Source organism: uncultured Victivallis sp. (assembly GCF_944391105.1).
Taxonomy (GTDB): domain Bacteria; phylum Verrucomicrobiota; class Lentisphaeria; order Victivallales; family Victivallaceae; genus Victivallis.
In genome coordinates this window covers 1-57671 of sequence record NZ_CALXSK010000014.1, presented here as the reverse complement: position 1 = coordinate 57671, position 57671 = coordinate 1, and the positions used below count along the sequence as shown (strand labels likewise).

Annotated in this window: 39 protein-coding genes, 1 tRNA gene and 1 pseudogene (1 of these 41 running past the window's edge); 11 read left to right on the top strand and 30 right to left on the bottom strand. The window is 58.0% G+C overall.

Going from position 1 to position 57671, the window contains the following annotated elements:
• The 3 genes from Q0K10_RS06465 to Q0K10_RS06455 form a co-directional block, all read right to left on the bottom strand.
• A protein-coding gene (locus Q0K10_RS06465) for a protein kinase (protein WP_294504763.1) crosses the window boundary here: on the bottom strand, nt 1–1375 show its 5' portion. It extends 590 nt beyond the left edge of the window; 1375 of the gene's 1965 nt are visible here — the first part of the coding sequence; it begins with the start codon at nt 1373–1375; its stop codon lies beyond the left edge, outside the window.
• The gene (locus Q0K10_RS06460) at nt 1359–1937 is read right to left on the bottom strand and encodes a sigma-70 family RNA polymerase sigma factor (RefSeq protein ID WP_294504761.1); all 579 of its coding nucleotides are present in this window, start codon (nt 1935–1937) and stop codon (nt 1359–1361) included. The genes Q0K10_RS06465 and Q0K10_RS06460 overlap by 17 nt, the downstream gene beginning before the upstream one ends.
• A 404-nt stretch (nt 1938–2341) precedes the next feature.
• Entirely contained in the window at nt 2342–5344 is a 3003-nt protein-coding gene (locus Q0K10_RS06455; protein WP_294504759.1) for a hypothetical protein, read from the bottom strand.
• Between the two features lie 164 nt (nt 5345–5508).
• On the opposite strand from Q0K10_RS06455, the gene Q0K10_RS06450 reads away from it, so the two are divergent.
• Together Q0K10_RS06450 and Q0K10_RS06445 are read left to right on the top strand one after the other, a co-directional pair.
• Complete coding sequence (locus Q0K10_RS06450) at nt 5509–6057, top strand: hypothetical protein (protein ID WP_294504757.1); 549 nt, start codon at nt 5509–5511, stop codon at nt 6055–6057.
• Between the two features lie 6 nt (nt 6058–6063).
• Nucleotides 6064–7248 carry a DUF362 domain-containing protein gene (locus Q0K10_RS06445; RefSeq protein WP_294504755.1) on the top strand — a complete coding sequence of 395 codons (1185 nt, stop codon included), beginning with the start codon at nt 6064–6066 and terminating at the stop codon, nt 7246–7248.
• Here Q0K10_RS06445 and Q0K10_RS06440 read toward each other — a convergent pair.
• From Q0K10_RS06440 to Q0K10_RS06430, 3 genes and pseudogenes are all read right to left on the bottom strand, one after another.
• Nucleotides 7238–9127 carry a cation-translocating P-type ATPase gene (locus Q0K10_RS06440; RefSeq protein WP_294504753.1) on the bottom strand — a complete coding sequence of 630 codons (1890 nt, stop codon included), beginning with the start codon at nt 9125–9127 and terminating at the stop codon, nt 7238–7240. The genes Q0K10_RS06445 and Q0K10_RS06440 overlap by 11 nt on opposite strands.
• Nucleotides 9128–9237: 110 nt before the next feature.
• Entirely contained in the window at nt 9238–9513 is a 276-nt protein-coding gene (locus Q0K10_RS06435; protein WP_294504750.1) for a metal-sensing transcriptional repressor, read from the bottom strand.
• 57 nt (nt 9514–9570) lie between these two features.
• Nucleotides 9571–10871: pseudogene (locus tag Q0K10_RS06430) on the bottom strand (sodium/solute symporter).
• A gap of 442 nt (nt 10872–11313) precedes the next feature.
• Here Q0K10_RS06430 and Q0K10_RS06425 point away from each other — a divergent pair.
• Both Q0K10_RS06425 and feoB read left to right on the top strand, forming a co-directional pair.
• Nucleotides 11314–11619 (top strand): FeoA family protein, encoded by a 306-nt coding sequence (locus Q0K10_RS06425; RefSeq protein ID WP_294504748.1) that lies wholly within the window; start codon nt 11314–11316, stop codon nt 11617–11619.
• Between the two features lie 7 nt (nt 11620–11626).
• The gene (gene feoB / locus Q0K10_RS06420) at nt 11627–13777 is read left to right on the top strand and encodes a ferrous iron transport protein B (RefSeq protein ID WP_294504746.1); all 2151 of its coding nucleotides are present in this window, start codon (nt 11627–11629) and stop codon (nt 13775–13777) included.
• Nucleotides 13778–13797: 20 nt separating this feature from the next.
• Here the strand turns inward: feoB and Q0K10_RS06415 are convergent, their stop codons facing one another.
• Entirely contained in the window at nt 13798–14883 is a 1086-nt protein-coding gene (locus Q0K10_RS06415; RefSeq protein WP_294504745.1) for a GntR family transcriptional regulator, read from the bottom strand.
• 134 nt (nt 14884–15017) lie between these two features.
• Between Q0K10_RS06415 and Q0K10_RS06410 the strand changes: the two genes are divergently transcribed.
• Complete coding sequence (locus tag Q0K10_RS06410) at nt 15018–15989, top strand: hypothetical protein (RefSeq protein WP_294504744.1); 972 nt, start codon at nt 15018–15020, stop codon at nt 15987–15989.
• Here the strand turns inward: Q0K10_RS06410 and Q0K10_RS06405 are convergent.
• Nucleotides 15982–17622: a hypothetical protein gene (locus Q0K10_RS06405; protein ID WP_294504742.1), complete on the bottom strand. Its 1641-nt coding sequence runs from the start codon at nt 17620–17622 to the stop codon at nt 15982–15984. The genes Q0K10_RS06410 and Q0K10_RS06405 overlap by 8 nt on opposite strands.
• 274 nt (nt 17623–17896) lie before the next feature.
• On the opposite strand from Q0K10_RS06405, the gene Q0K10_RS06400 reads away from it, so the two are divergent.
• The gene (locus Q0K10_RS06400; RefSeq protein ID WP_294504740.1) at nt 17897–19591 is read left to right on the top strand and encodes an alpha-L-fucosidase; all 1695 of its coding nucleotides are present in this window, start codon (nt 17897–17899) and stop codon (nt 19589–19591) included.
• A gap of 16 nt (nt 19592–19607) precedes the next feature.
• Here the strand turns inward: Q0K10_RS06400 and Q0K10_RS06395 are convergent, their stop codons facing one another.
• From Q0K10_RS06395 to Q0K10_RS06370, 6 genes are all read right to left on the bottom strand, one after another.
• Nucleotides 19608–21776, bottom strand: a complete 2169-nt coding sequence (locus tag Q0K10_RS06395; RefSeq protein WP_294504737.1) for an alpha-mannosidase — start codon at nt 21774–21776, stop codon at nt 19608–19610.
• A 19-nt stretch (nt 21777–21795) separates the two neighbouring features.
• The gene (locus Q0K10_RS06390; RefSeq protein ID WP_294504735.1) at nt 21796–23679 is read right to left on the bottom strand and encodes a heparinase II/III family protein; all 1884 of its coding nucleotides are present in this window, start codon (nt 23677–23679) and stop codon (nt 21796–21798) included.
• 119 nt (nt 23680–23798) lie between these two features.
• Nucleotides 23799–25343, bottom strand: a complete 1545-nt coding sequence (locus Q0K10_RS06385; protein WP_294504732.1) for a sodium/solute symporter — start codon at nt 25341–25343, stop codon at nt 23799–23801.
• A gap of 3 nt (nt 25344–25346) precedes the next feature.
• Nucleotides 25347–26525 (bottom strand): exo-alpha-sialidase, encoded by a 1179-nt coding sequence (locus Q0K10_RS06380; RefSeq protein WP_294504730.1) that lies wholly within the window; start codon nt 26523–26525, stop codon nt 25347–25349.
• Nucleotide 26526: 1 nt separating this feature from the next.
• Nucleotides 26527–27300 carry a type II secretion system protein gene (locus Q0K10_RS06375; protein WP_294504728.1) on the bottom strand — a complete coding sequence of 258 codons (774 nt, stop codon included), beginning with the start codon at nt 27298–27300 and terminating at the stop codon, nt 26527–26529.
• A gap of 51 nt (nt 27301–27351) precedes the next feature.
• Entirely contained in the window at nt 27352–28284 is a 933-nt protein-coding gene (locus tag Q0K10_RS06370) for a dihydrodipicolinate synthase family protein (protein WP_294504726.1), read from the bottom strand.
• A 183-nt stretch (nt 28285–28467) separates the two neighbouring features.
• Here Q0K10_RS06370 and Q0K10_RS06365 point away from each other — a divergent pair, with 183 nt between their 5' ends.
• Nucleotides 28468–29412, top strand: a complete 945-nt coding sequence (locus tag Q0K10_RS06365) for an AraC family transcriptional regulator (protein ID WP_294504724.1) — start codon at nt 28468–28470, stop codon at nt 29410–29412.
• On the opposite strand, the gene Q0K10_RS06360 is transcribed toward Q0K10_RS06365, so the two are convergent.
• A tRNA-Leu gene (locus tag Q0K10_RS06360) sits at nt 29391–29474 on the bottom strand. The genes Q0K10_RS06365 and Q0K10_RS06360 overlap by 22 nt on opposite strands.
• 159 nt (nt 29475–29633) lie before the next feature.
• On the opposite strand from Q0K10_RS06360, the gene hflX reads away from it, so the two are divergent.
• Together hflX and Q0K10_RS06350 are read left to right on the top strand one after the other, a co-directional pair.
• Nucleotides 29634–30923 carry a GTPase HflX gene (gene hflX / locus Q0K10_RS06355; RefSeq protein ID WP_294504722.1) on the top strand — a complete coding sequence of 430 codons (1290 nt, stop codon included), beginning with the start codon at nt 29634–29636 and terminating at the stop codon, nt 30921–30923.
• A complete protein-coding gene (locus Q0K10_RS06350; protein WP_294504720.1) occupies nt 30920–33754 on the top strand; it encodes a hypothetical protein in 2835 nt (944 codons plus the stop codon). Before hflX ends, Q0K10_RS06350 begins: the two co-directional genes overlap by 4 nt.
• 4 nt (nt 33755–33758) lie before the next feature.
• On the opposite strand, the gene rsmG is transcribed toward Q0K10_RS06350, so the two are convergent.
• The 13 genes from rsmG to Q0K10_RS06285 all read right to left on the bottom strand — a co-directional run bounded on the left by rsmG (nt 33759) and on the right by Q0K10_RS06285 (nt 50058).
• A complete protein-coding gene (rsmG, locus tag Q0K10_RS06345) occupies nt 33759–34463 on the bottom strand; it encodes a 16S rRNA (guanine(527)-N(7))-methyltransferase RsmG (protein WP_294504718.1) in 705 nt (234 codons plus the stop codon).
• A gap of 5 nt (nt 34464–34468) precedes the next feature.
• Nucleotides 34469–35014: a hypothetical protein gene (locus Q0K10_RS06340; protein WP_294504716.1), complete on the bottom strand. Its 546-nt coding sequence runs from the start codon at nt 35012–35014 to the stop codon at nt 34469–34471.
• Nucleotides 35011–35832, bottom strand: a complete 822-nt coding sequence (nudC, locus tag Q0K10_RS06335; protein ID WP_294504714.1) for an NAD(+) diphosphatase — start codon at nt 35830–35832, stop codon at nt 35011–35013. Before nudC ends, Q0K10_RS06340 begins: the two co-directional genes overlap by 4 nt.
• On the bottom strand, nt 35829–36650 hold the full coding sequence (locus Q0K10_RS06330; RefSeq protein WP_294504712.1) for a TatD family hydrolase: 822 nt from the start codon (nt 36648–36650) through the stop codon (nt 35829–35831). Before Q0K10_RS06330 ends, nudC begins: the two co-directional genes overlap by 4 nt.
• A gap of 3 nt (nt 36651–36653) precedes the next feature.
• Nucleotides 36654–40259 carry a hypothetical protein gene (locus Q0K10_RS06325; protein ID WP_294504710.1) on the bottom strand — a complete coding sequence of 1202 codons (3606 nt, stop codon included), beginning with the start codon at nt 40257–40259 and terminating at the stop codon, nt 36654–36656.
• Nucleotides 40260–40290: 31 nt separating this feature from the next.
• Nucleotides 40291–40755: a hypothetical protein gene (locus tag Q0K10_RS06320; protein WP_294504708.1), complete on the bottom strand. Its 465-nt coding sequence runs from the start codon at nt 40753–40755 to the stop codon at nt 40291–40293.
• A gap of 2 nt (nt 40756–40757) precedes the next feature.
• Nucleotides 40758–42311, bottom strand: a complete 1554-nt coding sequence (gene der / locus Q0K10_RS06315; protein WP_294504705.1) for a ribosome biogenesis GTPase Der — start codon at nt 42309–42311, stop codon at nt 40758–40760.
• Nucleotides 42312–42325: 14 nt separating this feature from the next.
• Nucleotides 42326–43138 (bottom strand): orotidine-5'-phosphate decarboxylase, encoded by an 813-nt coding sequence (pyrF, locus tag Q0K10_RS06310; protein WP_294504703.1) that lies wholly within the window; start codon nt 43136–43138, stop codon nt 42326–42328.
• A complete protein-coding gene (locus tag Q0K10_RS06305; RefSeq protein WP_294504701.1) occupies nt 43135–44166 on the bottom strand; it encodes a serine/threonine-protein kinase in 1032 nt (343 codons plus the stop codon). The genes pyrF and Q0K10_RS06305 overlap by 4 nt, the downstream gene beginning before the upstream one ends.
• Nucleotides 44167–44175: 9 nt before the next feature.
• The gene (locus Q0K10_RS06300) at nt 44176–44781 is read right to left on the bottom strand and encodes an HD domain-containing protein (RefSeq protein ID WP_294504698.1); all 606 of its coding nucleotides are present in this window, start codon (nt 44779–44781) and stop codon (nt 44176–44178) included.
• A gap of 73 nt (nt 44782–44854) precedes the next feature.
• Nucleotides 44855–47515 carry a hypothetical protein gene (locus Q0K10_RS06295; RefSeq protein ID WP_294504696.1) on the bottom strand — a complete coding sequence of 887 codons (2661 nt, stop codon included), beginning with the start codon at nt 47513–47515 and terminating at the stop codon, nt 44855–44857.
• Nucleotides 47512–48045, bottom strand: coding sequence for a hypothetical protein (locus tag Q0K10_RS06290; protein ID WP_294504694.1), 534 nt, complete (start codon nt 48043–48045; stop codon nt 47512–47514). Before Q0K10_RS06290 ends, Q0K10_RS06295 begins: the two co-directional genes overlap by 4 nt.
• A 24-nt stretch (nt 48046–48069) precedes the next feature.
• On the bottom strand, nt 48070–50058 hold the full coding sequence (locus Q0K10_RS06285) for a ribonuclease R family protein (RefSeq protein ID WP_294504692.1): 1989 nt from the start codon (nt 50056–50058) through the stop codon (nt 48070–48072).
• A 160-nt stretch (nt 50059–50218) separates the two neighbouring features.
• Between Q0K10_RS06285 and panB the strand changes: the two genes are divergently transcribed.
• Nucleotides 50219–51007, top strand: coding sequence for a 3-methyl-2-oxobutanoate hydroxymethyltransferase (gene panB, locus Q0K10_RS06280; protein ID WP_294504689.1), 789 nt, complete (start codon nt 50219–50221; stop codon nt 51005–51007).
• A 103-nt stretch (nt 51008–51110) separates the two neighbouring features.
• On the opposite strand, the gene Q0K10_RS06275 is transcribed toward panB, so the two are convergent.
• A complete protein-coding gene (locus tag Q0K10_RS06275; protein WP_294504687.1) occupies nt 51111–55097 on the bottom strand; it encodes a beta-galactosidase in 3987 nt (1328 codons plus the stop codon).
• A gap of 26 nt (nt 55098–55123) precedes the next feature.
• Nucleotides 55124–55762, bottom strand: coding sequence for a hypothetical protein (locus Q0K10_RS06270; protein ID WP_294504685.1), 639 nt, complete (start codon nt 55760–55762; stop codon nt 55124–55126).
• 66 nt (nt 55763–55828) lie between these two features.
• On the opposite strand from Q0K10_RS06270, the gene Q0K10_RS06265 reads away from it, so the two are divergent.
• Nucleotides 55829–57511 (top strand): recombinase family protein, encoded by a 1683-nt coding sequence (locus tag Q0K10_RS06265; RefSeq protein WP_294504683.1) that lies wholly within the window; start codon nt 55829–55831, stop codon nt 57509–57511.
• Nucleotides 57512–57671: the final 160 nt, after the last annotated feature.

Sequence of the window (57671 nt, the reverse complement as noted above, 5' to 3'; positions counted from 1 at the left end):
ACTCCGTGCCGGACGGAACACTCCATTCCGGAGAACGAACGCCTCGAAAGCAGAGTTCATGAAGATACTCCCCGTCGAGCGGAGTGTCCTGCGTCACGTCCGGGGTCGGATAGACGATCTTCCGTGACACCACTTTGCCCCCCGCCTCCTCCGGATCGCCGATTTCGATTTCGAGTCCCATATCCAGCGATTGGGATGGAATGCCGAAGTTCTTGGCACGCAGATACTCCTCCCTTGTGACCAGACGCCTCTCTCCGTAATGTTTCAGACTGAAATCATCCTTCTTGTAAAAATCGTACAGATCATGGCCGCTGAACGGCAGATGCCACGTGGAAAACGCCAGTTTCAACGTATCGGCGTGAATTCCGTACTCATAGGGATGATACACCTTCTCCAGCCGGACAAGGGCTTTCAACACCATGCCCAGCCATCCGAGAATCAGCAATCCGAGGAGAATCAAAATCCATTTGCGCGAAATGAGAAAACGAATCGCAAGGCAGACCAGAACCACCGGAAACCGCAGCAGCAGATACAATCCTCGAAACAGCCGGATGAATTCGTACCCCCATCCGGCTCTCCCATGCAGAAACAGCCGGAATTCCCGGATGGTTTTCAACCGCATCAACGGTTCGACGGCACAGGCGCGCTTCGCCAGATCATTCAACTGCTTCTTGCCGGGCTCCTTCAGAATCGAACGGGGAAGCAGTGGATACCGATCCGGCTCCTGTCCGGAAAATGCACAGAACAGCGTCTTTCCCAGAGCGTAGATATCGATCTCCTGATTCGGGAGTTTTTTCTGTCCGGTCAGGTACTCGGGCGGGATGAAATCCCGGGTCCCCGCGAGACTGAGCGTTTGCGATGTCGTGCTGACCAGCCCGATGTCCCCGAGTTTCGGCACGCCGTTGACGAACACGATGTTGTCCGGCTTGACATCCCGGTGAACAAGACCGGCCTCATGAAGATGTTCGAGTCCATCGAGGAGTTGATCGAACATCTCCCGCACCTCCGTGGCGGACAACGGGGGTTCCCGGCGGAGCCGGTTCGCCAGTGTTGCGGGCTGATACAGCTCCGTATCGAACTCCGCGCAAAGATTGTCGGCGCACTCCATCGTGTAGAAGAAGAAGTCGGGGGCGTCCTCAATGTGAAAGATGCGGATCAGATTCGGGTGTGCCGTCACCTGATTCTGGTAGTGTTCGAGACCGTGAAATTCCCGTTTCCAATCACTTCCGAGGGAGAGCTTATATACGACTTTCAGCGCATATCGTTTCCCGACCGCGTCTTTGACCAGCCAGACGGCCCCGAAAGCGCCTGTTCCGCTCCGGCAGATCGGCCGGTAGGAATGGATTTGCGCGGGAAATTCACAATTGCTGCTCATCAAGTTCCCTGACGATTTGGCGCAGCATCTCTTCCACGCGGGCCTTGTGCTGATAGACGGCGTTTGGCCGGATGGAAAGCAGTTTCGCAACCTCCTTTGCCGGAAGCTGCTGCCGGACAAACAGATCGTAGGATTGCAGCGTTGTCGGGCTGCAGCGAAGTTTCAACTCTTCAAAGGCCTGATTCAGAACGAGTTTTCTCCACTCATCCTCCCATCGGTCTTCCGCTTCGGCCGGGATTCCTCCCAGCACCTCATCCGGCAACCCCACGGAGACAGTATTGTCCTGTCGTTTCCGCATGAGGTCGCAGGCCTTGTTCTGAATGACCCGCTTCAGGTAGTCGCGGAAACGCCCTCTGGACCGATCGTACCGGAATGTTTTCGCCGTATGGAAGAACGAGAGCATGACAAGTTGCACCAGCTCCTCCTTCTCGGTCTGGTTCAGCCGCAGATCGCCGCCTCGCAGAAGGATGAGCGGCTTGTACATCCGGTAAAACTCATCCCATGCGACCTCATCGCCGCGCCCGACGGCGGAAAGCAGCGAGCCACGCGTCGTGAATGCCATATTGTACTCTCCTGATTCCCGGGAAAATACTATAGCATGCAACCCGGAAAAAGCAAGAAAGACGGCATGCAACGTTTCCCGTTCGCGGAAACACACAGCGGTGTTCTGTCCTGCACTTCATTTCAATTCGCGGAATTGTTGCACTCCGTCTTTCCGGAACAGATGCTGTTCTGCCGGAAAAATCTTACGCGGCGAGGCGGAAACTCCTTCCGGCACAGGTCGGGTCCTGCATGAGAACGGTTCAGACGCCGCCTCGTTCCGCAGCATTCGCCACACGTCCCCCCCGGCCGGACCTCAGCCGACAACGACAAAATCCGCTCTCGAAGTCCTTGTCCGGATGATGGACGCAGGAGTTCTTCGGTGTTTCCATTCTTCACCATTTCCCTCTGAATCACGAAACAGGATCACGGCTTGCGTTTCACCGGATCGAATTCACGCAGTTCCTTCAGGTATTCGCGGTAGTAGGCCAGGTAAAATGCCAGCGGCCGGGTGAAATGCTTGCCGACCAGCCCGCCGAGAAACATTTTGGAGATGCTCTTTTCCCGCTTCAGAATGTCCTGCGACTTCACGAACTGCAGCCGCTCTTCCGGACTCAGGCGGGACATGATCTGCCGCATCGCCGTGACCGCCTGCGGCTGCCGCATCCAGATGTACATGATGTCCAGAGCGTTCACATAAAAGAGCTTCATCAAATTGTTCCTTTTGAGTTCCGAGATTCCCGGGAATGCGTCGCGCGACTTCATCAGTTCCGGCAGATCCGCTTCCGGCAGAAGAAGTTCAAGCCGGGAAACCAGGGCGAACAATTCCCGCAGTTTCGTCCTCAGATCCGCCAGCCGGGCCGTGATGTTGCGGGAACGGTCGGCCCGTGCCTCGATCACGCCGCCGATCACATCCGATGCGAGTTTCGAGAGAATTGCCGCCCACTGCTGCAGAATCAGTTCAATTCCCCGCACCCCGAAGAGCGAAAGCAGACCTCCAAGCATGAAGTTGAACACCAGTGCCAGCGGAATCGACAGCGGCGCCCGCAGCCAGTTTCCCCAGACAGCCGACTTCGGGAACGCCCGCAGCAGATTGTGCCCCATGATGTAGAACCCGTTCGCCAGCGCGATTCCGGTGAACACCTGCACCGGTTCATGCTCCGCCGTCCAGCCGAGCCACTCATTCAGAATCACCGTCTTGACCAGCCAATCCAGCACCGGAACCGAGAGCCCCGTGTAGAAGAGCGAGTCCGCAACCCGCTGCCACGAGATGAAATCATTCCATTTGAGCAGCGGAGAACTGCGCAGCCCTCCCCCGGCGCACACCGACTGGATGATGTTCCGCACACCCGTGATTCCAAGCCAGATGACTGCGCCGAAGTAAGTCAGAAACCACCAGTCATACGAGCCGTAATAAAAGGTCAGAAACGCGGCCTGAAATCCGACGAGGATCTTCACGGCGATCTTCACATTGCTGTTCAGATAGTGCCAGAATTCGCCGGGCGTCGCAACCGGACAGGAGAGCATCCGTTCGGGTGACGGTGCGGCGAGGCCGCCCAGCGCCGCAAGATTCCCCGGCCCGCGGTCGATCTGCTGTGCCGGATCCGGACAGTTCCAGTGCACTTTAACCTCGTACCCGAAACCGAAAAAGCGTTCCACCCGACTCCAGAAACCGGTCCGCTCCCGCGGCAGAAAACTCAGCTCCCGATAGACCGACGAAGTGACCCGCAGAAGTTTGAGCTCCGGGAGCAACCCGTGCCTTGCGAGGCGTCTGACCCGGTTCGGGAGCGTGTCCACAACCGCAAACCCCATGCCGTGAACGAGACGGGAGGGGCGGCTTGCCGAATCGCTGCCGAGAGACGCCTCCAGGGGAGAGCGCAGATAGTATTCGAGAAAACCGGACATGTCGCGAAGAATTTCCCGGAGCTTTTCCACGCGCCCGACGCGGTCGCTCCGATCCGAATCCGTGACCCGTCGAATCGCCTGGCGGATCAGACTCTTGAGTTTGAATACGCTGCCGGTATTCAGCGCGTGGCGCAGTTGATTGATGAGATCGTCGTCGGGGCGACCGCCCGCGACGTCGTCCTTCAGGTTGAAAATCTCCAGCGCCGTGATTTCCCCGCGGCAGTCGTAGAGAATTTCCATCACATCCTCGAGACGCAATCCGGAGAGATTCAATGTCATCCGGAAGCCGGACGCGACTTTGTGCAGTTCCGTAATAAGTTCAAACGGCGTGTACCGGTTGATCTCCGGCAGATCGTCGAGATCGGCGGGCGGCTGTTCCCACGCGGTGAGATCGAGGTAACGCGCCCGCAGAAGCTCTCCCGAAAGAGCACCGATACGGGCGCGAAGCTCTTCGACCCGGGATGCCGTTTCGTCCCGCGCCCCGTCCGTTTTCCTGTCCTCGAGTTCAGAAAGCCGGTTTTGCAACTCTCTGCGCACCCTGGCCACCAGAAGTTCCCCGATGTGTTCAACCGAAGGCTGTCCATACTGCACGGAAGCGAGAAACTCCTCTTTCGTAATCGGCGGAAGATCGAGCCCGTAAAAAGCGTTGAGCTTTTCCCGTCCGCCGCCGCGGTTGAAGCGATCGAGAATCTCAAGCACGAGTTTGCGGCGGAAGTTCGCTGCTTTCCGGCACTTGCGGGTGAACTCCTCCGTTCTGGGCCGGTCGAGAAACTTCAGAAAGTCGTTCACCCCGGAAAAACCGCGCGGAGCCCAGATCATTTCGATGAAACGGCCCCGAAACAGAGACCGGAATTCCACGCCGATGCGCACGTCGATCTTCATGATCCGCGCGGCCCGCAGCAGCTCCTCGGCCGCTTCCCTCGGAACGTAATTGTAATAGATGACCTGAAGTTTCACAATTCCCTTGATCCAGGCATCCATGATGAGATGGGTCGGCGATTTCCGCCCTTTCGTATTCGCGTCATGCACATGCTGATCGAAGGTGACGGGACTCCAGGTCTCCGGCATCTCGACCAGATGGTAGCGCCGCAGCAGCCGGCGGATGAAAAGCGGATTGCCCAGCATCGCCGTGCGCATGTCATGCGCAAGACGCAGCCGTCTGAGCGGATCGTTCCTTTCGCGCACCAGATCCTTGATCACCTGAAGCAGCGCCCGCGCCGTATTGTACCGCAGCAGCACATCGAGTCCTTCGATCACCTCGTCGCGCAGCGCCTGGAGTGCGGCGAGCCGCTGCTCCATCGCCGGAATGCCCGCTTCAAACGTATCGAGCAGCCGGAGCATCGTGCGGGTCATGCGTACTGCGCGCGGTTCGGCAAGTTCGCGTATCCCGCGCGGATGCAGATCCACGGCAAAATCCGGCGGAGCGCCGCCTTTCGTCGGAGTTCCCGACAGCGCCTCGTCGACGGCTTTGAGCAATTCATGGTCCGCCGCGTCAAACAGCAGTCCCCGTCCAGTTTCCCACATGCCGGCTTCGTCACGCCTCCCGAAAAAATTTCCATAAAGTAAACTTGAATGGAAACAATGTAACACGCTTTGCGGAAAATGCAAATCCGGGGTTGCGAAAATCTTTTTTTGTGTTATTGTGTAAAAGACGCAGAATGCGCCTTGCAAAGAAAGGGAGATTTGTCATGAAAAAGTTTCTTTTCGCCATTGCCGCCGGTTGCTGCCTGACGGCGTTTCAGGTCAACGCCGATGCCCTCTCGATTCTCCGAAACACCCGGATCAAATCCGAACAGACGGTCAGCGTGAACAACCTGACGAACCTCTATCAGGTCGTGGTCAGCCATTTCGAAGGCAGCAGAAAGTATCCGACGCTTGAGGAGTTGAACCTTCCGGCCCGGACGCTGGCGAATCCCTACCACGGACTCGCAACCCAGCAGCGGGTTCCGGATAAAATCACCGCGGGAAATGCCGGATATGCTTATTTCGGCGCAGCGTTGAACGGAGCCGGCGCAGTCGATGCCGCCTCCACGCCGCTCGCATTCGAAAAGCCTTCGATCCGTGATGACGGAAAAATCGTTGTGCTCTTCCTCTCGGGCAAAGTTGACACCGTGAGCGTGAACGCGAAAAACTGTGAAGAGGTGGTCAAGGCGCTCCAGGAAAAATCCGCCAAATCCGACGCTCCGGCCTGGAACAAACTCATTTCCGCCGCGAAGGCGATCGACAGCGCGAAGTAACCGGAAATGGGGGTTCTTGTTTCTGTCCGGCGGATCTCCTCGTACGATGTCGATCTGACATCGGAACTGCGTGAACTGCTCGCGCCGCTCGGCGGCATGAAGGCGTTCGTGCAGCCGGGTGAGAAGGTTCTGCTCAAGCCGAATCTGCTCGGGCCGTTTCGACCGGAAAGCGCGGTGACGACGCATCCTGCGGTGATCGAAGCAGTTGCCCGTCTCGTGATCGATGCGGGCGGACGGTGTTTCGTCGGCGACAGTTCCGGCTGCGGTTCGCACGAATCGGTGCTCAAGGCGACCGGTATCGGAGAGGTCATGCGCAAACTCCGCCTGGAGTGGGCCGATCTCGACACTCCCGCGGAATATGCGTTTCCGAACGCCCGCGTCGCCCGAAAGATCCGGCTCGGCGCACCGCTCGCGCAGATGAATAAAATCATCAATCTGCCGAAAGCCAAGACCCATGTCCAGATGGTCGCGACCGGCGCGGTGAAGAACCTCTACGGTTATCTGCCGGGAACCAGCAAGAGCGAATACCACTACCGGCTCAAAACCAGGGAGTGGCTGGCGGAACTTCAACTGGATCTGGCTGTCGTGCTGCCTCCGGTGCTGAACATCATGGATGCGATTACGGCGATGGAGGGGGAAGGTCCTTCGGGCGGCACGCCGCGGCAGCTCGGATTTCTCGCAGCCTCGCCTGAGAGCGTTGCGCTTGACATGGTGACGTTCCGGGCAATGAATCTTGATCCGGAGGAGATTCCGCTGCTCGCGGCCGCGAAGCGGCGTCCCTTCGGTACGACCGACTGGAACGGGATCGAGCTGGTCGGCGCGACTCCGGAGGAGTTGCTCTGCCGCGATTTCCAGCCGATCCGGCAGCTCGGCAATCCGCTGCGCCTGCTTCCGCTGCCGCAGAAGGTTCTCGACTTCGTTCAGCGTCGCTGGAAGGCGGTTCCGCACATCGACCGGAGCAGGTGCGTCAAGTGCATGCGCTGCCGGGACGGCTGTCCGATGCGTCCCGCCGCGATCGATCCCGACCGGAGTGCGGTCGCGGATCCGGCCCGCTGCATCAAATGCTACTGCTGTCACGAGTTCTGCCCGGTCAAGGCGATCAGCGTGAATCCGACGTTTCTGGAACGGTTTCTGCTCACGCCGCGGCTGCGCACCTTCGCTGCACGTCTCGCTGGACGGATCAAGGCGTAGAGTTCCGCCTCCCCCGCCAGTTCAGCAGCAACGCCGAATTCACGATGACCAGCACGGATCCGGCGTTGTGAACGAGCGCCCCGATGACCGGATTCAGAAGTCCGAGCCAGGCGAGAACCACCGCCGCGAAATTCAGAATCATCGAAAAGGTCAAATTGATCCGGATCGTCGTCATCATGCGGCGCGCGAGCCGGAACAGGAACGGCAGCTGACCGATGTCATCCTTCACAAGCGCGATGTCGGCGGCTTCGATCGCGATATCACTGCCGATGCCGCCCATTGCGATTCCGACCCGGGCGCATTTCAATGCAGGAGCGTCATTGACCCCGTCGCCGACCATGCAGACCGGTTCCCCTTTCCGCATGGTTTCGTCGATCCAGGCAAGTTTGTTTTCCGGAAGACAGCCGGCTCGGAAGTCGCGAATCCCGAGCAGTTCCGCAATGTGGCGCGCGGCGGAGGGGTTATCCCCGGTCAGGAGAACGGTACGAACTCCGATGGCGTTCAATTCCGCAACGGTCGCGGCGGCGTTTTCGCGGACAAGGTCGGCCAGTGCAATGATTCCGCAAAAACGACCGTCCAGCGCCAGAAGGATCAATGTCGCGCCTTCGGCCAACTGCTCCTCCGCTTTCGACGCTCCCTCTTCCGGGAGCTCAACGCCCCGGCTTCGAAGCAGTTCCAAACTTCCGGCGAGGAACGGGCGACCTGCGACCCGGGCGGAAACGCCGCGTCCCGGCACCATTTCGAACGCCTCCACTTCCGGAAATGTTGTCCGCTCCCCGCCCGGAAATCCGCGGACGACGGCTTTCCCGAGCGGATGTTCCGAACGCGCCTCCACGGCGGCAGCGATGAGTGCAAGTTCCCGATCCGGGAGTACCGCATGGAAATTGTGCAGCGCCGTGACTTCCGGCCGACCGTGCGTGAGGGTTCCGGTCTTGTCGAAAACGATGTCCCGGACGGTTGCAAGTCGTTCCAGCGCATCCCCTTCCCGGATCAGAACGCCATGTCGCGTCGCATTGCCGATCGCCGCCATGATCGCAGTCGGCGTCGCCAGCACGAGCGCACAGGGACAGAAGACCACGAGAATGGTAACCGCACGAACCAGTTCCCCGGTGACGATCCACGCCAGAGCCGCGGAGAGCACCGCTGCGACGACGATCCACGTCGCCCAGCGGTCCGCGATTCCGACGATGCGCGCCTTTCCCGCATCCGCCGACTGAACGAGGCGGATCATCCGCTGAATGGAGCTGTCCGAGTCGCGCTTTGAAGATCGCATCTCAAACGCGCCGAAACAGTTGAGTGTTCCACTGAACACTTCATCCCCCTCCCCCTTGTCGACCGGGATCGACTCGCCGGTCATGACCGACTGATCGACCGACGTGTTGCCGTGCACAATGACACCGTCGACCGGGATCGTCTCTCCCGGCAGCACCCGCAGGAGGTCTCCGACCTTCACGGCTTCAGCCGGAATCGTCTCTTCGTTCTGATTTTCCAGAATGCGCCGGGCGGTCCGCGGCGTCAATCGCACAAGTTTTTCGATTCCTGCCCGCGCCTTCGCCACGGTAAACTCCTCCAGAAAGGAGCCGATCTGCATGATGAACGCAACCTCGCCCGCCGCGAAAATCTCATCGGTCAGCACAGAAGCGATAAGTGCCATCGAAACAAGCACATCCGCTTTGATGTCGAACCTTGTGAAAACTCCCACCGCGGCATCCTTCAAAATCGGGATCCCGCACAGAACAATCGCCACCCACGCCGCATCGAACGGCAGATCGACGAGCCCGAAAAAGCTCACTGCCAACGCTGCCCCCGCGACCGCCAGAAACAGAATTTCCCGGCCGGCTCCTTCCGGCAGGCTTTTCCAGAACTCCCGAATTCTCATTATCTTGTACTCCCGGAATTGATTCATTTTCACGCCGCTGAAGATAATATACCCATACCCCCATAGGTATTCAAGCGATAAAAAGAAAAAACAACAGAAAAAGCACGAGGTCAGGAAAGCCGGGAGAAGTGTTCGATCGCCTTGGCGAAGGAGGCGATGGTTTTCTCCGCGTCGCCGTGTTCGATGCCGTCTTTGACGCAATGGCGCAGGTGGCCTTCGAGAACGATCTGGCCGAGCTTGTGCAGAGCGCTTTTGGCGGCATTGATCTGGATCAGGACTTCCTCGCAGGGGACGTCCTGATCGATCATGTTCTCAATGGCGCCCAGCTGACCGATGATTTTCTTCATTCTGCGGTGAAGATTCTCCGCATCCATACATTTGCGCATGTACCCGACTCCTCGCTGTTTCCATTCCGTTTACGATATATCCGAAACCGGGTTCTGTCAAGAGCGGAAGTTGCCCGGACGACCTTTCCAGTCGAAAAAAACGCTCAGAAGCAAACAGCAAAGCATTGTGACGGCGAGATTCACAACCGCATAGTATTGCAACGCGAGCGATTTCACGCCGAATGAGATGGCGAGACTGGCCGCAAGCCCGGCGATTCCGCCGTAAAAAACGCCTTTTGCGTTGAATCGTCCCGGAATCAGCGCGAGCAGGACAAGTGTCAGCAGCGGACTGCCGAGACCGTTGATGAACTTGTTGACGATCATGAAAAGCGTATTCGCCTCAGCCAGAAGCGGAATTGCCAGCAGAGCCAGAAGCGTGACCGCTGCGCCGATGCAGCCGCTCAACACCATTCCCGGCAGAGGGCGCCGGAAAAAACGCGAATGGAAGTCCGTCAGATAGGCCGCACTGCAACTGTTGATTCCGGAATCGATGCTCGACATCGTCGCCGCCAGCAGTGCGGCGGCGATCACACCGGTCACACCAGCGGGAAAATCACGGATCATCCTCGCGATCAGCCCGATTGCGGAAACATGGCTGGAAATCGCTCCGGTTCGAACCGAGTGAACATAGACCGCAAGTCCGAACAGCACGAGCAACGAGAGAGAAAGAACCGAAACGAACGCATTCAGCCACAATCCTTTGCGGGCGGCGGACAGATTTTTTGCCGTGAAATAGCGCTGCACGACCATCTGATCCGCGCCGTACCGTGCGAGAAACGCCGCGGACACTCCGAAAAGCGCGCTCCAGAAAGTCATACGCAGAGTCGGATCCAGCGAAAACCAGGAGGCGTCGAACGGGGCAAACGGCCGCAATTTCCCTCCGTCAAATGCAATTTCGAGCGCATCCCCTTCGCCGCTCAACGCAAATACGACTCCAAGCAGGATTCCACCGAACAGCACGAAAAATTGCAGCACATCCGTCCACATGACCGCGCGCATGCCGCCGGCCGCCGTGTAGAGCGTCGCAATGATCCCCCCGTCAGAATCGCCGCCGGAAGCGGAATCCCGGTCAGGACTCCCATGATCCGGGCCGTGGCATAAAGCGCCGTCGCCATCCAGAAGAAACGCCAGAGCAGAAAGAGGCCGCTTGCAAGCGCCCTCACCCGGTAATCGAAACGCCGTTCAAGAATTTCGTACAGACTGACCGTTTCCCGGTTGAGGAGAAACGGCATCCAGAATTTCGCCACCACCCAGGCCGACAGGAAAAATACCGGAAACGAAGCCAGCACGTAAAGCCCGTATCCGGCCACTTCCCCCGGCAGCGCCAGAAAATTGATCGCGCTGAAGCTCGTCACCATGACCGAAAGCCCGATCGGGAAATACCCCATCCCCCGTCCTGCGAGAAAATACTCCCGCGCGTTCTCCGAACGAGTTCGGTACCGCCAGCCGATCCCGAGCAGAATCACAAGATAGAGCGCCACTACAAGATAATCGATCGCGCTCATCTTCCACCCCTCTCCCGATTCGGTTCGTCCGCCGTTGTTCTCTTAACATACTTCAAGGGTTGCCCCCTGTCAAACCGGATCGTTCCCGTTTCGGTCGTCGGATAAAAAAATCATTCTATTAGCTTTGGCTAATTGACTTTTTGACAATGGGTGTTATATTAATTTCAGATGGATTGAAAACTTCCATTCACAGCAGGTTCGCCGCCCGTTTTTTTTAAGGCTTGATATTAGTTTAATCTAATTAACAGATATCCGTCCCGCATTTCCCGGAGACGGAAAGAGAAAGGCTTGAAAAATGAGTAAAAAACGTCTTCCCTGTTCCCGCGAATGCGGCGTCGTCCCGGTCTCTCACCGGCCGTCCGGTGTCGGAGAAAAATTGACGCTCGCCGAGTTGCCGGTCGGTGCTGCGGCAACCATCATCAAAGTCGTTCCGAACAGTCGCGGCGGCAGAAAGTTCGCGGATGTCGGCCTGGTGGCGGGAACCGAGCTGCTGATGGAAGCACACGCACCGTTCGGCGGATTGCTGCGCGTGAAACTCCTCGGTACGAGCATGGCGCTTCATCGCAACGACGCTGTGAACATCATCCTTGAAAACAAGTGACTTGAAAATGAAAAAAACATTCACCATCGCCCTCGCCGGAAACCCGAATTGCGGAAAAACCTGCATTTTCAACGCCCTGACCGGAGCACGCCAGCACGTCGGCAATTATCCCGGCGTGACGGTCGAGAGCAAATCCGGGCGTTTTGTCCTGAATGATCTGGAGATCAGGCTGATCGACCTGCCGGGCGTCTACTCGCTCTCGTCAAGTTCCCCGGAGGAGGAGATCGTCTTTCAGGAGCTGACCACGCCGGGAATCGACCTCGTGTTGAACGTGATCGATTCGACCATCCCGCAACGGAGTTTCTATCTGACCACACAGCTTGCAGAACTTCACATCCCGATGCTGATCGCACTGAACATGAGCGACGACGCGGAGAAAAAGGGGTTGCGTTTCGATCTTGAAAAACTCGAACGGTATTTCGGCGCCCCGGTCGTCCCGACCGTCGGCAACAGGAGAAACGGCGTCAGGAAACTGCTTGCGAAACTCGCCGAGACGCTCGAAAAACTCGAAACGCACGGTTCCCCCATGCTCTCCTACGGTCCGGACATCGATGACGCAATCAACGTTTTGTCAGAGCGGATCGAATCGCTCAAACTCGAAGCGTGCCGGAACATTCCGCCGCGCTTTTTCGCGATCAAGTTGCTCGAACACGACTCATGCGTCCGCAAACTCGCTGCCTTCGCTCCGCTGCTGGAACCGGCGGAAGAGCAGATCCGTCACCTGCGGCGGAGCCACGCAATCGACACGGATACGTTTCTGGCCGACCGCCGTTATGCGATGCTTGCCGGAGCCTGCAGGGATGCAATCACCATAACCGGCGAACGGCGGAGGGAAATCTCCGACAAAATCGATGTGGTCATGACCAATCGTTATCTCGGACTGCCGATCTTCTTCCTGATCATCTATTGTACATTCTGGTTCACTTTCACGCTGGCCGATCCGTTGATGGGATACATCGAGGACGGCTTTGCGCTTCTGGCAGACCTGGTCAAGGGAATCTGGCCGGAAACGGCGGCACCGTATCTGCGTTCTCTGCTGACCGACGGCGTGATCGGGGGCGTCGGCGGCGTACTGGTTTTTCTGCCGAACATCCTCTTCCTCTTTTTTGCGATCGCGATCCTGGAAGACTCCGGATATATGGCCCGCGCCGCGTTCGTGATGGACGGGGTCATGCGGAAATTCGGATTGCAGGGACGTTCGTTCGTGCCGCTCGTACTCGGATTCGGCTGTACGGTTCCGGCGGTGATGGCGACGCGCTGCATCGAATCCGAGCGTGACCGCAAAACCACGATCCTGATTCTGCCGCTCATGAGCTGCGGGGCGCGGCTGCCGATCTACGCGCTGCTGATTCCGGCTTTCTTTGCGGCAAAATACCAGGCGTTCATGATGTGGCTCATCTACGTGATCGGCGTGGTCACCGCCCTCGTCGCCGCCCGCATTCTGAAGTCGACGCTCTGCCGCGGCGAAGGGGAAATCTGTCTCATGGAACTGCCGCCCTACCGCATGCCGACCCTGAAAAGCCTGCTGCTGCACATGTGGGATCGGGGCAGAATGTACGTTCAGAAGGCCGGAACGATCATTCTTTTCACAAGCATCGTCCTCTACTTCTGCAACACCTGGCCGGAAAAAACGGACTTCTCCACCGATTACGATGCCGCCATCGCCGAACTCTCTGCGAATCAGGAAGAAACCGACTCCCAATCCGAGGCGGTCGCCGCACTCGAAAACGCCCGGCAGGCGGAACGCATGGAGTACACCATCTCGGGCCGGATCGGACACGCGTTCGAACCGCTCTTCCGTCCGATCGGATTCGACTGGAAACTCACGACGGCCGCCATCGGCGCGCTCGCGGCCAAAGAGGTCTTCGTTTCCCAGCTTGGAATCCTTTACGCCGAGGGCGAAGCCGACGAAGAGTCTGCACCGCTGCGGGAACGACTCATCGAGGCCTATACGCCGCTTCAGGGGTTCTGCATCATGCTCTTCTGCCTGCTGTCGATTCCCTGCCTTGCGACGCTGGCGGTCATCCGGCGCGAACTGAACTCCTGGAAGCTCACTTTCGCGGAAGCGGGCGGACTCTTCGTCCTCGCCTACCTCGTGACCTTCCTCGTTTATCAGATCGGTTCCTGGCTGCAAATCGGAACGAAATTGATCGGCTGACCCGGCGGCGCGCAGGCAATTCAAATGTGCGGCGGCATATAAGGCGTCAGGGTGATCCCAAGCGCCGGAGCACGCGGCGGCTTCCCTTCGCAGAGATCCGCTAGCTGATCCGCAAGCGCTCCGGCGATTTCGGCGATGGAATGCTGCACAAGCGTACACTCGAACGGGAACAGAACCGGGTTCTCGCGCGTATGGTGGATCGCGAGCCGGTAATCCTGCGGCACGCGTATCCCGCCGCGGTAGAAAGCCATCGCCGCCCCGTCCACGAGATCGTCCGAGAAAAGCATCAACCCTTCCGGCCGTTCCGGCAGAGCGTTCAGCCGGGCGATTCCGTTCCAGGCGAAAGACGCCCGGTCGACGATGAAACTCTCCGGGGAATGCCTTCCGTCGAAAAGCCATTCCTCGCGGAACTCCATCCCGGCCGCATCCGCGCGCCGATGAAGAGCGCTGACGATCACGGACGAGAAACGTCCCGGAGTCAACACGCCGAAACTCCGGCATCCGGCTTCCCGCAGCGCCTCGGTCATCTTCTCCATCAGTTCCGCCGTATAAAGCGAAACGCGATTCGCGAGACGAAGGGAACTGATCCCCGTAAACGGCACATTCAAAGAATGGCAGAACTTCAACTCATCCGACTCGATCGTCCGGTAGACGATTCCCTGTATCCGCCGTTCGGTGGCAAGCCTCCGCAATGTGTTCCGTCCGGTTCCGCCGGGCGTGTCGTAAAGCACATGACACTCTGCCCCGCACTCTTCAAAACGATCGACCAGAAATCGTACCAGCAGTCGGGTGAACTCCTCGCCGCGCATGAGCGAACGCCACGGAATGAACACCGCCACGCTGCGCAACCCCGGTTCGCGGCGCGCCACAATGCTGCCCGACCGCGGACGCCGGACGATCAGCCCCTCCCCCGCGAGTTTCCCGAGCGCATGATGCACATTCGCCTCGGCAACGCCGAGTTTTCGCGCAAGGGCGCGGGCCGGAGGAAGCCGGTCGCCGGGGCACAGCTCTCCGCGCAGAATCAATCCGCGGTAATATTCCGCCACCTGTGAACGAATACTGCGCTCGGCATTGAGTCTGACGATTGTATGTTCTGCCGATTTCATATTCTTACAATAAACTTCCTCTCCGCGTTTTGCAACCGGAGAACAGAAATAATCATAATAATCGCATTAAATTCTTGATTTTTCCACGGTTCGATGTATGGTATCGATCAGACAGCAAAAGATTTGGAAAAGCAATGATGCAGACGTTGATTCAGAATTTGAGTTCGTTGCCGTTCTTCGGTTCGGCCTGGTTCGGAATTCTGGCGATGGTGATTGTAGGGAGCAGCTGGTGCCTGATCGGTCTGGTGATGGGGGATGCGCCGAAACGGGGAATCGAACCGAGCCTGGTGCAGTTGTTCGGGAACAGCTTTTCGGTCGCGGCGAGCATCGTCATCATGTTTGCGACCGGAAGCGTGCCGGAGTGTTCCTGGTGGATCACGTTCGCAACCTGCGGAGCCTATGTCGTCGCCGGGATGATGAACTTTTTCATGCTGCAGATCATGGCCTATGCGATGCAGCGGGGACCGAATGGGATCATCTGGGCGATCATTCAGTCGGCGCTGATCTTTCCGTTTCTGGGCGGGGTGATCTTTTTCGGCGTGGAACTGACCTTCGCGCGGACGGTCGGAATTCTTCTGCTGCTTGCGGCTCTCATACTTTTCGGGGCGGCGAAGGAAAATTCGAATGCCCGCGGCAACTGGCGGCTGCCGGCCTTCATCTGTCTGGCGATCTGCGCCGTTCAACAGAACATTCAGACCGCCCCCTCCTACTACGAGGAGGCGCGGGCTGTCGGCAGCATCGTGCGGTCGCTTTCCGCTGCCGGGGGGGGACTTGTCGGTGCGATTTTCTACAATCTGGCCCGCCTGAACGCGGAACGGAAAGAGCAGTTCCGCCGCAACATTTTCAATCCGATCCTCTGGAAATACATCGGAGCACTGCAGTTTTTCAACCTCCTTTTTGCCTACACCCTGTTCTATCCGGGGATGAACGCGATGGCCGATGCAGGACTCGGCGGGATGTGTTACCCGATGATGGTGGGGTCGTGCATTATCAGTTTCACGCTTTCAAGCATCTGGATTCTGAAGGAGAAGCTGCGGCCGCTTCAGGCAGCCGCGCTCGGAATCTGCGTCTCGGGTCTGGTGCTGCTGTGCATTCCGCTCAGATGACGCCGAGATGCCGCAGTGTCGCCTGAACGGGGGACGGCTTTTCGCGGTTCGTCCACTCCTCGGATGCCAGTGCGTCGGCGGTTTCGAAGAGCGCGTGGCAGCTCTCCTCGTAGGAGCGCCCGCTCAATTCCGCAACCAGCCGGATCGCCCGGTCAATGAGTTTTTTATTGGAAATGCTGACGTAACTCATCCAGTTTCCGGTCACGCGTCCGAGTTTGACCATCGTCCCGGTCGAAACTGTATTCAACGCGAGTTTGAGCGCCATGTGGTTCATCAAATGAAGCGCGGAGTCCGGCACGCCGGAACTGATCCGGAAGTGTGCGAGCACCCGGTAATTCTTTGCAACCGATTCCAGCACAAGGTTCCCCGGGCTGCCATCCACCTCGACGACAACCGCGCCCGATTCCGGAGATTCGAACCGCTCGGGGGCCGGCTCGCTGCCGACCTCAAAGCGGTAGAGCGCATCGGAATCGATGGCTGGCGGTGATTTCACGAGCTTCTCCGGAGCCCCCATCGCGACGTAATCTTCTGGGCGCCACGCAAGACAGCGCACTTCGCGGTGGAGCATGTTCCGCCAGGTTTCGCGGGTCGGGTAGAGCGGATTCTTCACAAACGCCCACGGCATCGGGGAGTTCTTGTCGTCGTTGCGGCGGAACGGCGGCAGCATGAAGGTCGGAGAGCGTTCGGTCGTATCGGTGAAAATATCGAGCAGATAATCGTTTGCCAGATAGGTGATCTTCCCTCCCCGTGCATAAACATCGGCTTCGAAATCAATGTACTGAGCGAGCATGGAGCGTACTTTCTCCGATTCAAGATGGTCGAGCACCTTTTCGAACTGCGCAACGAAATCGGGAAGTTCACGTCCCTCAAGTTTCGCCGCGACCGATTCGAGCAGCACTCCGGCGACAAGTTGCTCGCTCGTGGTCGCCTGCATGCGGGTTGAACCCGCGAGCGCCATCGGTCCGCAGAAGAGGTCAAGCACCGTCACGCGCGGGTCGTCGATGACTTCGCGACAGCGGACAAGCTTGTTCCGAAGCAGTTCAGCCGGATTGTTGAACAGGAGAAAGACCGCAGCGCCACGTTCGGCGGACTCCTTGACCGTGCCGATGACGGAACTGGTTTCGCCGCCTTCGGTAATTGCCACAAGCATGTCGTTCGGACCGATGTGGAGATCGGCGGCCTGACGGCGGCCGAAGTTCTGATAATCCTCGAACGCTTCGACTGATTTCACGAGCGCATAATCTCCTCCGGTCATGATACTTGCTGCACAATCAGCCAGTTCCGGACGATCCGAGGCGGAGAAATATTCCCGCCACATCGACTCAAGCAGGATACTGAGCCGCCCGGTCGCGCCGCAGCCGGAAAAAACAATGCGACCACCGTTCCGCACCGTCGAAAAACCGGTCGCTGCCATGCGGGCGAACGGCTCGGAAACAAGCACTCGACGCACCATGGCCAGCACGTCGCGGTCGGGTTTCTGGAGCGTGGCGACTCCATCCCTGGTGGAGCGCCGGAAATCGGCCTCCATCGAACGCGTCAGAGGATTCGACTGCTCTGTCGGCAGGAATCCGAGGTGAAATTCGGTTTCATTGGCGATAAAATGTTCGGCGGCGGCCAGCACTTCGGGTTTCATACTGTTCCTTCCCATGAAAAAGCATTCCGTTTCATCCAATATACCACCATCCGGCCGGAAGGCAAGCGCCGGAAAGTCAGGATCGGCAAATTGATTGTCGAATTGAAGGGACTTGTTCAGGGGGAACACGGTTCGTGCCAGGAGCGTCGGGCGGGACATCGCCGCCTCGTTCAAGGTATTTCCGTGAAAACGGGGACTAGTCACGTCGCGGTCCTTGCATTGAATGGAAATTCCTGTATATTATGACCCCTGTCAACCAATCAGGAGTTTCATCATGAATGCACTGGAACTTTGCAACCCGGGACGGACGCCGCAGCCGCGTCTTGTCCGTCGTCTGAAAATCCGTATCTGTGGAATCATGCACTTCGGACTCAACACCTTTACCGGCCGCGAATGGGGATACGGAGACGAGTCGCCGCAGCTCTTCAACCCCGTCGCCTTCGACGCGGATCAGATTGCCGAAGGGTGCAAAGCCGGCGGCCTCGATGGACTGATCATCGTCTGCAAACACCACGATGGCTTCTGTTTGTGGCCGACCCGCACGACAGAGCATTCGATCGCCGCCTCACCGTGGCGCGGAGGCCGCGGGGATCTGGTTGGAGAAATGGTCGCGGCCTGCAGACGCGCCGGACTTGCGGTCGGTTTTTATGTCTCGCCATGGGATCGCCACGACGCACGCTACGGGACGCCGGAATATGTAACCGAGGTGTTTCGGCCCCAGCTGCGTGAGATTCTCGGCAGTTACGGCCCGGCGTTCGAAGTCTGGTTCGACGGCGCGAACGGCGGCGACGGCTGGTACGGCGGCGCCCGCGAGGAGCGTCGGATCGACCGCTCCACCTACTACGGCTGGGCGGAAACCTGGAGCCTCGTGCGGGAACTTCAGCCGGATGCGGCCATTTTCAGCGACATCGGCCCGGATTTGCGCTGGGTCGGCAACGAACGCGGCTTTGCGATGCCGGAGTGCCGCAACTGCATCACGCCGCGGGTTCCCGCCGGCTGCACAGGGGATCCCGCGCCCGGTTTCATCGACGAAAGCATGCTCGGTCTCGGAGAACTGGACGGCCGCTTCTGCATTCCGCCCGAATGCGACGTCCCTCTGCGCCCCGGCTGGTTTTATCACGACCAGGAGAATGACCGCCTCCGCAGCGTCACGCTGCTTGTGGAGATCTTCGAACGCTCCGTCGGCAATGGAGGCGTCATGAATCTGGGGATTGCACCCGATCCGTCCGGAAGGCTTCATGAGGTTGATGTGAAACGCCTTGCGGAATTCAAACAGACACTCGATTCGATCCGCGCCGGAGAATTCGTTTCCTCCACGGTTCCCGTGGAAAACGGCGAAGCCCTGCTGCCGTTCGACACCGTTCGAAAGTTCAACCGTGTCGAACTGGCGGAACCTTGCGGCAAAGAGGAAGCGGTCACATCATACTCCATCGAGGCCCGCTGCAGCGGGGGGTGGCGCGAAGTTGTGTCCGGTCAATCCATCGGGCCGTGCCGTATTCGACGATTTCAGACGACGGAGGCTGATGCCTGCAAAATCGTTGTCAAATCAGCACTGAAACCTCTTGAAAAACTCAATGCCCGTTTATTTCTCGCACCGGAAATAAACTGCGATCCGGAGAGCTGCCCGCTGCACACTTCTGATTATCACCGTATCGAACCGTCTGCCGTTTCCGGGCTCGAACTCCTCTTCGATCTGCCGGAGGAGACGGAAGTTCATGGATTCGTGTTTACGCCGCAACCGGATTCTCCGGCAGGAACCCCTTCGCACTTCGCCCTTTCCGCTGAACGGGACGGCGCATGGCAGTGCATCTGCGAAGGGGAGTTTTCCAATATCCGCGCGAATCCGGTTCCGCAACGTGTCCCATTCCCCGGAATCCGCGCGAAACGGTTGCGATTCGTCGCGGAGAGGACGCTTGAACCCTCCAACCTTCTGAAGGTTGCGGAGTTCGGCATCCTCTCCGGAGATTGAGAGCGGAAACCGGTCTTCAGTGAAAATCGAATCCGCACCCGCGCGTGCATTCACTGAACCACAACGGATCGGTCAGCGGGAAGAGCATCCGGCGGATCTCCTCCGGGCTTCCCGCCTCCGGAAGCAGCAGAATCCGGTATTCGTGTTCGCCCTGATCTGTAACGGGATAATCGTTCTCCGCCGGGAGCGGGAATGGATCGTGATGGGCGTAGACCGGCGAGCGCAGCAGCGTCAGGCGGATCAAACCGTCCGGCTGCACATCAACTCCCGTCACGTCCGGACTTGCGACCGCAAAACGCCGACCTTCCGGCGAAACGACCGAAACGAAATCCGTCATGGGATACTCCTCCCCGTTGCAGATGCGCGGAGCAATCCCGCCCGGAGCGCCGTCCAGTCTGGAAACCGGAACGAATCCCGGGTGGATCAGCAGTTTCACCTGCTTGCGGCAACCGCTCCACATGAGGCGCAGCCGGAGTTCCAGAGCCTTTTCCGCATCATTCATCCGCACACGCCACTTCAGCGTGCCGCAGGAGACTTTCTGCGTGAACCGGACTTCGCCGGAAAGCGGTCCGGGACGAGCGACTGAGCGCGACGCATCCGCGTCTCCCGCAAAGTATTCCAAAATTTCCGATCCATACCCTTTCATATTGTGCGACCAGGTGTCGCTCGGATCATCGATCACCACCGCACGGAGGGGAGAACCGAGAAAACCGCGTTTCCCGTCTGACAGCGCAACCACTCCGGCAGGACCGAGTTCCGCGACAAGTTTTCCGTTTTCCAGACGTTCCGTGGAAATCCGGACATCCCCTGCCGGCGGCAACGCGCCATCCGTGTGTACGAACAGAATCTTCCGCCCTCCCCCGGGAATCCTCAGCCGGGTGATGTAACGGGCCATTTCGAACGCGGCTTCGGATGTTACCGGCTGCGAAGGGACCGGCGTGCCGTCTTCTTCGGTCAGCCGGATCTGCGGCCGTTCCGGCGACATCCAGAGGTATCCGAGCCACGGCTCAAATTCCACAAATCCATCGAATTCCGTCTCGGAGGGATTGTCGAAAATCAACCGTTGAACGCCGCATGGAGCGAGCGTCGCGTTCTCGCGCCGGATCGCCAGCTCGATCTGATGTTGGGCAACCGATCTCGCATATCCGAGGTCCTGGTAAATATCCTCGTAGGCCGAGCGGATCGAACTGCCCGGCAGTATGTCATGGAACGTCGCAAACAAAAGCCTTTTCCAGGCAGGTTCGAGTTCATGTTCCGCATTCGCGTCAAAACCTTCCGGCCGAAGGAGGCGCATACGCTCCGCCTGATGCAGAAGCTGTTCGGTTCGGCGCACTTCCCGCTTGACCCGGCTCACCGCTGTGTAACAGCCGATCGCATGGTGCTGAAGTTCCGTATTGACCACCGGCAGTTCTGCACCGGAGGCGGCGACCTCCTCGAAGTAGCGATCCGGCGAACTGTAAACGAGTTCCACATTTTCACGGTAACGAAGATGAGCGTTCAGCCACTCGATTTCCCGTTTCGCCGGGCCGCCGCCGTGATTGCCGACTCCGATGAAGCACATTACGTGTCCAATTTCCGGATTTGCGTCCGCAAGCGCAGCATCGAGATTCGCGCGCAGGTTCGTCTCCGTATCCTTTCCGGTTGTGCAGTAACTGCGCGAAATGCGGAACGTCCGAATGCGACTGCCGGAGGGAGATTCCCAGAGAAATGTGTTGCCGGGCAGATGCATCTCCGCTTCACAGGGACGCATCATGACATAATTTTCAAAGCCGCTCTTCTTCAGAAAATCCGGCAGGGTCGCCGCATGACCGAAGCTGTCGACGTGAAACGCCGTCCTGACGTGCAGACCGAACCGATCTTCGAAATAACGCCGCCCGAACTCACCGTGCTTTTCAAAAATATGCGCTCCGGTCAAATTGCAGTCAGGCTGGACGTACCAGCCGCCGACCACCTGCCAGCGTCCGCTCTTTACATGCGATTTAACCCGTTCAAACAAAGAAGGATCGCACGTCTCTAAAATCTCATAAAACCACATTTCTCCGCGCGTGATGACGATTTCCGGATAGAGTTCCAGAAGATCGCAGGCGGTGCGGGCTGTTCCGAGAACCTCGTCGATTCCCTGGGAACGGCGCCAGAGCCAGACCGGGTCGAGGTGGGAATTCAAAATCAAATGAACCTTCATCATGCTGAAAACCTGCAAATAATTATTGAACAATAGAAAACGTCATATTCCACTCCCCGCATCCGTCGATTTCCGTCTGGAGATGAATGCACCAGAGCATCTTGCCCCAGGAACTCTCCATCCGCTTGTCCGTCAGGGGGATATCTTCGATCTTCGCGATGGAAATACCGGTAGTGACAAGCAGCATCTTACCGATCCGGACACCCTGCTCCGTCCTCACCGGTTTCACGGCGCAATAGAGCGGAATCGCAACGGAGATCCGGCCCGTGCCGCGGACGGAGTTCCGGATGACCGCGGTCCCGTCGTCCGAGAGGGAGGCGCTGCGCACACAGGATTCGACACCGCACTCCTTCGGGTATGCGCCGGCGATATCGAGGGAGACATCATCGGAAAACCTCACGTTCGAAGCGCGGAACTCCGCTCCCGGAGACTGAAGGATCCCGTTGAATACAGGAACGTTGTGCCCGGAGGAGTTTAAAAATCGATTCTCGTAACGTCGTTCGGAAAATGTGAATTTCGTATACTCGGTCGAACCGCAGTCGATGATGATCGGCACGCCGTCGCAAAACAGTTCGAACTGACCGACATCGTTGTGGTTGTGGCTTTCGTCGTTGTGACCTCCCTTCACACAGAGGATCGTACCGGACCATTCGTCCTCCGGATTCTGCCGGAAACGGAAGAACTGCAGATCCGGCAGCGCCGTCCGTTTTTCGTCGACATGACCGCCGCGCGAAAGCTGCTCCGGAAAAAAGAAAATCATCGCGAGTTCATTCTGCATCGTAATATGCGGGAACCGGCCGGTTCCCGCGGTCCCGTCCGGAATCTCCTTTGAGGTGCGCGGAGCGAAGCCGTAAGCCGCTTCCAGCGCGAAAGATTTCAACATCGCACTGCCGGAGAGATCGGCGAAACGGTTCAGCCAGCCGACGTCAATCCGTTCGAACTTCGCCGGAGAATCCGCCATGCTGGCAAACCACGGACCGACCAGATGAACCTTTGCGATGTAATCGCCGATGTTCCGGAATTTCTCTTCCCGGTAAATCTGCGCATAAGCGTTGTCCGTGTAAAAGTTGAGCAGATCCAGAAAAATCATGAGCCGCACCCCCGCGACCATGAAATATCCAGGGCCTTCATCGCACCCGCCGTCCGGGGCGTAACGGTCATAGAATTTTTCGCACACCTCCAGCATATTCCGCGTGATTCGCGCGAGCCGTTCGGGCTGATCCCGCAAAAATGTAAACGCGGTCAGGGCCACGTTGGAAGCGCACCACGGACTCCAGTTGTTGTGCCCGTCCAGCCACCATTGCGGCAGAAGGGTCTCATCCTCAAGCGGCGCGATGACCCGTTCGATGCAGTACTCCCGAATCCAGTTCAGAAGTTCTGGCGACTCCTCCGCGATCTCTTTTCCGAGAAGTTGAACGACGCAGGCGAGCGTCGCTCCCGTCTCCGCACAGAAGAGGTCGGTTCTCGGCTGATCGAAACGCGGCATCGGGTCTCCGTCGTGGTAGTGGCCGTGCGCGGGCAGATACCAGACCGGTTCGCTCAGCAGCTGCCAGAGTCCTTCGATCACCTCCGGCAGAAACCGTTTCCTGTAATCGACGGCCTCGGCCAGGCTGAACAGCGCCAGATGTGTCCGGCGCGCGAAATAGTACGATTCAAACACACTCCGATTTCCGGTGCGGATGAACGCGAAGAAGTCTCTGGCGGTCAACGGCGGATAAATCTCCGAAACGGGTTGTTTCTGAATGGTTTCCGCATTCATCAGATACAGGGCGAATCTCTTCCTGCGAAATACGTTGTTCCCGGCCTGCCAGGCGGCACGGTCCGATGCCGGCGGGAAACGGCTGGCAAAAACTTTCCCCTGAAACAACGCGGTGAGTTCCTTTTCCGACAAGAGTTCCGTCCACATTGCGAGATTCCCCCATACCAACTGTGCTTTCACTATTCGGAGATGAAATACCGGACCGGCGGAAAATTCCGCCGATCCAGATTAAGATAGCATCTGTTCCATGAGGTTGCAACCGGAGATCAGTTTTTTTCCGAATCCGTCCGTTTTTCGACTGGTTTGAAACGTTCGACTGTCCAGACGGTCAACCCCTGGAGTTTCTCCTGCCGTCCCGGCCGGAAGAGAGCCGCCGCCAGCGCAACGACCAGCATCACCACATTGCAGAGAGTTCCCGCGAGATAAATGTGAGCGTCAAGCCGCAGATACTCCGGGAGAAGCCCGAAAAAATGGAGAATGTTGTAGATGCTGAACACAATCGCAGCTCCCATCCCGACAAGAATGGCGCGATTGTCCACCCGGGTCGTGAAAAATCCAAGCAGAAACGGCGTCAGCGTTGCACAACAGAAAATCGCGCCGAGAGTCAGCGAAAGATCGTAAACGCTCTCTCTCGGAAGATAACTGATTCCGACGGCACCGCCGATCATGACAACTCCGGCAGCGGCCGATACGAGCCAGGCGAAACGAAGTGCCGCGCGTTCTCCCGTCTCCGGCCGGAATTTCTTCAGAAAATCTACTGTCGCAACAGTGGCCACCGAGTTGATGGAGGAATCCAGCGAACTCATTCCGGCGGCGAGGCACGCCGCGATGATGAGGCCGCCGATGCCTGGCCAGGTGGTGGTAAGAATGAAGTGCGGCAGCACCTCATCGGCGGAAAGTGACGCAACCGCTTCGCAGGGAAAAATTTTGTAATAAACGAAAATGACGCTTCCGAGAAAAAAGAAAAATCCCCAGGTCGGCAGACTCATCACTCCGCAGATCAAGGTCGCTTTGCGCGCCTCGCGCAGCGATTTTGCGGCGATGTACCGCTGAACGACGTTCTGATTGCTGACGAACTCCCCGATGAATGTGACCAGCCCAAGCAGAATCATGACCGGCAGGGTTCGTTCCCCGAAAGAGAAATCGAGCGGGCCAAGTGAAAATTTCTGATACTCCATCCCGATCGAGAAAACCTGCGACAAGCCGCCCGGAATGCGGATCAACGCGGTCACCATGCAGAAAAAACCTCCGAACAAAAGAATTACGGTCTGTACCACATCCGTCCAGATGACCGCGCTGATGCCCCCGACAATCGTGTAAAACGCAATAACGATCCCGATCACAACCAGGACAAGCCGCTCCTCGTATCCGGTCATTGCAGCGATGGGCAATCCGAGCAGATAAAGCACGATCGCGAGCTTCAGCAACGTGTGAAGCAGATAGTACAATGCCGCGTAAAAACGAATCCCTGAACCAAAACGCTCTTCCAGGTATTGAAATGCGCTCACGTTTTTTCCACGCCGAAAGAAAGGAATGAAGAGGAAACAGGCGGCAACCGCCACAAACGGCATAACCAGATGCGGAGTAAGCTGCCGGTAATCAAGGGCATATGCCGCAGCAGGAAGTGCCAGGAACGTGACGGAACTGATCGAGGTGCCCAGCATGGAAATCCCCACCGCCCATCCGGGAAAGGAGCGTCCGCCGAGGAAATACTCCTCCGTTCCGACATTGCGGCGCATGAAATACACCCCCATGGCCGCCATTACCAGAAGATAAAGAAGCAATACAACCAGATCCGCGACCCGAAACATGATTCACAACCCCTTCAGAAGCTCAACGACCGGAAATGACGTCACTGCAATCGATTCCTTGCCGAGTGAATAGGCGACATGACAAATCCCGTTCCGGAGAATGGCACAGGGATACTGCGCGCTGCCGCCCCGCCCCGGGATGCCGCCGAGCTGATGCTTGTACCAGCCACTGCAAACGGCACGGGTTCCGTGAAATTCGATGCCGTCGGTGCTGACGGAAACCAGAAGAGGATCGCGGTCGCGCCACCGTTTCTGCTCGTCGACGTACCCCTTCCCGTGGTGATTGCCGAAGAGGAGTACCGTTCCACTCTCCAGCGCAAGCCGGCAACTCCAGGAGGGCGCATCCGGAATGTCGGAGATCACCGGAGCGCTCCAGTTTTTGCCGTCGGCGGAAAAGGAGACCCACTTGCGATAGCTTCCGGAGTCGTCGCGCAGCAGCAAAACAAAGCGTCCGTCGGCGGCACGCCAGACAACAGGTTCACAGAAACGGCGTTTCCCGGGATTTTGCCTGAGCGCGTCGGAAATGTCATATCCGCAGTCCGGTTCCCGGAATCCGGGGACACAATCAGACGTCCGGACGAGCGGGAACAGCAGATCGTCCGGGAATTTCCCCGGATCATCCGTGAAAATCGGGCCGAAACGACCGTTCGGCAGAATCTCCCGATAGATATGCGCAATCGCCCGATAAACCGGATAGTTGCATTCCGAAGTGAAAACAGGTGAGCTTTTGGTCTGGTCCAGGTTTTTCCAGCCGACCGTACGGGTTGTGTTCGCAACGGCGAAGAGTCGTCCCTCCCAGGTGACAAATCCCAGACAGGTCGCAAAAATGCCGGAATGTTCCCGGGGGGCTTCGGGGTGTGGCGCGGGAAAGAGCTCCCGGACCTCTCCCCACTTGCGGGCATCGCTCGAACTTTTATAGAGCACTCGCTGCCCGGGACCGTCTTCGCAGTAACGGTGATTGCTCCAGTTCACGTGGAACTTTCCGTAGAAAAAGATGATGTTGGCGTGATGGTTGTACCCGCCATTGGCCGCATCGGCGGTGAACACCCGGCTGTGAACTGCGCCGGAAACTGTCGGAAACGTCTCCCCGGCCCGTTCGGCGACCTTGTCGTTCCACATGTGAAACGGAGCAGCAGTCGCGACGAATGCCAGCGCCATCGTAAAAAAGATCAGTTTTTTCATATTACAGACCAGCGTCCCACATGTTGTTCAGATTGCTTTCAGAGGTATCAGTCGGGCTGTTCACCGTCTGCCGGAAAGAGAGGGTGTCGGCATGCCCGTCGGCAAAAAGGTAGTTGCCGCGCGCATCTCCGTTGCCATGCTGCCAGGCGGAAGCGACGAGAAATGAGCTGCGGAACGTGTTGACGCCGAAAATCGCATTGACGGTTGCACTGCTTTTGCTGGTTCGTCCCATCCACAGATAGTTGGTCCAGTTGAGCGGGACATCAAGCAGCATGATGCTGTTTGCCGGACGGCGCAGCAAGCTGTTTTTCCGGGAAGCCGGCTGCGAGAAATCTCCGTCTGGAATGCAGCCGGAGATACCGGTATTGCGCGGATAGGGGTTGCTCGCCTGATAATAGGTCAATGCATAGCTCAGCGGTATTTTGTTGGCGGTATCCCGCACGGTGATGTCTCCGGGGCAGTGATAAAGCTTGTCTCCGGAGACTTCATGTTTGGCATCGCGTTCATTGCGGACATCATCCGGAACGTTGCGGCCGTCATACCGGGAAACCACATGATCCCAGCTCGATCCGCTTCTCTGATCTGTGACGGGATAATGCCCCTGCGCATCATCGGCGTATTGCAGCAGAGCCATGCCGATCTGTTTCATGTTTCCGAGGCATTTGATGCTCATGGCGCGTCCTCTGGCCTGATTCAGCGCAGGCAGCAGCATCGATGCCAGAATGGCGATGATCGCGATACAAACCAGCAGTTCTATCAATGTAAAACGTCTCATGATACCCCTTCCTGTTTTTACGTTTGTCGGCGACAAAGAGAAAAACGCTCCTCACGCGGAACGGACGTCCGGAAATCGCCCGTCCCATTCGGCGACGGTCCGATGAAATGTTTCAAGCAGGAGCTTCTCCCCGGCGGAAAGCCTGACCGGATTCATCCGCGAAAAAGCTTCCAAGTCTGGGAGTTCCATACTGAGAAAGGTTTTGGCGCTGACGGGATACTTGCATTCCACATACTGCTGCATCCGCAGAAAATATGACTGCAACTCTTCCGCGAGCGGAGAACCGTTTCGTACGAGTTCAAACAGCTTTCGCAGCAGCTCCGGATAGAAGTTGGCGGAAATACCGCAATAACCGGCGCAACCGGCGCGCACGGAATCCGGAAACGAGGGGAGATCGGCGTTGAAGAGTTTCAACCCCGATCCCTGGAGGAGAACGAGTCGACGCCGGATCCGCTCCGCGTCACAACAGGTATCCTTGAAAAAAAGCAGCCGCCCGTCGCTGCGGCTGGCGAGTTCGCCCAGTGTTTCGTCCGGGAAAAGACGATGGACGGGACGGGGACACTCGTACACGCCGACCGGAGTTTCATCCGCGGCATCGAACATCTCCAGATAACGTTCGACAATGCGTGAATCGGATTCTGCTTCTCCGACGATACAGGAGAGCGGCAACACGACTGCGGCAACCGGAAGCGATGCCATTGCCCGAATCGACGCCCGTCGTTCCGCCGCCGTGTTTTCAATTCCGGCACAGGCGACAACCGGTACGCGTCCGTTCACGACCGTCAACGCCGTTTTGGCAAGTTTCAATCGTTCCGTTCCGGAGAGTTGGAACATCTCGCTTGACAGGCAGACGGCAAACAGCCCGTCAACCCCCCGCTCCAGATACCATTCCAGAAGGGAGCGGTAAGCGCCGTAATCGATGGAAAGATCCGAATGAAACGGGGTTAAAACGACCGGATAGATTCCGGAAGACAACGGATTCATCTGATGACCTCCTTTCGTTTTCCATTTTTCAATATAAATAAGTCCACCGGGGTTTTCAATCGGATTTGTTATGCAAAAAATATCCACGATTTTACAAAAAATATCAAAAGTAATCAAAAAAACAGGAAATAAAGTAAGAATAGTGTTATTTTATATCAATCTAAAAAATTGGGGGGGGGTGCAATGAATCCGGAATACGAAATCTTCCGCAGCCGTATTCGTGCCCGGCTGAATGAACTTCGAACCGAGCCGCTGAATTACAGACAGGGAATTCCCGGAACCCGGGCGGAACTGCCGAACAATCTGATGATGCTTCATCGTCACCCCGGGCGGAAAATTTTTGAACAGGAAACCCGCAATCTCTATCATCCACGCTATGTCCTGACGATCAATCTTCACACCTCGGGAATGGTCAATGTGAACGGAAAAAGTTTTGCTCTTCCGGAGTGTTACGCTCATCTCACCTATCCGTATCAAACTCACTTTTACCTGGTTGATCAAAACGACTTCGACTGGCTGGTCATCACGTTCGAAGCGCAGAAGTCACTTCCCCCGACACTGATGTATCGAAGCGTCAGGATTGACGAGGTTCTGTTCCCCGTCATGGAACGGCTGCTCATGCTGTATCTGAAGTGTGAAGCCGGAACCGCGCCGGAAGGCAGTGCATCCATTTTGCAGGTTTATCTGGAGTTGTTTCTCGGGGAACTGGCCCTGGAAAAGGAGTTCGTTGAAGCCGAAACCCCGGCGGATTATCGAAACGACGCATTCCGGCTTTTCGAAGAGATCAACAACTACATCTACGCGCATCTCACCGAGCCGGATCTTTCCATTCGAAAGATCGCCCGGGTTCACTACGTCTCGCCTGTCAAGCTGCACCGTCTTTTCAATCGTCACGCAGCTTCGACGCCGGGCCATTACATCCGGGAATGCCGTCTGCAAAAGGCCGTCAGGATGCTCGGCAGCGGGACCTCGCTGGTCTCGGAAGTCGCGGAACAGTGCGGATTCGATTCTCTGGCGGCCTTCAGCCGCTGTTTCAAACGGGAATTTGGAATATCTCCCTCCGAATTTCAGAAGCGACAAAACAACGCGGGTTCCGGCCGGGAAGATGGTGCGCGAGGGGGGACTTGAACCCCCACGCCTTGCGGCACCGGAACCTAAATCCGGGGCGTCTGCCATTCCGCCACTCGCGCTCGCTGGAAATCGTGTTACTATATCCCGGAATCGTCTTTTCCGCAACCGTGCAATCACGCTTTTTCGCAAGATTTTCCCGCTTCCTTCTGGAAAATCGGCGGGAACGGTGTATTGTTATGGAATGATGAAATATTTGCCCAAGGATAATTGTTCTTTCTATGATCGAAATCGCTGAAGACTCCCGCAAAAAAGTTGAACGCGCCCTGCTGGTCGGTTTCCGGTTTCCGGATCAGAGCGAAGCCGAGGTGAATGAACATCTCGACGAGCTCGCGGATCTCGTCCGCAACCTCGACATCGTTCCGCTCGAACCCGAGATCGTGAATCTCCACCTCCCCTCCCCGCGCTACTACATCGGCAGCGGAAAAGCCGGGGAGATCGCCAGGCTCATGCAGGAGTGCGAAGCCGACTGCCTCATCTTCGATACGCCGCTCTCTCCTTCCCAGCAGCGCAACTGGGAACGGCTTACGCACAGCTGCGTGATCGACCGCGAAGAGGTGATCCTCGATATTTTCGCCGAACGAGCCTCCACGCGGGAGGCCGTGCTGCAGGTGGAGCTCGCCCGTACGAAATATTCGCTTCCACGCCTGACCCGCGCCTGGACTCACCTCTCCCGTCAGCACGGCGGCGGAGCCACCACCCGCGGCGAGGGCGAGGCTCAGATCGAAACCGACCGCAGGCTTCTGCGACGGCGGATTCGTCAGCTGGAGGAGGAACTCCAAGTTGTGCGCAAACAGCGCGAAACCCAGCGTAAATCCCGGCAGCGCAACCTGATCCCGCATGGGGCGATCGTCGGATACACGAATGTAGGGAAATCCTCGCTGCTTCGGAAACTCTCCGGAGCGGAGATCCTCGTCAAGGACCAGCTCTTTGCCACGCTCGACCCGACCACGCGCCGGGTTCCGCTCGAAAACGGGCTTGAAGTACTGCTGACCGACACGGTCGGATTCGTCCGCAAACTGCCGCACTCTCTCGTGGAGGCGTTCAAATCCACGCTGGAGGAGGCGGTGCTCGCGGATTTTCTGCTGCTCGTGCTCGATGTCTCTTCCTCGCAGCTCGATGCACAGTGGGAAACCACTCTTTCCGTACTGAAGGAACTCGGTGCACAGGAGAAGAAGATCGTCATCGTGTTCAACAAAGTCGACCTGGTCGACCGTGAAACGGATCCCGTTCTGTTCGCCCGGCTGCGCGGTTTGTTCCCCGATGCGCTCTATCTCTCGACCCGCACGGGGGAAGGCATCGATGCGCTGAAGGAACGTCTCTGCGCCATTGCGGCTGAAGAGTTTCAGCTCATGCGGGTCAAGCTGCCGCCGCAGCGACACGATCTTGCCGCTCTCGCACATGCGAACGGGCGCGTCTACGAAGAAAATTACAATGATTCGGGCGAACTCGAACTGGTCTTCACCATCGGTCCGGCGCTTCGCCACAAATTCCGGGAGTATGCCCTATGAAACACCTTTTCATTGCCGCGCTTCTCGCCGCCGTCCTGCCGCTCCTCTCAGGAGCGGCGAAAAACGCCTGGGACATCTGGCGGGAGGGATATGAGACCTATCACAAGGGCGAGATCCTCCGGGATCGCGGGGAACACTCGCAGGCGCTCGAAACATTCCGCAGGGCGCTTGCGCTTTACCAGGAGATTCAGCGTGCCCGTCCGGACTGGGATCAGAACATCATCAAGTCCCGCATTGCGGACTGTGAACGGGAAATCGCAAATGCGCGCAAGTTGCTCGGCGACAGCAATGAGACCGTTGTTCCCGCCCGCCCGGAGCCGAAGGTGGGAGGAGTCGATTTCGCCGAGCAGGAGAGCCGCCGCCGGGAGGAGGAGAACTACCGGAAAAGGGTTGCCGATCTGACCGCTGCGAATGAGGCCCTGCAAAAAGAGATTGAACGACTCAAGGCCAACGAGGTGGATGCACTGAAACTCCTGCGCGAACAGCGCGTGCTTCAGGAAAAATGCGCGCTGCTGGAGAAGCAGAAGCTCGAACTTGAAAAAAAGGGCAGCGACCCCGGCGTGGAAGTGGAAAAACTCTCCCGGCAGCTGGTTGAGGAGAAACTCGCCTCGGAGCAGCTCGGCAAGCGTCTCCAGCTCGCCGAAACCCGTGCTGCGAAACTCGATGCGGATCTCATCGAATCCAACCGGAAAGCCGGGCTTGCGGAAGCCGCCCGGAAACAGGGCGACGCAGAAATTCAGCGGTTGAACCGCATGCTGGAAGAACTGCGCCGCATTCAGGACGAATCGGCCCGTACTGCTGCCTCTTCCGAGGCGGCAAAGGCGGAGATGGAGCAGAAACTTAAGGCAATCGAGCAGAAAAACGCCGCGCTGACCAAGGAACTCGCGGTCGCAAACAGCCGTCTCGCCGATGCGGTCGAAGGGGGAAAGTCCGGATTGGATCCGGAAATTCTCTCCGAAAACGCCCGGCTCCGGAAGGAGACCGAAGAGGCCCGCAAGGCGAAGGAGGCCGCTGAAGCCGCCGCACTTGAAGCCGGCAACCATCACCGGCTCGCCCAGCTGGAACTCGTGCAGGTAAAGGAGACGCTCCAGCGCGTGGAAACCCTGAGACTCAATCTCGAACGGCAGCACACGGAACTGGCCAAATCGCTCGAACTCGAACGGGCCTCGGCCAGGCTTTCGGAAGTGGAGATGAAGAATCTGCGGGAACGCAATGCCAAACTTGAGGCCGATATGAAAGAGTGGAGTGAGCGCTCCACCAGACTTGAGGCGCAGCTTAAAAATCGCGATACTGCGGTTTCCCTGAGTCTCAAGAGGAGCGAGGAGACCTGCGCCGCTCTGACCGGACAGGTCGCCGCCCTGAAAGATCAGCTCAACACCCAGAATCGGGAACTGCAGCTGCTTGCGACCGGAAAAACATCGCTGGAACAAGCCCTGTCAAACACCACCAGCGAACTGACCCGGACCAAATCCGCTCTCGCCCGAACCGAAGAGAAACTCAAAGATGCGGAAAAGAACGGTGCGAAACTGGAAAAACTCGAATCGGAACTTGCCGTGCTCCGAAAGAATTTTCAGGCCGTTCAGAAGGAGGCCGCCAATCTCAAGACCGCGGCAGAACAGCTCAAGCACTCTCAGGAGAAACTCTCCGCAGCGCGAAAGCAGATCGCCGAGCTCGAAAAAAATGCGGCAAAACTGCTTGAGGAACAAAAGAAAAATCAGACATTAAGCGAAGAAAACAACACATTGCGCCGGCAGCTCGCCGAACGTCCGAAGGTACAGCCTGCGCCTCCAGCTCCCGAACCGCGAGTGTCCGGAGTCCCGGCTCCCGCGAACCTTTCGGTCGCAGAACTTCTCGCCGCCGGACATAAAGCCGAGGCGGACGAAGCGTGGGATCTCGCCGCCTGGAACTACCGTGCGGCGCTGGCCAAAAAACCGGCCGACGCCGCCGCGGCAACGGCGCTCGGGCTGCTCCATCTGCGACGCGAGGAGTTTGAATCGGCGGAACAAGCGCTTGCGCTTGCGGCGCAAAGCGCCCCCGCGGACCCGGTGATCGGAGCCGCACGCGCCGAGGCGTTGATCGGTCTCGGGAAATTCGGCAATGCGCTTTCGGTTCTCGAAAAACCTCTTGCGGCGAAGCCGGATGATTTCCGACTCCGCATGGCCTCCGCCCGCGCTTTCGCCGGAACCGGACAGGCCGGGAAAGCCGAATCGGAATTTCTCGCCGCGGCGAAACTCGACCCGGCCTCCCCTGCCCCGGCCCTCGAACTTGCGCGGTTGAAACTTGCTGCCGGGGAAGAAGATGCTGCTTCCGAAGCGTACCGGCAGGCCCGTTCGCTCGGCGCCGGTCCCGATCCCGAACTCGAACCCCGATTCGGCAAAAAGCTCAACGAACAGCGTGAACTTGCGGATTTCATGATGACTGCCGCTGCGGAAGCGGCCGGCAACGGCGACTGGACCAGCGCTCTCTGGTACTACCGCCAGCTTACGGAGATCGACAAGACCAATCGTCTGTTGCCGCTGCGCATCGCCTTCGGACAGATGCGGATGAAGGAGTTTCCGCAGGCGCTTGAGACGATCGCGATGAGTCCGCGGTCTGCGGAAGGCGATCTGCTCAAGGTGCTGATCTATCTCCACCAGGAACGATTCGCCGATGCAGCCGAGGCCGCCGGAGAGGCGAAACAGCACAACGGCGGCAAACCGCTGGCTCTCACCTCCGACTGGCCGGGGCTTCGAAGGGAGTTCGAAACGCTGCGCACGAACGAAATGTTGAAGAAGTCCGTCGCCGGAATCGAATGCGAAAAGGTTCTCAGGGGGCTTGTGGCGGAGGAGTGAATTTTCAACCGCGACCAGCCCTTGTTGTTGCAATTTCCTTTCGTCCATCCGGAACGGAATAGAGGAAGAGCCGCTGGCCCGCCCCCTCCGGAAGTTCGAATACTTCCGTGGTCTGCCAGACGACCGGCGCCTTCCGGCAGGCGATCGCCAGGGCGGGAAGATCCTCCTCTGCCTGCTGCGGCGTTTTGTAGAGGATGAATCTCCCGTTTTTTCGCTTGGTGAAGTCACAGGCATCGAGGTAGATGATCGGAGCCGCCGCAACCGCACGCGCCGTCACCACATCGAACTGATGGCGAAATTGCGGCCGCCGATTCAATTCATTGCTGCGCCCGTGGACGACCCGGATGTTCCGGAGGCCGAGTTCAGCGGCGGCACGTTCGACGAAAGCCGTTTTTTTCCCGGTCGAATCGATCGCGGTGATCCGCAGATTCGGAAACGCCATGGCCAGAACCAGTGAAGGAAATCCTGCGCCGCAGCCGATGTCCGCAAGTTTCATGTACTCCGTCGTCAACTCGGGAAACTCCCGCGCGATCGACAAAGAGTCGGCCACATGCTTGATCGCAAACTCCTCCGGTTCCGTGATCCGGGTTAAATTCACTGTTTTGTTCGCCTCGGAAAGAATTTCGCGCAACCTCTCACACTGCGCGGAAAACCCCTCCGGATCGGCGACGCCGCACATTGCGGCGTAGACAGCCAGTCTGAAAGCCATTGGACTTACTCTCCTCTCGTCAGCAGCGCGCCCCAGAAAAGCGCGAGCGCAAACACAACCCAGAACCCTCCGCTCACATTGCGCCAGACGCCGGAGCGTGCGCACAATCGAATCCAATCCCGCAGCGCGCTCGGTTTGCCGGAAACCCAGATTCCCGCGATTCCGAAGATCCATGCGAGCACAGCAATCACCCCGGAACATGGGGTGTGCAGTTCAAAGCTCTTGTGAACCAAATAATAAGCACCAAGAATCGCCGCCCCACCGAGAGCTCGAGCCAGCGGATAATCGACAAAAAAGTATCCGAGAATCGGCACCGCGACCGCCAGCGGCCACAGCAGCGGAATGAGAAATCCCGGCGACACCACTGCCGCGTGCGGCACACAAATCGCCAGAGCGATCCAGCCGATCACCATTCCCGGCAGTTTCGCCCGCGGCCACGGTTCGAAGCGGGAGAGGTTTTTCGGGGAAAGTCGAAGGGTCCAGGCCGCGAGCACGGCAAAAAACAGGCCCGCAACCCCGAGCGTAATCCGGAAAATCAGAAGTTCATTCATCCTTTTTGAGTCTCCTGTTGCTGTTTCAACCATTGATCGATGAGTTTGCGTGCAATCGAGCCGGGAGATGGGATGTCCGGCATGTCGGACGGGGTGCAGAAACGCGCATCCGTAATCTCCACGCCGTCCGGCCGGATCTCGCCGCCCGCGTATTTCGCCGTAAAGCCGATCATGAGCGAATTCGGGTACGGCCAGCTCTGACTGCCGGCGTAGCGGATCTCTTTGACTTCAAGCCCGACTTCCTCGCGAATCTCACGCCTCACAGCCGACTCCATCGACTCGCCCGACTCGACGAATCCGGCAATCAGACTGTAAACCCCTTCGCGGAAACGGCTGTTGTGCGCCAGCAGCAGCCGCCCGCGCTCATCGGTAATCGCAGTGATGACCGCAGGCGCGATCTGTGGATAAAATACCGCGCCGCAGGCGGGACAACTCCGGGCACACTCCTCCGCCCGGTCCACCAGCTCATGACCGCAGCAGCCGCAATACCGGCGGTTATGGCGCCAGAAGGTGAGTGTACGCGCCCGGCAGAGAGCGATCTGTTCGGGTTCGTCGAGAACAGTCAACGCCTCGCGAATCTCGACCCGTCGGAACGGAGCGTCCGGCTCGGAACTCTCCGCATCCAGTACGGTGCAGACCGCATCGTCGATCCGCCCGATCCGCAGACGCCGTTTCTCCCCGACCGGCAACTCCGCCGCGTGCGGCAGCCTTTCTCCCGCCAGCAGAACCCGGTTTCCGGGAGAAAGCGCAATGATGACCTCATCGGAACTTTCGAATTCCGTTCCCGCGGAAAACGGTTCCGGATAGAAACAGCTCATATCCCCTCCCCGATCGCATAAAACCGCTTCCCGTTGGCGGTTGTGAGTGTAGCGATCTCTTCGACGGAACGTCCGCGCTCCTCTGCGACACGCGCGGCTATCAGCGCAAGAAATCCGGGATGATTCTCCGTTCCGCGGTGCGGCACCGGCGCGAGATAGGGGGAGTCGGTTTCGATCAGCAGCCGCTCATCCGGAATTACGGCGAGCGATTCGCGAATATTCTGCGCCCGGTTGAAGGTCACCATTCCTGTCACGCCGAGATACGCGCCGAGCGAAAGAAACTTCCGCGCCCACTCCGGCGTCCCGGAAAAACAGTGAACCACAAACCGTCCCCCCTTTTTCGCAAACGGGGCAAGCAGTTCATAGCCATCCTCATACGCATTCCAAACCTGGTCGCGGTCGCGCAGATGGACAATCGCGGGCAATCCCCATTCAAGCGCGAGATCCAGAAAACGCCCGAACACTTCCATCTGGGCGTCACGGGGCGAGTGATCGTAAAAATAGTCGAGCCCCAGTTCTCCGATCGCCTTGAGTTTCGGGGCTGCGCGGAACTCGTTGAACTCATTCGGTTCCGCGAGGAATTTTTCCGCGTTGTGCGGATGAACTCCCACGGCGAAAAACGCGGTCTCCACAGCCTCTGCAAATGCGCGCGAACGGCAGCTCTCAAGGTAATCGCCGCCGGCGGCCATGAGCCAGAGCCGCTCCGGCACACCGATCCGTCCCTGCGGTGGAACAGCGGCAACGGCAAGCACGTTGCGGAAATACTCTCCCGGCGAACTCTCGCCATAGTAGTGAAAGTGAGTGTCGAAAAGTTCCATTTTTCAGTAATTCCAAAGTTCGTTGAACAATTTCTGCAATTCGCGGATCATCCCCGCGCTCGGAAGTTTATCGATCATGATGACCGGTTCGACCTTGTTCGGATCAGACGGATCCGCCGAGGTCCCGATCAAGTTCAGTTCGCGGATTTTCGTCAACAGCGTCTTGAAGGAATCGCCCGCAATCGATTCGAACCGGACAAACGGATTATCAAGCGTGCCTTCCATCGGGATCGTCGCCTGAAACCCGCCGACCGTCAACCTGGATGTGAGATTGAGCTTCCGTCCTCTCGCAAGATCGAACGCCCCGGAAAAAGCCAGGCGGCTGACCCAGTCGCCGAAGAACGCGCACTCATCGACCCGCACCCGCCCCTCATTGGCGTGAAGTCTGACAATGCCTTCATCCAGTCGGATGGTTTTCAACCGTTTCGTCAGCGACTCCGTGCTGATGATGCTCTCCTTCCAGGCTGCCAGATCATCCGCCAGCAGGCTGCTGAACTGGCCGACGACTTCGATTGGAAACAGCAGCAGCCGTGCGAACTCTCCTTTTACCACGGTGTCCGGAATCGTCAGATCCCGGAAGCCCATCGAAAGCGATCCGGTCAGCGTCTCCAGGCAGGAGTCCGGACGACCATTCTCAAGAAACCGCAGATTCAAATTGAAATCCCGCAGCGTGCCGGCAGCCCCCTTCTGCGAGGTTCCCTCGATCAGTTCCATCAGCGGAGGCAGAGACAGCGGATCGTCGCCCCGCAGCGCCGCGGAAAAGAGAACCCCCTGCTTCGTGTTCGAACCGCGGAACTCCCCGTCGAACCGCGCATTGTTGAGCTGCAGGAGCAGATGATCCGTCTCAAGCGAATCTCCGCGGAAACGCAGCCGGGTATCGAGATCTGCCGACAATGACGGCGTGAGCCGGATCTTCCGCAGCCGGCATCCGAAATCCACCGGGCGTCCCCCGAAGTTCAGTCGGGGCACCCGGTCGGCATTCGTATTTCTCTCCCGGTCCCGTACGGGGATCAACGCCAGAAGTTTTCCGGCGTCAATGCCATCGGAAGCGATCTGCATGGTGACCGCGCCGTCCGGGGCGCTCAGATCCGCCCGGCATTCCCCGGAAAGATCGAAGAGCAATCCATCCTTCTGCTTTACGCCGGCGGAAATCCGTCGCAGCAGCAGGCGTCGTTCATCCTTTTCGGCCATCAGCGAAAGCGTCCCGGTGAACAGCTCTTCCGGCCGTGACGACAGGATCAGTTTGTCCAGCTCGAACGCTCCGGACGCACGCAGCACCCGGAAGTGATCCCGGGCGGAAACCTGCATTTTCCCGGTCAGCTGCGCGTCGAAAACCGCGTCGGGGAAGATCAGAGAAAGAAACTGATCGTTCAGATAACGGATCGCCCACTCCCCGGAATAACTCGACCGTTCCAGATCCCACGTGCCGGGGCACTCCAGCCGCAGAGCCGGCTTTCCGAGACGGCGCAGATAAAAATTCAACGTGCGCATCTCCAGATAATTCATCGCGGGCATGTAACCGGAAAACGCGCACTGCACGGAAAAATCCCGGTAATTCCTCCCGTAAATGCGCGCAGCAAGATCATCGAACAAAAACTCGCCGGAAAATATCGCCGACCGGAACCCGGGGGCGATCGACCCTTCCGCCGAAAGTTTTACCGTTCCGGAATCGACTTGCACTTCCTTTCCCAGATAGCCGTTCACCGTGGCCAGCGGCAGTTCGCCGGAAAGTTGAAACTTCAACTCGTCACCGCCCGCGGACGATGAAGTCAATCGATACGGTCCCGCCTGAAGCCTGAGCGCGAGCCTTCCATCCCGGTAGACGCCCGCATCGAGGGTCTGAAGACAGACGGGATCTTTCTGCGTTGATTTTTCGAGCTCAAACGAGACCTTCGCTGTTCCAAATCCGAGTTTGCGGTACTCCGGAAGAAACGGCTCAAGCGCCGGGAAGCTCCAGACCGCCAGTTCCGGGGTAAGTCCTTCCAGTTGAGCAGAAAGTTTCCCGGCGACGTCCGAAAGTTCACCCTCTCCGGAAAAATTTGCATTTCCCAGGTCAACCCCGTCATTTTTCAGCGACAAAGACAAGTCACGAAGCGTCCAGTGAAAATCGCGCCGCAACTCCATATCCAGATCGGTCAGAATCTCGGAACAAACGATGTTTCTTCCATCCCAGCAACAGCCGCCATCGGAGATCCGTCCGGTCCCCAGCAGAGAAAAGGCCGACAAATTGCGTTTCAACGTCAACTGCATGTGCGAGGAAAAGCGGCCCGAATCAAACCGGAACGGCGCATCTCCAGGAATCAGAAATTTCAACAGCTTCAGATCAAATTCGTGGCAGTCCAGATCGAATACCGCCTGCTGCCCCGTCGACGCCTCCCGCTTCCGCCAGGAATACCGGATCGGTCGCTGAAGACGAAACGATGCAACTTCCTTCTCCCGTTCCGCCACGACCAACGCAAATTTCCGCAGATCAATCAAACTTTCGCCGAGGTCGACTTCAAAATCATACTCCCCGTCAAGGCGCAGCGGCGGCAGCGAGATCCGCTCAAGATCGATGATCGCGTCCCCGGCCCGATTGGCGCGCAACATTCCGGAGGCGGAGAGTTTCCGCCGCGCATAGGCGAATTTTCCCGTGTACTGCAGCTCGGCCCGGCCGGGGTTGAATCCGAATCCCAGGTCGAACAGCAACGACGTGATCTCCTCGGACAAATGACGGATATCTATGTCGCCCCGCATCTCAAACGGCTGATAACGAACGCGTCCGGACAAAACCACATCACTTTGCAAAGATCCGCCCTGCCGTTGCGTCAGCGTCAGATTCCGGAATTCGAAGCCGCCGGAATCATGACTGCCTTCCGCGGCAAACTGAATCGCTCCGTCGTTGAACGGCTCGCCACTGATCGAGCCGAACAATCCGGCCATTCCGCATGAAACATTGAATGTCTCCGGAACAAGGTTCGTCCCGAGACCCGTCTCGAAATCCAGCGTAAAGGATCCCGCATCGATATGATTGGCCCGGCTGGAGGAGAACCGCATTCCCCCCTTCCCTTTCAACCGCATCCGCCGGCCGTTTGCAAACCGGTCGGCCGTCAGCTCGAGTCCGGTCAGCTCCAACGCACCGCCGGCATCGGGATCCCCGAAGATCAACCGAAGATCGGAATTCCGGAAAACGACATCCTCAAGATCGATCAAAAAAGGCTTTTTTCGTTTCTTCCGACGCTGTTTCGTCCCCGTCACCGCAGGATTTTTAACGCTCCATCTTCTCCCGCCGAGGTGGTAAAGGGTCAACTCCGATTCCTCCATGCGGACTTCGGAGAGTTTGATTCCCTTTCCCGCCAGCATGGAAAACGCGTAACGCGCCTCCCCCCTCCTCGTCCGGAAATAGGGGCGTTCCTCGGGGCCGACCCGCAGATTCTCCAATACGATCCGGGGACGGAACAAAGAGAGTTCAACCCGGTCGGCCACCACTTCCACCCCCCAGCGGCTGCTCAGCATCGGCAGAACCACGGAAGTCAGAAAAAACGAACCCGTCAGAAAAAAAAACGCAAAAATACCGAGCAACGCGGCGGCAAGCAGCGTCCAAAGCGTTCTACGATACCGCCTTCTCATCCGGCTCAAACCACCGCCTCGCAATCCCGTCTTATCTGCCGCCGAGCTGCTTTTGCAGTTCGACCTGGAAATCGCGGACATCCTCTTCGGTCGGCTGTTCTCCGCGCAGGTTTTCGATGCCGAGGCGTCCGTAGGAGTCGACATACCACTCCGCCGTGGAACCGGAACGGAATGTCACCGTGCCGGAAAGCGCCGTCCCCGGACGAACGAGTTTGCTGATCTCCACCACGGTCTGTCCCGCAGCCGCAGCAGGCTGCTCCGGAGCGGCCGCGGCGTCGCCTTCCTCCGACTTGTCGGCGGGCGGCGCGGCCGGCTTCGGGTCGTGCGCACCCCAGTCGACGCCCTCAAGTTCGGAAGCGAGAATCCGGATCTCCATAAACGTGTATTTCGTGCCGAATTTCTCGTTCACCAGCTTCTGCACATTCGAGAGCGTTTCACCCTCTTCGATTTTCTGGGCCATGAAGCGCTTGATTTCCAAATCTTTACTGCTGCTCATCCTCATTTTCTCCTTTTCGGGGCGCCACGACGAGGCGCACATGATTTTCTCTTCGTTTCCGCGGCGGACGACTCCTCCTGCCCGGACGTCTCCTGCGGCTTCCGGTTGCCGCGCCGTCTCGGGCCGCCGGGTTCGCTGCGGATGCTCGTCACTTTCTTCGGCCGCTCGCGCAGTTCAATCTCTATCGGAACACCGGAAAGATCGAACGCTTCGCGCACGGTATTCTTCAAAAATGCAAGATAGTTCTCCGCACAATACTTCGGATTGTTCACAAACAGCAGAATCCGCGGCGGCGCCATCCCCACCATCGAAGCATAGAAAATCTTCAACGGAGCCGCACCGGTCACCGGCGGCGTGTGGCTTTCAAACGCATCCATGATGACGCGGTTCAACACACCCGTCGGAATCTTCAGCTCAAGCTGTTCCATGACTTCAGCGATGCAGTCGAGCAGCGCATCGAGATTCCAGTGTTCCTTCGCGCTCACAAACACCAGCGGCGCGTAATTCATCCCCGGCATCGACCGGCGCAGCTCGGTTTCGAGCCGTTTCATCCGGCACTCTTCTCGGCAGATGTCGTACTTGTTCGCCACAAGAACACAACCGCGCCCGGACTGCTGAATCAATCCGGCGATGCGACGATCCTGAGCGGTGACACCGTCCGGGCCCGCCTCAAGGACAAAAAGTACGAGATCCGCGCGGTCGATTGCGCTTTTCGCCCGCATCACGCTGAAGTATTCGACCACCGTATCGACCTTCGCCTGCTTCCGCAAACCGGCGGTGTCAACCAGCGTCGCAGGGTGTTCCGCCCCGCGGAACCGCAGCATGAAATCCACATCAATCGCATCGCGGGTTGTGCCGGCAACATCGCTGACCATCACGCGCTCCTCTCCGAGCAGTGCGTTCACGAGCGACGACTTTCCGACGTTTGGACGCCCCACCACCGCAATGTTCAATTTACGTGCGGAACTTCCGTTGTCTTCCTCCTCCTGCTCGTCACACTCCCGGTCCGGCAGACGGCTGATTGCAGCCTCGACAAGCGCCTCCACACCGCTGCGGTGCAGACACGAAACGGGAAACACTTCCGGGAATCCAAGTTTCATGAATTCCACCGACTGCTCCACCAGCGACGGATTGTCGCACTTGTTCGCGGCGAAAAGCACCGGCTTGCCGGAGGCTCGCACGCGCCGCGCAACCTCTTCGTCGAGATTCACGATTCCGTCCTGCACGTTTGCCACAAGGATCAGCACATCCGCGTCCTCGATCGCAACGTCGACCTGCTGCGCAATGCGGCCGTCCCAGACGTCAACCCGGCGGCTCTCGCCGGAGAGCATCCCGAGTCCGCCCGTGTCGATCAATTGAAAGCGGCGACGGCCGCGCGCCAGCGGCGCCACGACCCGGTCGCGGGTCACGCCGGGCATCTCATGCACGATCGATACCCGCCGTCCGACGATTGCGTTGAACAGCGACGATTTCCCGACGTTCGGGCGTCCGACGATTGCGATGGTCGGCAGCGATGCCGGGCCATCCTTTTTTTCCACGCTCAGATTTCGAGCCATAACATCTTTCCGCATCAGCAGAAGGAGTTCGCCAGATCGCGCAGTTCGCGCGCCGCGTTCCCGGCTCCCGCTGCAAAGTTTTCGGTTTTATCGGCGTAGATGATGCCGCGCGAAGAGTTGATGATGATCCCGTGCCCGGTCGCATCACAGCCGAATCTCACGACTTTCTCAACGTCTCCTCCCTGGGCGCCGACGCCGGGCACGAGGAACACCATCTGCGGGCAAAGCTCGCGCACATGCCGGAGCTCCTCCGGATAGGTCGCACCGATCACGAGTGCGGCGTTGTTGTTGTAGTTCCATTTGTCGCGGGCGAGCAGCGCAACGTGCTCATAAACCATCTTCCCGTCACAGAGGAGGTTCTGCAGATCACCAGAATTCGGATTCGAAGTGCGGCAGAGGATGATGACACCCTTGTCCGCATAATCCAGAAACGGCTTGAGCGTGTCGAATCCCATGTACGGATTGACCGTCACCGCGTCGGCCTTGTAACGTTCGAACGCCTCTTTCGCATACATCGTTGCGGTCGAGCCGATGTCGCTGCGCTTCACGTCGAGAATCACCGGGATCTGCGGCGCGCGTTCATGAATGTAGTCGATCGTCAGTTTCAGATCCTCATCCGCGTTCTGCCCGGCATAATAGGCTGCCTGCGGCTTGTAGGCACAGACCCAGTCGACCGTCGCATCGATGATCGCACGATTGAATTCAAAGAGCGCATGCTCCTTTTCGCGAACACACTCCGGCAGTTTCGAGCGTTCCGGATCAAGGCCCACGCAGATCAGACTGCGGTTGACCTGCGAAGCGTGTTTGAGTTTTTCCATGAAAGTCATGATTTCATTTCCTTTTTTATGGTTTTCTGGTTCAAAACGATTGTCCGATCGTCGTCGCCGATCGCGTCCGTCTCCGCGTCGGGTTCGAGTCCGAAGCGGCCCGGCATGAGCGTTTTCATGTAGTCGGCCAGCGTGACGATGGTCGGTCCGTAACCGTCCTTGTAAATGTAATACTCGAGATCGCGGGCGAGCACGGATGTGTCGTCATACCGATCCGACGGATCGCCGGCGAGCATCTTATGCAGCATCGCAATGATCTCCTCCGGCAGATTTTCCGGCAGCAGCGACCAGTCGATCCGGTTTTCGCGCGCCTGGGCGAGCTGTTCGGTCGGCTGCAGCCCGACATTGCGCGCCATCCGTCCGGAAATCATGTAGAAGAGCACAATTCCGAGCGCATAGATGTCCGCGCGGAAATCGACCGGTTCGAGCCGTGCCTGTTCCGGCGCCATGAATGCGAGCTTGCCGGAGACACGCCCTTCAGCCGCCTTCTGCGACGCGACGCGCGCAATGCCGAAATCCGTGATTTTGGGGACGCCTTCGGTATTGATGAGAATGTTGTGCGGGCAGACGTCGCAGTGGACGATCCCAAGCGGCCTGCCGTCAGCCCCCCTGCGGCTGTGCGCATACGCGAGGCCGCGGGCAACCCGGGCGGCGATGAACACCGCCAGCTCCAGCGGCATTTGCCTGCGCAGTTTCACATGAAAATCCACAAGGTCGAAGAGCGCCATCCCGTCGACGTATTCGATCACAAAATAGTAAGCCCCCGCATACCGTTCGAGCTGATAGATCTGTACGATGTTCTCGTGAATCAGGTTTGCGACGAGTTTCGCCTCGCTGATAAAGCTCTCCACGTAGGATTCGTTGTCGGAGAGCTGCTTGCGAAGCATCTTGATCGCGACGGTTTTCTCGAAGCCGGCAACTCCGATCTTGCGCGCCTTGTACACGGTTCCCATGCCGCCTTCGGCGATCAGCCGGACGAGTTCATACCGCTCGCGTCCTTCGAGCACTCCCAACGCTTCTCTTCCCATCACAACTCCTTATTGATCAGACATTTCAGTCAGAATCCGCACCTTTTTCCCTACCCGGGCGCGGTTGCGTTCGAGTCCGGGTCCGCGCAATTTTCGCGCAGCCTCGGTGAAGTAGTTCACCCTGCTCAGAAACTCCGCTTCCAACCGCCAGAATTCGAGATCCGAGAAATGGCGTCCGCCCTGCTCAAGTTCCCGCCGGAACAGCAAGGCACGTTCCGGAAAATCCTCCGTTCCCAATCTTCCCAGATCCGCGTCGCGCATGAGTTCCTCAAGCAGATTCCGGGGGGAGCAGGAGAGTTTCGTCGCTCGAATCAGGGAGGCGACCAGCCCGGCCTCCCCCGGCTCACCGCCGCTCTCTCTCACGATATCGAGCGCCATCCCGGCTGCGACCTCCTCGTGGTCGGCGGCGTCGACCGCGTAACCGACATCGTGCAACCATCCGGCGACACGCAGCAGTTCAAGCTCTTCTGCCGAGACTCCGGATGCGCGGCCGAATTCGGTCACATCCTCCACGAACATCCGCGTATGTTCAAGATGATGGTAGCACCAGCGACGTGCATCAATCCGTTCGGTGATCCACGCGACCGCCCACTCTTTCACGCGTTTTTCGTCCATGTTTCCGCCTCCGTCCGCCATCTGTTCAATATACACCTCCGGACGGAATAACGCAAGCAGCGCGCACCGGATTTCACGCCCGTTCGAGCCGAAGCTCCCCGGCGCTTCCGCGCGGCAGGCTGATTTCCACCGTGCCCGGCACACGTTGCCGGACCGAAGACTCCGCACCGCAGAAACAGGCGCGCCACTTTCCCTCTCCCGTAACGGCGATCAGCGTGGATTCCCCCGTCCCGGATTCTCCGCCGACGGCGATGCGGCAGCGCCAGCTCCGCTCATCCGTCGAAAGATCCCGGATCACAGTGTCGAATCCGCCGGTCAACCGTCCCGGCACGAAATAAGCGCCGAACCAGCCGAGCACCGGGCACGACAACGCCGAAAAATGGTGCCAGCCGCCACCGCGCCCCGCCGCGATCGTAAACTGCTCGTAGCAGCCGCGGGACGCGACGACCTCACGCTCATAAACCGAAAGAGCCGTGTGGGCGATCCACCATGCAAAATCGGCCCGGTTGTCGTCCAGCGCCGCCTTCCAGAACAGCCACTGATACGGCATCCAGATCGAACCGTTCCAGTAGCCGTCCATCCGGAAGTAGGGGGCGGCCCGGTCGACGGTCGAGAGGCCGAACGGAGTCCGGCAGTGATCGGGGCTCTCAAGCCGTGCCCAGAGTTTCGCCTTCTGTTCCGGCGTGCAGATTCCTGCCAGCAGCGGAGCGGCGCCGTCCATCCCGAGATCGTAGTTGCAGCCGCTCTCGTGGCGCAGGATGCCGCATGGACGCTCCTCTTGATCATAACGGACATAGCTGAAGCTCCCGGACTCTTCATCCCAGGAATCGCGATGCAACAAGCCGGAAAGTTCCGCAATATCTTCCTCGTACATCGAAAGATCCGCTTCCGCACCGAGCGCCCTTGCCGTGTCGTGCAAAATCTTTGCGCAGCGGATCACGTGCGAACTGCCCACCGCCGGAGCGGCGTCACGGGCCCCGGTCGTGGCGACGAACCACTGCGGCGGATAGTCATCCCATCCGCCCGAGTTGTAGAAGTAGTCCCAGCTGCGTATGAGTGTGCCGCGCCCCTTTCCGCGCATGGTCGAAGAAGCCGCCCGTCCCGCCATGAAACGGTAGTAGTGTCGCAGCTTCGGATAGAAATAGGCCGCCAGCTCCCGGCTGCCGCCGCGATTCATGATCTCCGAAAACAAGTAAAACTGCACCGGAACCGGGGAGCCGTGATGAATGAAGGCGCACTCTTCGTCCCCGGGTTCGGTCAGATAGGCGTTCAGATTCTCAACCGCGGGTTTTTCTCCGAGTTCGAGCAGGCCAAGCCCGATGAACCCGGAGTCCCACGTGTAGAGGCTGTTCCACCGCCGTCCCGGCGTATGGTGGCGCACATTTCTCCCTTTGAACCAGGTGGGGAAGACCACATTCGTCAATGTCACAGCGGCGAGACGCTCCCGGCTGAAGGTGAACGCCTTCCCTTCCGCCGTGGCTCCGGGATGCCAGTATGTCCCGGCCGACGCCTCCGCGATCCGCCCGAACTCATTGCGTTTTTCTTCCGCCTCCGTCAGCAGAGCGGCGACTTCCGCGCGCGTGCCGGAACAGACCACCGCACAGACCGCCGTCTCCCCGCCCGGCTGCGCCGTGAGCGGCTGCATGACCGCATCCACCCACTCCTCCGCGCCGCCGCAATCACGGCACTCTCCGAAAAACGGCTGGTGCACCTCATCGCTGTACAGCAGAATATCCATCATCGAAGGGGCGCGGTAGCGGCGCACAAAATTCGAATCGAAATCCCAGTACACCCCGTAAACCGTGTCGACGGCATCGAATGCGAGGATCCGGCTGTTCCGGACCGGGCCGGGTTCGACGTGCGGCGTGATGCTCTCCGCCGCGTCCCGGAAACGGGTCGATTCCGCGCCCGGTCCGATCGCGATGCCGTCGATCCGGCACTCGGCTCCGCCCTGCGAGACCAGCAAAAGCCCCTCTTCGCCGACCGCGGGAAGTTCCACCTCCACCAGATGCCACTCCCCGGTACCGGGAATCCCGACGGTGACGCCGTTCACGAGAAGTTCAACGAACTCTCCTTCCGCGACCCGGCACCGGATTGCCGCCGTCACCGGTTTTTTCATCGGCACGGGCATTCGGAAGCGCAGCCGGTCACCGGCTTCCACGCCCCATCCCTGTCCGACACATCCTCCCCGGACCGTTCCGGAACACCGCTCCTCTCCGCGTCGCAGAGCGTCATAGACGAGGTTGTCCTGCGGGCGCGGAGTCGCCCATTCAAGCCCTGCGTGATCGAGTGCATCAAGCCAGATGCATCCCTCCGGAAGAACCGGCTCCACCCGCTTTTCCGGCGGAGCCGTCAGGTTCGAGAGAAAATGAACGCCGAACGCGACCGGCTCTTCCGTGTGATTCACGCAGCGGCACTCCGCCAGACGCATGTTGTCATGCAGTTTTGCAAAACGGATGTCGGCGTAGATCCGATCCATCGGTTCAAGCTGCTGCCGATAGCTGTAGTTCTCCAGATCCGCCGCCACACTCCACGGCAGATAGCCGGACGGGCGCAGAGCATCGGGAATTCCGAGCTGCCGCCGATAGAGCGCCGGTACGACCGTAAAGTCGAACCGCATTCCCCTCTCCCGGTCCGCGATGTGTGAAATCCCGAAAAACTTTTTCGAGTATGGCCCCCACTCCGGCAGCGTGAGATCGTGACAACCATCGAGCCGGTGAAAATCCTGCATCATTTCAATTCCGCTTCAAACATCCGCTTTAAATTTTCCGGAGCGGGATTTCTCTCCCATTCCGCCCGGGCTTCGGCAAACGCCTCATTCCCGGAAAGTTCCGTCTCCTTCCCGGCAAGCTCGATCCGCGCAAGGCACTCTTCCTGCGTGATCCGGATACGAGTCGTATCATCCAGGGCTCCCGGCGTCTGCGCGAGCGTCCTGAGTTTGCCGAGATAATAGATCTTCACAACTGCGCGCGCCGCTCCGTTTCCTCCCGGCGCATCAAGCGCAAAAAACTCAAGCCGTGCAAGATCGCACGCCAGCTGCGCCAGGAGAAGTTCCGCCATCGAACCGGTTCCCGCTTTGAATTTCACCTCGGAGTCGTGCAGCACACCCGTCATCGTGTCGCGGTAGGCTTCAACTGCTGCACGCACTTCCGACGTCGCCTCCGCCGCCGAACCCGCCAGTGATTCCCCTTTCGGTCGAAGCAGTGGAGAAATCAGAACCACGACGATCAGCGACACAACGATCGTGATTCCAATATGTTTCATCGAATATCCCTGACTCATCGATCGTTACCTCGTTATTCCAGCCGGAACGAACAGTGCGCTTCCGCGAGCGAAATCGATATGCGAAAGCCGCAGATAGATGAAATCTCCCGGCTTGTAGCTCTTGTGCCCGCGTTCCTCGCGGAATCCGAAATCGCTGCGCCGGTACTCGCCCGGCAGCCGTTCGCGCTCGACGAATCCGTACATCCCGAGCTCCCGGATATCGACCTGAAGCCCGCCGGAAACAACCTTGACGATAACTCCTTCGTAGAAGTTTTCGCCGCCGGCTTCGAGCTTTTCCTCCAGGTAACGCAGTTTAAGCCGGTCGTTCGCGGCGAAGTAGGCGGCATCGTTGTTCTCCTCCTTCATCGAGCAGTCGGCGGCGACACGGGCCATGGTCGCGACGGTCCGCGTGCGCGACTTCGTGTCGAGATTCCAGAGCTGCTGATGGACGATAAGATCCGGATAACGCCGGATCGGACTTGTAAAGTGGACATACCTCCCCTTGCCGAGTCCGAAGTGCAGAGCCGGTTTCTCCAGGTAATATGCGCGCGGCATCGAACGCAGCAGCAAACTCAGAATCACCGGACGGCGCGGATCATCCGGAAGGCTCGCAAGAAACGCGTTGCACGCCTTCCGCTCGGTCAGATCCCCCGGCGTCAGGCCGAACGACTCCTGCATGATCGCCGTAAACTCCTCGATTTTCTCCGGATCCGGTGCGGGATGAACCCGGTAAAGGCCTGCCACACTCTTCTGTCCGAGCTCGATTCCGACCGCCGAATTCGCGGCGAGCATGCACTCCTCGACGAGCTGCTCCGATTCGCGCGGCGTCTTGGAAACCAGTCCGAGAATTTTGTTGTCGCTCTCACTGCACAACACCCGGATCTCAGGCAAATCCATCTCGATAAACTGCTCGGTCTCCCGGCGATACTGCCGCATCTTCCGGGTCATCTCAAGCAGCAGTTTCAGAGAATCCCGAAGCTCCGCCGACCAGTCGTCCGGCGCCTTTCCCTTGTCGAGAAACTCCTGCACCTCCTCGTAATTCAACCGGTGATCGACCCGGACAAGCGTGTGGCAACGACGGAACGACACCACCCTCCCCGTCGCCTTCTCCACCGTCAGAAACACCGTGTGCGCACGTGAATCCGCACCGGCGCGCAGACTGATCTTCGCGGTCAGCGCCTTCGGCAGCATCGGCAGCGTCCGCCCCGGCAGATAACAGCTGAACGAACGTTTTTCCGCCTGTTTGTCGAATTTCGACTTCGGTGTGATGTAGGCGGCCACGTCGGAGATGTGCACGCCGATCACCACCTCGGAGTCGTCCTTCCCCGGAGCAATCGAGAGCGCGTCGTCGAAATCCTTCGCGTCGAACGGGTCGATCGTGAGCGTCAGAGCCTTCGTGTGGTCTTCTCGCTCGATTTCGCGCGGTTCGATCTTTTCCGCCTCGAGGTTGTCGGAGTCGGAGTAGGGAGATGCCAGACCGTATTCCGCCATCACCGCATCGAGATCGGCGGCGATGACGCCTGCGCGCCCGAGCACCTTGCGGATCGTTCCGCGCCAGACGCCGTCCTCGTGTCCGAGCAGTTTCACCCGTACCCAGTCGCCCCGCTTCGCGCCGTTGCGCGCTCCGGAGATCTCGATCTCTTCGGGCATGCGTTTGTTGAGCGGGCGGACGCGATGACCCGCGAGCAGTTCTCCTACGAGCTCTTCCCGTTCGCGGTTCAACACTTCGATCACTTTTCCCGCCGGGCCCTTCTCCCCTTCGCCCGGGCGCTCTGGACGCGGCGGCAGAATCGCCACCTTCACCTCATCCCCGTCCATCGCGTCCCCGACGAACTGTGCCGGGATGAACACATCATCCGGTTTTTCGCCGTGCTCGTCTTCCGGGAGAGAAACAAATCCATATCCGGAGTGCGTAATCGTGATTTTCCCGATCACCGTCTCCTGCCGCCGTGCGCGACGGAGCTTCAGCCGTTCCGCGATGCGACGCAACCGTTTTTTTCTTTCCTTCTTCATCGTGCAATCCTCCTTTCCGGTTCAGCGGAGTCTTCATTCAACATAACACGCAATTGCACAAAGTTCAAAATAAATTTGCAAAAATCCCCGGGGAGACGCATATTAATAACGAGAAGAAAACATGGAATCCTGCAACCGGATTCCTGAAGGAGGTTCATCCATGAGTACAAATCCGAAAGTCACCGTCGCCACCTTCCGGAAACGCAAGGCCGCCGGAGAAAAAATTTCCATGTTGACCGTCTATGACGCGCCGACCGCCTCGATCTGCCACGCGGCCGGGGTTGATTCGCTGCTCGTCGGCGACTCCCTCGCCATGACCGTGCTCGGCTACAAGAACACGCTCCCGCTCACGATGGAGGAGGCGCTTCATCACACCAGAGCCGTCCGGCGCGGAGCTCCCGACGCGTTCGTCGTCTTCGATATGCCGTTCATGAGTTACCAGGCCGATGACGCCGAAGCGCTGCGCAATGCCGGTCGTGCCATGAAGGAGGCGGGAGCCGACGCGGTCAAACTCGAAGGCGGCGCCGAAGTCGCCCCGCTCATCGCGAAACTCGTCCGCAGCGGAATCCCCGTGCTCGCCCACCTCGGTCTCCTTCCGCAGCACATCATGACCGCGGGCGGATACCGTCAGACCGGCAAGACCCCAGAAGACGCCGCCAGGCTGCTCGACGACGCCCGCAAAGTCGAAGAGGCCGGAGCATTCGCAACCGTTCTGGAGTGCATGCCGGCCGACGTCGGCAGAATGATCACCGAAAACATCGGAATTCCCACCATCGGCATCGGGTCCGGCCCCGACTGCGACGGCCAGGTGCAGGTTCTGAACGACCTGCTCGGGCTCTTCGAGGAGTTCACCCCGAAACATGCCCGCCGCTACGCAGAACTCGGCCGCATCTTCCGGGAAGCCGTCACCCGCTATGCCGACGACGTGAAAACCGGTGCGTTCAAGTAATCCGTGTCCCCCGTCCGCCCCCGCCGGAAACAGGGGCGGAGAGGACCGCAAAACGAAAAGGACTCTTCCCGCCTGCTTTTTCACGGGAAGAGTCTTGTGCTTCTTACTCCGGCTGAAAGCGCAGGAAACGCACTTCCAGCGGCTTGAGTTCAAATGAAAAATCCGCAGGACGGGCAGCGATCAGATCCGTCAGCGTGCCTTTTGCTCCGGTAAGTTCTATGCGCCTGGCCGCGGTTTCGTAATTCGCGATATTGACGAGGAAGGAGTTGCCGTCCGGAACGATCCGGCAGATGACGCCGGTGTTTTCTCCGGGAGAAACCTCCATCCGCAGCGGCAGAGTCTCCACCAGATCCGCAAGTGCGCCCGCCCTTCGCGCAAGTTCCGGCAGAGAAAGATCTCCCGGTAACTTCTCATCGGTCCGAAGCGGCTGATCCGAAGTTTTCCCGTGAGGCGTCAAGGTGGGCTCACGACCGACCGTTACGACTTTCCCTCCCTGTTTCCGGAACGCGTCGAGCTGTTCGATCACCCTCCCCGGCAAATGGGTGCACTCCGGCAGAAAGAGCAGTTTTATCGAACCGAAATCACCGTTCATCAGTTGATTCTCCGTACGGAATCCGATCTTGTGGCCGGTCATGGCCAGCGCCGGATAAAGCTGTTTGAGTCCGGCCACATAACCGGAAGGATTCTGGATATAGCTCGTCGGCGCGTAAAGGATTCCGATCCGGGGCAGCGCCGTGGCGAAGGCCGAGATCTCCGGCGCGAGCCGATTCCCGTCCAGAACCGCCATCGACTGTGCGAGAATCGATGCCGGACGCTGGTAGACGTTCCCCGGCAGGTCGGGACGCTTTCGCGCGGCTTCGGGCGGCACCGCCCGCCACACCCAGGTCACCGCGCCCGTCACGCCCTGCAGAAACTGCTCGAAGGTTGCAGCGTAGATGTGCTCGTACGGGATGTTCTGCCAGTCTCCGTCCTTGATGACGTGATTCTCGCTGTTGAGCACCGGCATGTTCCGGATGGAACGCTGCAGATCGTGATACATCGCCATCGTGTACCAGTCGGAAATCCAGCGACCGGTCCGGTGGTACATGTAGTTGTCGTTGCCGTTGTAATCGCTGAATGCGGCGAAGAGCTCCGGATCGACCGCCTCGTTGTTGTAGGCTGGCTCCAACGTTTTGAACACCATGATCTTGGCTGAAAGTTTCGCTTCGGGCCAATGCGAGCGAACCACTTCGGCCATCCAGGCGTGCCACTCCGCAAGCGCGGCGCGTTTCCAGCGGTGGAATTCGTAGTTGACGGCAGGATTCCCGAGACCGGCATCCGCGAGCGCCTCAAAACTCGGAAAGTTTGTGCCGGCCGTCCGGTTGAACTGTTCGAGCGAACCGTACTCCTTCTCGATATGGGCAAAAAAGAGTTTGCGCGTAAACGGCTTGTCCAGTCTCGTCCCCGTGTAAACCGGTTCGTTCGAAAGACACAGGCTGTGCAGCGCCGCACGATACGGACTTTGTTTCAGCAGCGGAATAATGATGTCCAGATAGCGCCGGATCATCTTTCTCGATTCCGGATGATTGATCTCGTACTTGAAGAAGCCGGAATCGCTTTTCAGTTCCGGATTCGCCTCCAGCCACCAGGCGGGATGGTAGTGCGGACTCAGCAGCAGACAGACGCGCACATTGTTTTCCAGCGCCCGTTTCAACCCGGGTTCGATGCGTTCCCGGAAGTCGTCGAGCGACACTTCATCGAACGACTCCGGAAAAAACGAACGCGGCCCGATCTCCTGCTGAATCATGCTGTTCCCCAGCCCGGCCAGCAGCGGCATATCTTCGACCACCGGCTCGAAATGCCCGTATCCGACGAAGAAATATGGTCTTACGGAAATCTCTCCCTTCTCGTCCGCAACCGGAACGTCCGCAACATCGAATATGGCCCCCTCCTCCCGGTTCCGCCGGTAAAGCCAGGTTGCAGGCAACCGTTCACGATTTGCGAAGTTCGTCTCCAGCAACTCCAGTGCCGCCTGAAGCTCAGGCACGACCCACTCGCCAATGCGGGTGTAGTAGGCGAGATCCTCCGGGTTTTCCGCAGTTTCGAGGTTGCGTCGGTGTTCCTCAAGCTTGTTCCGGATGAGCAGTCGCGGAACGGTCAGATAGCGGGAGGGGGCGGCAACGGTTCCAATCCGCTCTTCCAGCGGAACAAACCGCTCTTCCAGCGCCCGCAGCGCGTCGAGCTGCCGCCTGCGCAGATCGGCCTTCTCCAGCCGGAGTTCGGCGGCCGCACGCTCCGGGGCTTCGAATTTCAGGATAAATTCCCCCTCCGGAATTTTTGCGAGATCGAAATCGTAACCGACAGCCAGAAGCGCTCCCGGTTCCACAGCCGGAACCATCTCAAGCTCAAGCGGATGAACATTCCCGGAGGAATCGGTCAGCGAGACCGCCAGCCGCCACGGCGCAGGTTCCGCGAATCCGGCCGCATACACGATCCCTTCCACTCTGCGGATCACCGACCGGCGATCCGAAACCGCGAACAGTTGCGCCTTCCCGTTCAGCGGCAATACCCGCAGATTCTCCTGCGCCCCCTTCTGGCGGTGAATTCCGTTGCCGAGGAATGCGACTTCGCGGCGATTACCGTCGCCGGTGACGTTGTTGACCACGGCGTTGACGGTAAAACCGCCGTCAAGATCGATCCCTTTCAGCAGCGACGGCGAAAGCACCCCGGAAATGCGGTAACCGTCCGCAGTGCGCGCGCCCGAGACCGTCATCCCGCCGCGGCCGGATACCGCATTCCCGGCGGCGTCGCAGACCGCCACTGTGCCGTCCTCGCCGGGCGCACGGAACACGAACTCCATGTCATCCTCGATCCGATCGCGAAACAGCCCCGGCGAAAAGCGAAGCTGCAGACTGTCACCGTTCCAGAACTTCTCGTTGTCCGGGGTGCGGATGTCTCGGTCGGTCACCTCCGCCCGGAACGCCAGACCGCCGGAAGCACGCCCGAACCAAAGACGCGCATGAAACGTCTCTTTTTCGGGAAACTCCCCCTGATAATGCCCCCGGTCGGCGGGCAGATCGAGCGCAGTGCCCATGCCTTCCGGCGGCAACGGATACACCTTTCCCGCCTGAAAATCTTCCGGCGCGACGGTTTCTCCTCCCGCCGGAACGATCCGGATGTCATCGAGGTAAGCCACATCGGCCACCGACTCGGAGAGGATGTGCAGTATCAAGGTTCCATCCCCTTCGAAATCCTCCGGCTGCGGCGTGAATTCAAACGAGAACTTCTTCCAGCTGTTCGGCAACGCACCGAGCGGCAGTCGCGGCCGCCACCGTTTGCCGATCATAAACGCGATGCCGTTGGCGTTCTCGCCGCGTGCCTGAAGCGTCAAACGATACTTCACCCCGGGCGTAACCCGGATCTTGCGGGACAGCAACCCATAGACATTCGGCTGACGCGGAGAACTGTTCGTGATGAGCAGCGACTTCGATCCGTCCACGGCCTCCCGTTCCGACACGGCCATCTTCACCGCGGCGTTCCCCCGGACGTAGAACTGCCATCCCGGAGGCGGAGCATCGGTCGGAGCCGCCTCGAACGAACCGTCGGGAACGATCCCCCGTTCGACCGGAACCGGGGCAAGAGACATATCCGTCAGAATCGCCTCATTGGCAATGTTTTCCGAAAGCAGGGAAACCGGATATTTTCCATCGCGCCCGAACTCTCCCGCGGGGGGAGTGAATTCGAAGGAGAACTCCTTCCAGCCCTCTTCCATTCCGAGCAGCTGGAATCGCGGACGCCATTTCGGCCCGAAGGCGAAAACGATCCCGCCCGCCTTCTTCCCCCTGGCACGCAGGGTCAGCCGGTAGCGGACATCCGCCTTGAGCGGACAACTCCAGGTGATCACCCCGTAAGTATTTGGTTTGCGCGCAGTCCGATTGGAGATCCTCAATCCGGAGCGCCCCTCGATCAGCTGCGCCTCCATGACGACATCCGCTCCGCCATTCGCCCGAAACCGCCCCTCGGCCGGATTCAAAACTATGTTATCCGCCGCCGAAGCGGCCAGCCCGCACACGGCAGACAACAACAACCCGATTCCCTTACTTCGAATCATGACTCCTCCTGATTGAATTTGCCTTGCTACTGGGCGACCGACCAGAAATAACGTCGGCCGTCATTTACGAAATCGCGTGCAACCGCCGCTACGCTCCCGTCCCGTTTCGTCACGTTGGCCCGGGTGAATCCGCTGTGCCGGAAATGGAGCGCCCGATCGGCGTTCCCGCCCTGCTGACCGCCAGTGTGATGATTGAGCCAGGCGCTCTGCAGCTCGGTGGTCGTTCCGTTTCCGCAGCGGGTGGAATCCCCGGCGAGAATATCCCACTGGGTCAATCTCGTCAGTTTGCGGCTGTAGGCTCCGTCGTTACCCATCAGTTTGCCGTCTCCAAGCTCCGGAAAACCGCACGGAACCCCGTAGGTGTTGTCCGGGTTGCCGTTGTAATTGAACGGCGTCCAGCCCGGGCAGAGAATGATGTCCGCCTTCCCATTCGCCGGAAGCCGGCGGTAGTTGAGTTCCTGCAGATACCGCGCCCAGCGACGATTACCGTCCGTGATGATCGAGGCAGGCAGCAGCCAGTCGTTGTAATCCCCGGCGTAAAAGATGAAAATCGTTCCGAGCTGTTTCAGATTGTTCATGCAGGTGGTCTCCTTCGCCCGGGTTCTCGCCTGATTCAGCGCCGGCAGCAGCATCGACGCCAGAATCGCGATGATCGCAATCACCACGAATATCACTTGTTAAATATACATTATGGGAATATATTATTCAATCAATAAAAGAGGAGAAAAGTAATGAAAGCTCTGATTTACGCACGGCAAAGCAGCGGGAAAGATGATTTCTCTGAATCTGTCGAAGCTCAGATCGCCAATTGCAAGAAGTTGGCAGCCCAAGAGAAGCTTGAAGTTATCGGAGTCTACAAAGATCTGAATACCAGTGGAGAAATTTATCCGGTAGGAGCAGAAGAAATTGCCCGATTGGATTCTGCTTATGTAAAGTGGTCTTGCAGCCAAAGTACCAAAAAAGATTTTCGGATAGGACTTTGTCATGCTTTGCAGAAACTTTCAGAAGTTGATTTTATTCTGGTTAATGAATTGACCCGACTGTATCGCCCAATCAATGGAAGTTTTTTGGAGGGATATATCAATCAGCTTCTCAAGGAAAATGAGGTTAAAGTCTTACAGGTTCAAGGCGGAACCATTGATTTGAGCAAGTTTGATCAACAACTGATCACATTGATCAAAAATCAGATTCTTTATGAAGATTTGCAAAAAAAACGTCAGAATAGCATCAACGCTTTTCGTATTAAGCGAGATAGCGGTATGCTTTGTGGAGACGCTAAAATGCATGGGATTCGTTATCTGGGGAACGGGAAACTTGAGGTGATTCCAGAATGGATTGAAATCATCAAATTTATCTATGATAACATTTGTGCCTACCGCTCTTATCGGGCCATTATCCGTGATTGCAATGAACGCTGGGGCAAAAAAATTTTCTTCTACCAAAGTTCTATCTATGCTATTGCCAAGCAGCCGATTTATTGCGGTTATCAGTACAACAGTCAAGGTGAATTGATTAAAAATGTTCAAATCACAGGCCAGGAGTTTATTTCATTCGAACAGTGGCAGGAAGTTCAGAAAATTATCTCACATAAACGAGCTGTTCATCATGTTCGTGCTAAAAAACACTGGTTGCCGCTTTCCGGCAAACTTTATTGTGGCGAATGCGGGGGAAAATTGATTTGCTTGCTGGAGCATGGAAAAATCTACTATGCTTGTAACAAGAGGACGCTTGATCGCAACCATGCAAATTGCCGCAACAGTCGAATCCGCTTTGAAACTGGAGTTCGTGGAGAACCGGCACTTTATGACGCGGTATATCCGTTGCTGTCTATTGCCTTGATTGAGCGTCACAAAAAAGCTGTAGAAATCTTGAATGATAAAAACGAATTAACAAAATATGATGTTGAGCTGAAAAACCTTTCCGCCAAAGAAGAACAGCTGCACGAAATGTTTCTGGATGGCCTTGCAACTGCGGAGCAGCTCCGCAAATTATTGACTCGCAATAAAGCAAGGCGAAATGAATTACTGAAAAAAATAACCTTATTAAAGAATAGCAACATGAATGATGAAGTTTTACAGGATCTGGAAAATAATATCTTGGGGAGATTATTTGACGACTTAGCGGCAAAGAATTTGCCACAGTCCATATATGAAAGTTTATTGAACGATGCTCAGATTACTGCAACCTGTTATGCTAATCATGTAGAGTTTCATACACTTTATGGTTCTTTCAGCTTGCCACGTATCCGTTCTGCTAACCGACTTTGGATGCCCAAATGGGAACTCGCTTTAGTAAATTCGGCAAATATAAAAAAAAACATTGTAAATAAAAATACACGTTTCCTTGTCACATATCTGACGGGAACCCAAGGAATTTTGGCCGACTTTGGGATTCTTCGTGTTATCAGTAAGTAAAACCGTCTTCTCCTTCTCCCTACTATTATGATAAATTTCCTCAAAATATCTAAGATATTAAATATCTCCTTATTAGTTGTGTGAAAATTGATTTGACTTTTAGCAAAAGAGGTGATAAATTTGAAGACTTTATGCTATAAACTGAAACGAAAATAGAAGT

Bases quoted from the DNA above. Each gene is read 5' to 3' on its own strand.
- Q0K10_RS06460 (WP_294504761.1), bottom strand. From the start codon at position 1,937: ATGGCATTCACGACGCGTGGCTCGCTGCTTTCCGCCGTCGGGCGCGGC.
- Q0K10_RS06455 (WP_294504759.1), bottom strand. From the start codon at position 5,344: ATGTGGGAAACTGGACGGGGACTGCTGTTTGACGCGGCGGACCATGAA.
- Q0K10_RS06450 (WP_294504757.1), top strand. From the start codon at position 5,509: ATGAAAAAGTTTCTTTTCGCCATTGCCGCCGGTTGCTGCCTGACGGCG.
- Q0K10_RS06445 (WP_294504755.1), top strand. From the start codon at position 6,064: ATGGGGGTTCTTGTTTCTGTCCGGCGGATCTCCTCGTACGATGTCGAT.
- Q0K10_RS06440 (WP_294504753.1), bottom strand. From the start codon at position 9,127: ATGAGAATTCGGGAGTTCTGGAAAAGCCTGCCGGAAGGAGCCGGCCGG.
- Q0K10_RS06435 (WP_294504750.1), bottom strand. From the start codon at position 9,513: ATGCGCAAATGTATGGATGCGGAGAATCTTCACCGCAGAATGAAGAAA.
- Q0K10_RS06425 (WP_294504748.1), top strand. From the start codon at position 11,314: ATGAGTAAAAAACGTCTTCCCTGTTCCCGCGAATGCGGCGTCGTCCCG.
- feoB (WP_294504746.1), top strand. From the start codon at position 11,627: ATGAAAAAAACATTCACCATCGCCCTCGCCGGAAACCCGAATTGCGGA.
- Q0K10_RS06415 (WP_294504745.1), bottom strand. From the start codon at position 14,883: ATGAAATCGGCAGAACATACAATCGTCAGACTCAATGCCGAGCGCAGT.
- Q0K10_RS06410 (WP_294504744.1), top strand. From the start codon at position 15,018: ATGATGCAGACGTTGATTCAGAATTTGAGTTCGTTGCCGTTCTTCGGT.
- Q0K10_RS06405 (WP_294504742.1), bottom strand. From the start codon at position 17,622: ATGAAACCCGAAGTGCTGGCCGCCGCCGAACATTTTATCGCCAATGAA.
- Q0K10_RS06400 (WP_294504740.1), top strand. From the start codon at position 17,897: ATGAATGCACTGGAACTTTGCAACCCGGGACGGACGCCGCAGCCGCGT.
- Q0K10_RS06395 (WP_294504737.1), bottom strand. From the start codon at position 21,776: ATGATGAAGGTTCATTTGATTTTGAATTCCCACCTCGACCCGGTCTGG.
- Q0K10_RS06390 (WP_294504735.1), bottom strand. From the start codon at position 23,679: ATGTGGACGGAACTCTTGTCGGAAAAGGAACTCACCGCGTTGTTTCAG.
- Q0K10_RS06385 (WP_294504732.1), bottom strand. From the start codon at position 25,343: ATGTTTCGGGTCGCGGATCTGGTTGTATTGCTTCTTTATCTTCTGGTA.
- Q0K10_RS06380 (WP_294504730.1), bottom strand. From the start codon at position 26,525: ATGAAAAAACTGATCTTTTTTACGATGGCGCTGGCATTCGTCGCGACT.
- Q0K10_RS06375 (WP_294504728.1), bottom strand. From the start codon at position 27,300: ATGAGACGTTTTACATTGATAGAACTGCTGGTTTGTATCGCGATCATC.
- Q0K10_RS06370 (WP_294504726.1), bottom strand. From the start codon at position 28,284: ATGAATCCGTTGTCTTCCGGAATCTATCCGGTCGTTTTAACCCCGTTT.
- Q0K10_RS06365 (WP_294504724.1), top strand. From the start codon at position 28,468: ATGAATCCGGAATACGAAATCTTCCGCAGCCGTATTCGTGCCCGGCTG.
- hflX (WP_294504722.1), top strand. From the start codon at position 29,634: ATGATCGAAATCGCTGAAGACTCCCGCAAAAAAGTTGAACGCGCCCTG.
- Q0K10_RS06350 (WP_294504720.1), top strand. From the start codon at position 30,920: ATGAAACACCTTTTCATTGCCGCGCTTCTCGCCGCCGTCCTGCCGCTC.
- rsmG (WP_294504718.1), bottom strand. From the start codon at position 34,463: ATGGCTTTCAGACTGGCTGTCTACGCCGCAATGTGCGGCGTCGCCGAT.
- Q0K10_RS06340 (WP_294504716.1), bottom strand. From the start codon at position 35,014: ATGAATGAACTTCTGATTTTCCGGATTACGCTCGGGGTTGCGGGCCTG.
- nudC (WP_294504714.1), bottom strand. From the start codon at position 35,832: ATGAGCTGTTTCTATCCGGAACCGTTTTCCGCGGGAACGGAATTCGAA.
- Q0K10_RS06330 (WP_294504712.1), bottom strand. From the start codon at position 36,650: ATGGAACTTTTCGACACTCACTTTCACTACTATGGCGAGAGTTCGCCG.
- Q0K10_RS06325 (WP_294504710.1), bottom strand. From the start codon at position 40,259: ATGAGAAGGCGGTATCGTAGAACGCTTTGGACGCTGCTTGCCGCCGCG.
- Q0K10_RS06320 (WP_294504708.1), bottom strand. From the start codon at position 40,755: ATGAGCAGCAGTAAAGATTTGGAAATCAAGCGCTTCATGGCCCAGAAA.
- der (WP_294504705.1), bottom strand. From the start codon at position 42,311: ATGGCTCGAAATCTGAGCGTGGAAAAAAAGGATGGCCCGGCATCGCTG.
- pyrF (WP_294504703.1), bottom strand. From the start codon at position 43,138: ATGACTTTCATGGAAAAACTCAAACACGCTTCGCAGGTCAACCGCAGT.
- Q0K10_RS06305 (WP_294504701.1), bottom strand. From the start codon at position 44,166: ATGGGAAGAGAAGCGTTGGGAGTGCTCGAAGGACGCGAGCGGTATGAA.
- Q0K10_RS06300 (WP_294504698.1), bottom strand. From the start codon at position 44,781: ATGGACGAAAAACGCGTGAAAGAGTGGGCGGTCGCGTGGATCACCGAA.
- Q0K10_RS06295 (WP_294504696.1), bottom strand. From the start codon at position 47,515: ATGATGCAGGATTTTCACCGGCTCGATGGTTGTCACGATCTCACGCTG.
- Q0K10_RS06290 (WP_294504694.1), bottom strand. From the start codon at position 48,045: ATGAAACATATTGGAATCACGATCGTTGTGTCGCTGATCGTCGTGGTT.
- Q0K10_RS06285 (WP_294504692.1), bottom strand. From the start codon at position 50,058: ATGAAGAAGGAAAGAAAAAAACGGTTGCGTCGCATCGCGGAACGGCTG.
- panB (WP_294504689.1), top strand. From the start codon at position 50,219: ATGAGTACAAATCCGAAAGTCACCGTCGCCACCTTCCGGAAACGCAAG.
- Q0K10_RS06275 (WP_294504687.1), bottom strand. From the start codon at position 55,097: ATGATTCGAAGTAAGGGAATCGGGTTGTTGTTGTCTGCCGTGTGCGGG.
- Q0K10_RS06265 (WP_294504683.1), top strand. From the start codon at position 55,829: ATGAAAGCTCTGATTTACGCACGGCAAAGCAGCGGGAAAGATGATTTC.